The following is a 57,671-nucleotide window of genomic DNA, read 5'->3' as shown; positions in this document are numbered from 1 at the left end:
TCAGTCTGATGCGTTCCGCCAAAGCGGCTGCGGCATCGCTGGAAATCTCCCGCAATAACATGATGAATTCTTCACCGCCGTAACGGGCCAGAAAGTCCTCTTGGCGCATTTCCGCATTCAGAATTTTCGCCAATTCCTTAAGGACTTGATCGCCGGCGAGGTGGCCGAAGTTGTCGTTGGTTCGCTTGAAATGATCGGCGTCGCACATCATCACGGTCAAGCGGGTTTCGTTGCGTTTACAAAAAGACAACTCCTGTTGCGCACGCAACATGAAGGCGTTGCGGTTAAGAATGTTGGTCATCGAATCCAGATTCGCCGCCGCGTAAAGTGCCTGTTCGGATTTGGCTTCGTTGAAGCGTTTGTAATCGATTTTTAGGTAGGTGTCGCCCAGCCGGATTCTGTCGAGCAGTTCGAGTTTATGTTTTGCGACGCGCTTGCCGTTGACGTAAGTGCCGTTGGTGGAATTTAAGTCTTCGAGCAGGATATGCTGGCTGTTCACCGATAGCATGCTGTGGCGCCGGGAGACTTTCGGATCGGGAATCAGAATATCCACGGCCGGTTCGCGGCCCAGCACATGTTGGTGATTATGTAATTTAAATTGCTTGCCTTGTTCGCTACCGGATAAAACCACTAAATAAGGCTCCAGCTCCGAAAGGTCGCGACCGTTTTCGGATAATTTGCCGACTAAGGTGTTGGACAAGATTAACTGGGTTTTGTCAGGAGGCGTGGTCATCGGTTGATTCCTAATCATCTCCTGGCGAGGGTGTTGAAATAAGCTTTTGGGATTGTTCGGCCAGCCGCAAGATTATGTCGTCGAGCGGGTAAGCGCTGTAGGTGCAACCTTACGATTTGTAGTGTCTCAGATAGTCCGACAGCTATCAAGGTCAGTGATGTCGAGCTTAAGGTAGTGAAGCGGTTTGAGAGTGCTGTGCGGCGTGAAATACTGCTCGGCGGCAGCCGAAGCGCGGATCCGCTTCGGCTCGTTTCCGGTTTAAGCGAAGGCTTTTTTGAAAAACTCCGGCATGGCTAGGCTGGCTTTGTGGATGTCGCTGTTGTAGTAGACAGTATCAAAGCCCTTGTTGGCAGCATCCTGCTCGCGGAATGTTGACAAGTCGGCTTTACTGGCCATCGTCGCGCTCCACCAGCCGGACGGGTAAATACATTGCGGGAAGAATACGGTTTGGAAGTTTGCAAATCCGCCTGCTTTCATTTCCTCGCGCATTTCCTTCAGGATTTTCATATGCAGCAAGGCAGATTCGCTTTGTTGCACCACGATACCGTTCTCGCTTAAGGCTTTGTAGCAATCTTTATAAAAATCGGCACAGAACAAGCCTTCCGCAGGGCCGACCGGGTCGGTGCTGTCGACGATGATGATGTCCACGCTGTTCGGCGCAGCGTCTTTAACCCATTTTATGCCGTCGATGAATTTCAGATCGGCGCGTGGATCGTTATTGGACTCGCACAGTTCCGGAAAATAGATTTCCGCCAAGCGGGTGACGCGCTCGTCGATGTCGATTTGCACCGCTGATTCAACGCCGGGATGTTTCAATACTTCGCGCAGGGTGCCGCAGTCACCGCCGCCGATAATCAATACGTTTTTTGGATTGGGATGGGTGAACAATACCGGATGGCTGATCATCTCGTGATAAAAGAAATTATCGCGGGTGGAGACCATGGTGCAGCCATCGATCACCATCAGATTACCGAACTGTTCGGTTTCGTAGATTTCCAGAAACTGAAATTCGGATTGCTCCTCGTGGAGTTTACGGGTGATTTTTAGTGAGAAAGCAGTGCCGGTAGCGGTTTGCGCTTCGCTGAACCATTGGTCGTCGAGCATGATGAAGTCCTGTAAAAAGTCATATAACGTTCATCATTATACTTTAGAATTTCTACCTCTTTATGACAGTCCGAGTAGAACGCGTGCGAACACAACCCTGGTCGATTGAACAGTCCAAGCAGCTTTACGCTATCCAGCAATGGGGTAACGGTTATTTTTCGATTAATGACCAAGGCCATGTCTGCGTGAAACCGCAAGCGGATTGCGTCACCGAAATCGATTTATTCGACATCGCCCAGGCCTTGCGGGACAAGGGTTTGAACTTTCCGGTATTGTTGCGTTTTACCGATATTCTGCGCGACCGCATCCGCCAGCTACAGCAGGCATTCGATCAGGCCAGAGCTACTAATCATTACAGCGGCCATTACACGCCGGTCTATCCGATCAAGGTCAATCAGCAAGGCAATGTGGTAGAAAGCATCGTCTCCGCCGAGCATATCGGCCTGGAAGCCGGCAGCAAACCGGAATTGCTGGCAATTTTGGGTTTGGCAAAACGCGGCGGTACCATTGTCTGCAACGGCTACAAAGACCGGTTTTACATCCGTATGGCCTTGATGGGCCAGTTGATGGGCTTGTCGGTGTTCATCGTCATCGAAAAGCCTTCTGAACTAGAGATGATCATCGAAGAAGCCGCCAAGCTGCAAGTTACGCCTTTGATCGGTTTGCGGGTGCGCTTATCGACCATCAGCGCCGGCAAATGGCAAAACAGCGGCGGCGAAAAATCCAAGTTTGGCTTGCATGCCAGCGAAGTATTGCAGCTGATCGCCCGCTTGCGGCAATTGAATATGCTGAATTGTTTGCAGCTGATGCACTTTCATATGGGCTCGCAGATTGCCAATATCCACGACATCAAGCTGGCTTTGAAAGAAGCTGGTCAGTTTTATCTGCAATTGCATAAACTCGGCGCCAACATTACGACTGTGGATGCCGGCGGTGGCTTGGGTGTGGATTACGATGGCAGCGGCTCACGGCGCGAATGTTCGATCAATTACAGCGTGAACGAGTATGCGGAAAACATCGTCCGCGCCTTCGCGGAGGTTAGTCAACAACACGGTTTGCAGCAGCCTAATATCATCACCGAATCCGGCCGGGCTATTACGGCGCATCATGCGGTGTTGATTACCAATGTCACCGAAGTGGAAAGCCTGCAAGGTGCTGCCATGCCGGTGGAAATAGCCGGGCAAAATATCGCCGAGGCTTATCACAATGCCCAATTTAACATGGCCGAAGCCCGCGCCAAGTTCGTGCAGGGCGATTTGTCGTTGACCGAATTGGCCGAAGCGGAAAAGCACTATGTGAGTTTATGCCAGCAGATTCAGCGCGAGTTGAACCTGGACAATCACCATCACCGGGAAATTTTGCAGGAACTGGACGAAAAGCTGGCGGACAAGGTGTTCTGTAATTTTTCCTTGTTTCAATCGATGCCGGACATTTGGGGCATAGACCAGATTTTTCCGATCATGCCCATTCATCAGCTGGGACAGCAACCCACCCGGCGCGCGGTTTTACAGGATTTAACCTGCGACTCCGACGGCCGTATCGACCAATACGTCGATCATCAGAACATCGCCAATACCATGCCGCTGCATACTATCGCGGAAGATCAGGATTATCTGATCGGCTTTTTCATGGTCGGCGCTTATCAAGAAATTTTGGGAGATATGCACAATCTGTTCGGCGATACTCATTCGATTAATATCGAACTGGACGAGCAGGGCTATCGCTTCGGCGATTTCATGGAAGGCGAGGATGTCAGCGAGTTGCTGGACTACGTGCATATCAATACCGAAGCCTTAAAAACAGCCTATCGGCAAAAGCTCGATGGCAGCGGATTGTCGGCCGAACAAAAGCAGACTTTCGAGCAGGAACTGCTGGCCGGATTGAACGCTTATACCTACCTGGAAAAATAAGGAAGACTCCAGGGCTCCGGACGTCCGGGATCGATAACGGTAAGGTGCCCAAGCGTTTAAGGAGTCGAGGGCGAACATGAAAATATTCCTGATTGCCGTGGCATTGCTCTGCGGCTGCATGGCCTGCAATAGATCGGCGCCAACCATGAGCAAGCTGCCCGATAACGCTGTGATTCTGGCGTTCGGCGATAGCCTGACCTATGGCACCGGCGCGTCGGCACAGCATGATTACCCCAGCGTCCTGGCGCAGATGAGCGGTCGCGAGGTGATTAACGAAGGCGTTCCTGGGGAACTTAGCGCGCAGGGCCGGCAGCGTTTACCGGCATTGCTGGATGAATATCGGCCCGATTTATTGATTTTAATCCACGGCGGCAACGATATTTTGCAACAAATCGCGGCGGAGCAAACCCGCGATAATCTCAAAGCCATGATTGCCGAAGCCAGACAGCGCAACATTCCGATCGTTATATTGGGTGTCCCGGCGTTTGGGGTTGTGTTTTTACGCAGCGCGAAAATTTATGAGGAGATTGCCGCGTCCGAAGGTGTGCCGAGCGATCTGGATACTGTGCCCAACATTCTGGCAAATAACGCGCTTAAGTCGGACGCGGTTCATCCCAACGACTCCGGATACCGGCACCTAGCGGAAAATATTGCCGCGTTGTTGCAAAAGCATGGCGCCCTGTAATCCGCGGCACGGTCTGTCGATGCCGGACTAAGGCGCTATAATGGTCCGAACAACATTACGGGGGGATATGACATGCGGGTAGGCTTGATCGGATTGGGGGCCATGGGCCTGGGCATGGCGCGCAATCTTGCCAAGGCCGGATACTTGACCGCCGTTTACAATCGTACCTTTAGTAAAGCCGAGGCGTTAGCGGCGGAATTGCAAATCCAGGCTTGCGAGACTATCGAACAACTGGCCGGTCAAGTCGACGTGGTATTGATCTGTGTGTCGGCGGATAAAGACGTATTGATGGTGGTGGATGCTATTGCCAAAACCATCCAACCCGGCAGCGTGGCGGTGGATATGTCCACGGTCAGCAGTGAAACGGCGACTGTCGCGGCGCAAAAACTCGCGGAAAAAAATACCGCTTTTCTGGATGCGCCGGTGTCCGGCGGTGTGGAAGGCGCTAACAAAGGCACGTTGGCAATGATGGTCGGTGGCGACGCACAAATTTTGGCGCGGGTTCGTCCGGTGTTGGCGGCCATGACCGCACGTATCGAACACATAGGTGGCGTTGGCGCCGGGCAAGCTTGCAAGGCAGTGAACCAAATCATGTGTGCCGGTATTAACCAGGCAGTAACCGAAGCCTTGGCCTTTGCCGAGGCTCAAGGTTTGCCGGTGGAGAAAGTCATCGAGGTGGTCAGCGGCGGCGCGGCCGGCAACTGGTTCTTGGATCACCGCGGTAAGACCATGATCCAAAACCAATTTCCCCCCGGTTTTAAATTGGCGCTTCATCATAAAGACTTAAAAATAGCTCAGCATATGGCTCAGCATGCCGGCGTAGGTTGCCCGCTAACCATTGCGACGCTTGCTGACTATGCCAAACTGATGGCCAAAGGTTATGGCGACGAGGATATTTCCGCGTTGTATCGTTTAAAACAGAAACGATCTTCCAATTAGTTTACAAGGTGTAACGATGAAAATTACGGTGTTTGGCAGTGGATATGTAGGTTTGGTGACGGGTGCCTGTCTGGCAGAAGTGGGTAATCAAGTGCTGTGCATGGATGTCGATCAACGCAAAATCGACCAACTCAAGCAAGGCGTCATTCCAATCTACGAGCCGGGTTTGGACGAGATGGTTAAGGACAACGTCGCCGCCGGTCGCTTGAGCTTTACTACCGACGTGAAAGAAGCCGTGGACTTCGGTTTGTTTCAATTTATCGCGGTGGGTACGCCGCCGGACGAAGACGGTTCGGCCGATTTGAAATATGTGTTGGCGGTGGCGAAAAGCATCGCCGAACACATGAGCGATTACAAAATCGTCGTCGATAAATCCACCGTGCCGGTCGGCACCGCCGATAAAGTCAAACAGGCCATCAAAGATGTATTGGCCGAGCGCAGTCAGGAATTGGAGTTTGACGTCGTCTCCAATCCGGAGTTTTTGAAGGAAGGTTCGGCGCTTGACGATTTTATGAAACCGGACCGGATCATCATCGGAACCGATAACCCCAGAACCGCCGAATTGTTGAAAGCGCTTTACGCGCCGTTCAACCGTAGTCGGGAACGGGTGATCACGATGGACATTCGTTCCGCCGAGCTAACCAAATACGCCGCCAACGCCATGCTGGCTACCAAAATCAGCTTCATGAACGAGTTGGCCAACCTAGCGGAACGATTGGGTGCAGATATTGAAAACGTCCGCCACGGCATCGGTTCCGACAGCCGCATCGGCTACAGCTTTATCTATCCCGGCTGCGGCTACGGTGGCTCCTGTTTTCCAAAAGACGTCAAAGCCCTGGAACGCACCGCCCGCGACTACGGCTATCAAGCTGAATTACTCAGTGCGGTGGAAAACGTCAACGATCGGCAAAAACACCGCTTGTTCGAAAAAGTCTCCACGCATTACCCAAGCGGCGTGAAAGGCAAAACCTTTGCGTTGTGGGGCCTGGCCTTCAAGCCCAATACCGACGACATGCGCGAAGCTCCCAGCCGGGTATTGTTGGAAGCCTTGATCGATGCCGGCGCGACAGTACGAGCCTACGACCCGGAAGCGATGGAAGAAGCGCACCGTATCTACGGCGATAAAGCCGGATTGGTGTATTGCGCGAAACAGGCGGATACCTTAAGCGATGTGGATGCGTTGATCATCGTCACCGAATGGAAACAGTTCCGCAGCCCGGATTTCGATGACTTGGGTCGTTTGTTGAAAGACAAGGTGATATTCGATGGGCGGAATATGTATGAGCCTAGGTTGGTGAAACAGTTTGGGTTGCAGTATTACGCGATCGGAAGGTAATACTTTCCCTCTCTTGCTGGAGAGGGTTTGGGTGAGGAGAATCAAAACCTTGCCTCATTTTCTTTCTTGGAAGGTGTCGCTGGCGCGACGGCTGGTTTTAATGTCGGGTCTCGGCCCGACAGCCGAGGTACTTTCTTTTGCTCCGCCAAAAGAAAGTACCCAAAGAAAAGGCGGCCCGGATGCCGCTTTGATCCTGCGCGCCGAAGCTTTTATCGAGGGTCGGCAGAAGGGGCTTCCCAGCCCCTCCGCCGACGCACCGCATCCATGCGGCGCCCCTTCGGGCTGTTCTCGATAAAAGCTCCGGTGCTCGGCGCGGCATACGGGAGAAAACCATCCCGAAATTAGAAGTTGGTTGGCGTGTAAAAAGCGTAGTCTCGATGGAGTGTAACGAAATCGAATAATTGAAGGCTTCAATTATCCCGGATTCCGCTTATTGGCGACCTGAAAATTACATTTACGGCCTTGAACTTCGCATTGTTCCCTGTCTACGTTTCTGGTTATCCGTTGTAATTCTGGATAGTTAAGTGTTTTTCGGCGTAGTGGCTTAATAGGATTCGACGAGTTGTAAAAAAGCTTGGCCATTTTGTTCGAAACCAGTGTTCGGCAAGTTTAGGTAAGAAATTTACATCTTGACGTACGCGGGCTTTTTTTAATGCTAGGTTATATTGATTTAGTACAGCTAAGCGTTGTTGATTCAGACGATCACAATTAAGATTCAGATATTCAATGGTTTTTTCAATCAACTCTTCTATTGTGTCGTAATGGTTGTGTTCAATGTGGAGTTGTTCGTAATCCTTTTTTGCTTTTAACTCCCCCGTACGTTTATCCAGATCAAATAAGCAGGGAACTGTAGGTATATACAGAGGATTTAATAGATGACCCTCACATGATGTCGGTAATATTCCTTTATTTATTAAACGGTCCTTGTGCGCATCGCAGCTTAGATTTTCTGGTAAAGGGTGTGCGCTTAGGCTAATATCCGACCCGCCAAGACACACTCCTATTACATTATTCCAGTCCAAATTCCAGTTATGGTTTTGACTGGTATTGTCCGATTTTGGATGAAAATGTTCGATCCTTTGTTTATAAGCTTCTTTTGGTTTCTCCTCACAAAAAGCACATAAACCACCTTGGTCGCTAAAAATTAAAGCCTTAATAGTTTTGTAATCTTCGCTGAGATTTATATTACGGAACTCCTCCCAATTTGAATGTGGTTGTTGTATCGCAAATTCAGTTAAATTGTTTGGAGGAAATGATTTATTGACTTTCTTCAATCTCTTGCTCCCATTGGCGATTTTCAATGTAAAGATCAGCTTTTGTGAGCTCAGGCTCATTGCCCTGATAAATAGCATCAAGTTTAGTACGCATTGTGATAGCCTCTTCATCTTTCCATTTGTCGGCATACACTAAATCTAAATATTCGGTTAATAACTTTGTATTTGGATCGTTTTTCGGGCGTGGGTCGACTCCAAAAATACGTTTGAGAATACGTGATGCCTCGGCTCCCTGAGTACCTGCTTCTGCAGAATAAACATTATTACCGTCCAATATACGAATTTGATGGCTAGGTACTGTCGAAATAACTTGAGGGCTATGCGTTGTAACAATAAACTGAATTTTCGGAAAAGCCATAGTTAAACTGCCCAAAATAGTTTGTTGCCATGCTGGATGCAAATGCATATCCACTTCATCGATCATCACAATACCATAGGTTTCTTTTATAGCGTGTAAGCCTAAGTGAGGATTAAGCTTGATGCAGCGATAAGCAATATCTCCGACCATTGCCAATACGCCACGGATACCATCACTGAGTAACTCAACTTTTAAAATGCCATGTTGCTCATGATTCAAAACTAATGATTTTTCGTGGCTAATGCTATATTCCAACTTATACCAACCTGTATCTAATAAAACACTGTCGATGGCTTGTTGGATTACCTGTATTGTGTTCTTCCATAAGGAGTCGGCTTCAGGCGAAAATCCCTTTTCAGCTAGCATAATCTGATCTTCCCGATAGCTTTCAAAAATCCAGGCAAACCATTCGGCAAAATGTTTATATGAAGAAGAGGGATCGAGACAATCACGATAGGCGAATAGACGCATATAAGAATCCGCGTTTTGTTTGTTCTTTTTTGCGGATTTAGCTTCTGTTAAACGTTTTTGACTCCAAAGCCGTCCAGTTCCGTAATAGCCTAAAATTGGCAAATCAGTATCTGGGCTTTCTGGGTTTCTAACTTGAGCTTGCGCAATTGATGCCAAAATTTTGATTAGTTTAGAAGCAAGTTTATCTTTAGTTTTTGTGCCTTTTGCCTCACTCTCCCTTATACGCGCCCATTCCCATGTTTTAGAGAATCTTTCAAAGCCGACTAAATTAATATTCCAGTCTCCTTTTAAAGCGATGGAACAAGGGAGTTGACGCGCGAGTTGTCTATCACGCATTTTTAGTATTCGTACATCATCAACACTTATATTGTTTCCCGTATCACTCGCTGGATTTCGGGCTAAATCGAATCCCCTGACAAAAGGCCACAGACCTATTCGGATTGCATCGAGAACCGATGATTTACCTTGCCCGTTCTTTGCCACAAGTACGGTTAACTGTTTATCCAGATCAATGGATAAAGATGCGAAGCAACGAAAATTAGTAATTTGCAGGTTTTTTAATTTCATATGGCGGTTAGTATTCAGCAGGATTACTTATAAGTGCTACGATGCGGGCACAGTACAAAGCCAAGCGATACCTGTCAATGGACAGCGTTACCCCGTTCAAAAGCGAGGAACGCAGGGAATGAGCGGCGTCCGGGTGGTCTTTTCTTTGGATACTTTCTTTTGGCCACGCACAAATTCGCCGGGAGCGAATTTGAACATCCGATAGGCTGGCTCCAGGGCGAAAACCTGGGATGGTTTTCGTAGCGAAAGTATCTCGGCTGTCGGGCCGAGGCCCGACATTAAAACCAGCCGTCGCACCAGCGACACATTTGTTTGGAGATTTAAGCCCGCCATCCATGGCCCTGGTACCCGTATCCCGGCGAGCATGACGCCATTCAAACATCAAGAAGACCGCAGCTGACTATGCTTCACCCCATACCCAAAATAAATCAAAAACCCAAGCAACAACCAAACAAATAACCTAATCCAGGTATCAATCGGCAAACCCGCCATTAAACTCAAACACACCAAAATCCCGCCAATCGGCACGTACGGTACGGCCGGGCATTTGAAATGGCGTTCCATTTCCGGGTGGCTGTTGCGCAGAATCCAGACGCCGCCGCACACCAACACAAACGCAAACAAGGTACCGATACTGACCAATTCGCCGAGCTTTTCGATGGGCATGAAGCCGGCTAGTAGAGACACGGCTACGCCGACCAGGATGGTGGATAAATGCGGGGTTTGATATTTGGGGTGGACTTGCGCGAATAATGGCGGGAGGAGCTGATCTTTCGCCATTGAGAAGAAAATCCGGCTTTGGCCCATCAGCAATACCAGCATTACCGAGGTTAGACCAGCGATGGCGGCGATTTTAATGATGGGCGAGAGCCAACTCATGCCGACGTGATCGACCGCCAGGGCAATCGGCGCAGGGACGTTCAATTCGGTGTAAGGGATGATGCCGGTCAACACGCCGGCCACCAGAATGTAGAGCAGGGTGCAGACGGCCAGCGAGGCGATGATGCCGATGGGTACGTCGCGTTGCGGGTTGATGGCTTCCTGGGCGGCAGTGGATACCGCATCGAAACCGATATAGGCAAAGAAAATTACCCCGGCGCCGGTCAATACGCCGCCGAAACCAAAGGGGGTGAAGTCAGCCCAGTTTTCGGTTTGGATGTGTCCGGAGCTGGCGACGATGAACACCACGATTACCGACAGTTTGATCAAGACCATGACGAAATTGAAGATCGCCGACTGGCGGATGCCGATTACGAGTAGGCTGGTCAGTAACAAAATGATGGTCACGGCGGGTAAATTAATGAAGCCGGCTGCCGGATTAGCCAAGTAAGTCGTGGTGAGATAGGTGGGTAAATGTATCCCCAGATTTTCCAGAAAGCTGGTCAGATAACCGGCCCAGCCTATCGCCACCGTGCTGCTGGCCAGGGCGTATTCCAATATCAAATCCCAACCGATAATCCAGGCCATCAATTCGCCCATCGTCGCATAGGCATAGCTGTAAGCGCTGCCGGATACCGGGATCATCGCGGCCAGTTCGCTGTAACACATCGCCGCCAGGCCGCAGGCGATGCCCGCCAAGATAAACGACACCACAATGGCTGGACCGGCGTATTTTGCGGCGGCGATCCCGGTTAGGACGAAGATGCCGGCGCCGATCACCGCGCCTATGCCCAGGATGGTCAAGTCCTTGGCGGTGAGAGTTTGTTTTAAGCCGTGTTGAACATCGGTCAAGGCTTCGACGGATTTACGTTGCAGTAATTGCTTGGGGATTTGCATGAATTGGTCTCGATTATTTGGAAGGGGCCGGCTTTACTGAATCGGGCAGGTTTTGGGCGCCGTCAAAGCGGGTGCCGGTAGTCACTGCTTCGGTGAAAATTGCATCGTGCAATTTGGCTTGCGAGAAATTGGCATTGGTCAGATTGGCGCCGGTAAGGTTAGCGCCATCCATTTCAGCGGAATAAAGATCGGCGTTTTGCAGATTGGCATTATTCAGTTTGGCGTGTTTCAGCATCGCCCGGCCCAGTTGGGCGTTGCTGAGGTTGGCGCCGGTCAAATTGGCGCCTTTCAAGCTGGCGCGCATCAAACCCATTGACTGGTTTTTCATGTCGGCCGCCCACTGTACGTTGCTGAGATTGGCATGGCTTAGATTGGCACCGTCCATGATCGCTACCACCCGGCTGCCGCTCATGTCGGCATTGCTGAGGTCAGCGTGCATCAGGCTGACGCCGAAGATGCTGGTGTTGGATAGATTAGCGGCGCTGAGCTTGATATTGGTCATCACCGTTAAATCCAGTGTCAGGCCTTGCAGATTGCTTTTATTCAGATTGGAGCGCCTTAAATCGGCACCCCACAAATCGGCGTTGCGAAAATCCAGATTGGACAGGTCCAGGTCGGTCAGATCCTTGCGGCGCAGGTCGGTGGGATGCTGCTTGTCCGCTTTGGTCAGCATTTGCTCGACTTGGGCGCGCGTGAGATCGGCGGCATAGGCTATGCTTTGACTCGCCAGAAATAGCGCTATAAATGTTTTGATCGATAAGTTTGTCATTAAAACCTCCACAATATTGTCATTGTTGATTCGGATAATCCGCTGGCCAGGACTGTATTTTCGTTGATAGTAACAGGCTCTCAGACAGACTCAACGAGAAAAATACGGCAGGGATTTGTACTTGGATTTTTCTGGGGATTAAGTGGGACGTGGTCGAAGGATGGTTGTGTGTTACCGCGCGGACCCAGTTAAACGTAGCTTGCGCAATTGCTGTTACATTACAATGTGTTTGATAGCCCAGGTATTTTCGACTTTTCAGCGTTGCATTAATTGCCTTATAGAAAAATAACATGACAGAAACTTCGCTAACCGCGCTTGTCGTTGACTTGGATGGCACGCTGACACCCACCGATACCCTGGTCGAATCGGTATTACAGGTCTGCAAACGTCAGCCGCTGGTGGTATTTAAATTGCCGATTTGGTTGTTGAAGGGGCGGGCGGTTTTTAAAGATCGCGTGGCACAAGCATCGTCCCTAGATGTTGAGAGTTTGCCTTATCGAACCGATTTGCTTGAGTATCTGCGCGCGGAAAAACGCCGGGGCAGACAGTTGGTGCTGGCTACTGCGGCGCATACCGATATTGCCGATGCGGTTGCTAAGCATCTGGATTTGTTCGATAAGGTGCTGGGCAGCGATGAAAACCATAACCTAAAAGGCGTCAACAAGCTGGATGCCATCCGCCAGGCCGTGGGGCCTAACTTTGCCTACGTCGGCGACAGCAAAGCCGATTTGCCGATTTGGCAGGCCGCGCAGGCGGCGATACTGGTCAACACCTCAAAGTCCGTCGCTAAAACAGTGCGGGCCAATACCCCGATAGAACATGAGTTTACTGCCGGCGTTAATCAATTTCGCTTGTGGTTGCGCGCGTTGCGGGTTCATCAATGGATGAAGAATCTGTTGATATTCGTACCGCTGTTAACAGCCTTTTCGTTTGACGATTTGGATAAGCTGGGGACGGTTGTGCTGGGCTTTTTCGGGTTTTCCTTGGCCGCTTCCGCCACGTATATGGGTAACGATTTGTGGGATCTGGACAGCGACCGCAATCATCCACGCAAGAAATTCAGGCCGTTTGCCAGCGCCGAATTACCCATTTTGAAAGGCTTGGCAGGCGCTTGCGCACTGTTACTGGCCGGCCTGGTTTTAGCGCTGAACGTATCGCAGACCTTTTTGGGCATGTTGCTGCTGTATCTATTCGTCACTACCACTTATACATGGCTGTTGAAGTCCTATGTCTTGATCGACGTGATGGTGCTGTCGCTGTTGTATACGCTGAGGATTATTGCCGGCTCCGTGGCGGCGGCGGTAGCGACCAGTTCCTGGTTGTTGGCGTTTTCGGTGTTTATCTTTTTCAGTCTGGCTTTAGTCAAACGTTGTTCCGAATTGGTCGCTCTGCAACAAAAAGGCCGGGAAACCACGCATGGCCGCGATTACCGGGCAGTGGATCTGGTAGTGCTGTGGCCTTTAGGCGTCAGTTCCGCGTTGTGCGCCGTGGTGGTGTTTGGTTTGTTTATCACCTCGGCAGACACGCAGGCGCGGTACTTAAATCCGCAACTATTGTGGTTGGTGGCGATAGGCCTGATTTACTGGTTGGCGCGCCTGTGGATAAAAACCGCTCGCGGGGAAATGCACGATGACCCGCTGGTGTTTGCGGTTCGCGACTTCGGTAGCCGAATGACAGTTCTGTTGATGTTATTTGCCACGCTTGCCGCTCATTTTTTACCTTGGGAATAACTCATGCAAATTCTACTGATCGCCATTTTTAGCATCGTACTGTCTGTCGCCGCGCAATTCATGTTGAAACTCGGTATGTCCAGTTTGGATGTCAAACAGGCCATGGCTGGGCCGCTGACACCCCGTCTGCCCTGGATAGTGTTTACCAACAAATTTGTGTTTGCCGGTTTTACCTTTTACGGTGTGGGCGCCATAGTTTGGCTGAAGGTTTTGGCATCATGGGATGTCAGTAAAGCCTATCCACTGGTGGGCTTGGGCTTTGCTTTAACCGTGCTGATCGGCATGCTGCTTGGCGAGACAGTCACCGCTTTCCGCGTCTTGGGCATTTTGTTGATTTGCGAGGGCGTTTGGCTGGTGGCCAATTCCTGATCCTCTACCCAGATAGCAAACAACTATGACTTGGCAACTTAGAGCACTGTTACATCAACTATTAATTTTATCGGCGATATCGCTACTGGTGATGGTGCATTTGCACTACAGATCGCCAAGTTTTCCGTTTTCGCCGGATAGTGCCAGTTATATTGAACAAGCCAGAAATTTTCTCGAATCCGGCAGTTTGCTGATTACCCCGTATGGCTTGGCGCCGGGCGATCAGGATCAGGTCGAGAACCGCTTGTTTCCCATCGGCTTTGCCGTGGTGCTGGCGGCCGTTTCCAGTTTTGGTATCGATGTGAAAGACGCGGCGATAGGTTTGGCGCATTTTTCCGCGATCACATTGCCGTGGTTATTGTTTTTTAGTTTTCGTCATAGCATCGGCCCCATCCTCGCCTTGTTATTAGCCGGACTGGCTGCGTTATCCCCCGGTGTGCTAAAGCACTCGCTGATGGGGCTTACCGATGTATTCGGTTTATGGTTAGCGGTGGCTGTAATTGGCTTGACGCTTAATTCGCGGTCTATATCCGGCTTTATCTTCGCCGGTTTGCTCGCGGGTGTGGCTTATGCGATCAGAAATGCCCATTTAGCGCTGTTGGTCGCCATTGTTTTATATTTTTGTTATTGCTGGTTAAGCAGCGCTGCGGGGGAACGGCGTGCGGTTTTGCTACAGGCTGTTGCGGCGATGTTCGGTATGGCTGTGGTTGTAGCGCCGCTGTTACTGAGAAATATACTGATGTTTGGGGCGCCGAATCCTTATTTGATGGGGCCAAGCACGATAGGTTTTGTCGAGAATTTGCGCACTTATATCGAGGCTTTGCTGAAGGATGGAACGGCTTGCAGCGACTGTGCCCGCTATGTGGCTTGGTCGCTGCCCGGTTTACTTGGCTTCGGGGTTTTGCTGATCGCCGCTGCCTACGCGATTTATAAATACCGCTGGTCCAATGTGTCGACTGTCGGCAAAAAGGCCTTCGCTATTTCAACGATTTATCTGGCTATGGGATCTTGTGTGGTCGTTGCTGCCCGCACGCGCTATCAATGGGGGGAACTGATTAACCTGCGTCATACCCTGCAATATTCACCCTTTTTATTGGCCGGATTGTTTGTGCTGATGGCGAATCATGGCCGCGCTCGTGTTCGCAGTGGCTGGATGATTGCCAAATTGCTGATTTCTGTCTGTTTAGTCCTTTTTCATGTCAACTATGCCGTGTTTTCGGAGAGTTTCCGCAACAGCGATAACGACTTCTCGACGCTGGAGCAGGCGTTTGCAACCGGAAAAACCTACTTGTGTGACAAGCAGGCCGACGCTTATCTGGTATCGAACTGGGCGCATGTGTTTCGTATAGAGTGCGGCGGGCGGGTCCGGCAGACCGAAGCGATTACGGGCGCGGCAGCAGGTAGTGAGATGCGAGCGTTCATGTCCGCCAGCGACGGTTATGTTTCTTTAGTGGATGCGATAAACGATATACAACAACAAGCCGCAAGCAGATCTATACGTGTCGGTTTCTTTCCGGGCCGATTCGGTGTCGAGCCTGAAAACCTGCCTTTGTCAGCCATGGATGAGCAGCACATAGTGGACAAAGGCTGGCATGTGCTTAGAAACGATCAGCAGGGCCTGATTCTGGAATATCCAAAAATCGGCGGTCAACAAATGGGTTTGCAATGACTCGTTATCGCAAAAATGCGTTTAAGACTGCACTGGATTTTGACAATAAGCAGTTGAACCTGTGTTTGGCGCAGATTACCGCGCAACAAGCTCTACTTGCCATTGTTAGAGCCGCATTGCCTTCTGATATTGCCCCGCATGCATTACATTGCGTGGCGTCCGGTTCGCAGCTGCTTTTGTACTGCGATTCGGCCAGCTGGGCATCGCAAATCCGTTTTTTCAATCGGGCGATTGTAGACAAATTGCATGGCGCAGGGCATCCCTATATCGTCCGATTGCAGGTGCGCATCGTGCCGCCGATAGCAGAGCCGGTCAGGCCAAAACGCACACCGCGTTTGCCGTCAGCGGACAATGTCGGTTTGATTGCACAGCAGTTTAAGTCGGCAGACGAACAGGATGTTTTGGCTGCGGCGATGACGCGTTTGGGCGCCACCTTGGCGAAACGCTTGCGGGAAGATTAGGGAGGGTTGGCCGCGAATTTGGCCGATCGAGTTGATCGGCCACGGAACAGCTTAAAAGGTATGCGTGTTGGGGTTCAGCCCGTCGCGCGTGCCGATGTTTGTGCTGAATGCATGAAGGATATCGGTGCTTCTTCGGCATTTTCGAAAGTCACCATTTCCCAGGCGTCTTTGTCATTCATCAGGCTTAGCAGCAACTTGTTGTTCAGCGCATGGCCGGATTTGAAGCCCTGATATTCGCCGATCAGGCTGTAGCCCAGCAAATACAGGTCGCCGATCGCGTCGAGAATTTTGTGTTTCACGAATTCGTCCGCATAACGCAGGCCGTCTTCGTTCAGCACTTTATCGTCGTCCACCACAATGGCGTTATCCAAACTGCCGCCCAGCGCCAGATTATTCTCGCGTAAAAATTCAATGTCTTTCATAAAGCCGAAGGTGCGGGCTCGGCTGACTTCCTTCACAAACGTAGTCGAAGAGAAATCCATCACCGCCGTTTTCAAGTGCTCGGAAAACGCCGGATGTTCGAAATCGATGGTAAAGGTGACTTTAAAGCCGTCGAACGGTTCGAATGCGGCCCATTTGTCGCCGTCTTCCACGCGGATTGCGCGTTTGATGCGGATGTATTGTTTGGGTACGTCCTGCTCGACCACGCCAGCCGATTGCAACAGAAACACAAACGGTCCGGCACTGCCGTCCATAATGGGCACTTCGGCGGCGCTGACGTCAACAATGGCGTTGTCTATGCCCAAGCCGGCCAAAGCCGACAGCAAATGTTCGACGGTGGACACCTTGACGCCGTCGCGGACCAAAGTCGTGGACAACTTGGTTTCGCCGACATTTTCAGGGCGCGCGGCTATCATCACCGGAGTTTCCAAATCCACGCGGCGAAAACGGATGCCGGTATCGGGTTCGGAAGGGTGCAGGGTCAGATAGACCTTATCGCCGGTATGCAAACCGACGCCGGTGGCTCTGATGGTGTTTTTTAAAGTACGCTGTTTAATCATGAAATGCCGACAAATAGGTAAAACAAAGCTGGGGAGTCTATCACAGATTATGCGATAGCTCCCCCCGAACTTGGCTCAGCTGCCTCATAGACGTGCCGCAAGCGGCCCTTAGTCTGCTTGGCGTCTCAGGAAAGCTGGTACATCCAGGTAATCCAGATCCACATCGTTTCTTGGTTGCGCGCCGAAGCGAGATTCCCGAGTCGATTCCTGTTTTTGCTGGCGCACGATGGTGGGTTTGTCCAATTGATCGTAATTGATCTCGCCGGCCGCAACTTTTTTCACCAGGCTGATTGGCGAAGCGGCTTGTTTGGCTTTTTCACCCATACCGGTGGCGACGACGGTGACTTTAATTTCCTGGCCCATCGCTGGATTAACTGCCATACCGATTTTCATGTCGGCGTCTTCCGAAGCGAACGCATGCATGATGCTGCCGATTTCGTCGAACTCGTTCAAGCCCAGGTCGCCGTTGGAAGTGACGTTAACCAGAATGCCGCGCGCACCTTGCAGATTGTTGTCATCCAACAAAGGGCAGGCTATGGCTTTTTCCGCCGCCAAACGCGCGCGGTTTTCGCCGCTGGCTACGCCGGTACCCATGATCGCGCTGCCCATATTGGACATCACGGTTTTCACGTCGGCAAAGTCGACGTTCATCAGGCCTGGGTGAGTGATTAGTTCGGTAATACCTTGCACAGCGTCGCGCAACACGTCATTAGCCGCGCGGAACGCTTCCACCAGCGATTTATTGTTGCCCAGAGTCGGCAGCAATTTTTGGTTTGGAATGATGATCAATGAATCGACCAGTTTTTCCAGTTCGCGCAAACCGGCATCGGCTACGCCTTTTTTCTTGGAGCCTTCAAAATCAAAAGGTTTGGATACGACGGCTACGGTCAGTACGCCCAGTTCTTTGGCGACTTCGGCGAACACAGCGATAGCGCCGGTACCGGTACCGCCGCCCATGCCGGCGGTCAGGAACACCATGTCGGCGCCGGCGATCACTTCGCGGATGCGGTCGCGATTTTCTTCCGCTGCGGCTCTGCCGACTTCAGGACGAGTGCCTGCTCCCAAGCCTTTGGTTAGTTCTACACCCAATTGCACGATGGACTCTACGCTCATTTCCCGCAGGGCTTGGGCATCGGTGTTGGCGCAAATAAATTGCACGCCGTCGATACCGTCTTCCACCATGTGATTAACCGCATTGCCGCCACCGCCACCTACGCCGATGACCTTGATAACCGCGGTGCCGCTACTATCCAATAATTCATATTTCATTTTCACACCCTCCAGACAAAAAATTAAAAATTTCCTTGAAACCAGCTTTTGATTTTTGATAACAGATCCGCGCCATCATCGTTCATGCCTAACGCCCGGCCGTGATGGTCCTTGCCGTACAGCAACAAACCCACCGCGGTCGAATAAATCGGGTTTTCCGCTACATCGGTCAATCCGGATACATGTAGCGGCACCCCCATGCGAACCGGCATATGGAATATTTCCTCCGCCAACTCGACCAATCCTCTTACTTGCGAACTGCCGCCGGTAATTACCATGCCGGCCGCAATTAAATCTTCATACCCACTTCTTCTTAACTCTGCTTGTACCAACAACATCAATTCTTCGTAACGCGGTTCGACGATTTCCGCCAGATTTTGCGCGGAGATTTTGCGGGGTTCGCGGTCGCCGATGCTGGGCACGGCGATGGTTTGCTGCGGATCGGCCAATTGCGTCAACGCGCAAGCGTATTGGCGTTTGATTTCCTCCGCGTTTTTGGTCGGCGTCCGCAGCGCCACGGCGATGTCGTTGGTGACTTGATCGCCGGCGATGGGAATCACCGCCGTGTGCTTGATCGCGCCTTCCGAGAAAATCGCAATATCGGTGGTGCCTCCGCCGATGTCGATCAGGCACACGCCCAGGTCCTTCTCGTCGTCGGTCAAGACCGCCGCGCACGAAGCCAGTTGTTCCAAGACGATGTCGTCCACATCAAGCCCGCATTTGCGTATGCATTTGACGATGTTTTGTTCGGCGCTGACGCTGCTGGTAACCATGTGCACCTTGGCTTCCAGGCGGATGCCGGACATGCCGATCGGCTCCTTGATGCCTTCCTGCTGGTCGATCACAAACTCCTGCGGCAAGATGTGCAGGATTTTCTGATCGGCCGGAATAGCCACCGCCCGCGCCGAATCGATCACCCGGTCGATGTCGTGCTGGGTGACTTCTTTTTCCTTGATCGCGACGATGCCGTGCGAATTCAGGCTTTTGATATGGCTACCGGCAATCCCGGCAAACACCGATTTGATCTGGCACCCCGCCATCAATTCGGCTTCTTCTATCGCGCGTTGGATGGAATGCACGGTCGATTCCAGATTGACCACGATGCCTTTTTTCAGGCCCTTGGACGGTGCGGTGCCGATGCCGATCACTTCGATTTCGTCGCCACCCCGGTATTCACCGACGATGGCAGCGACTTTCGACGTGCCTATATCCAGCCCCACTAATAAATTTCGATCTGTCTTTTTGGCCATTGTTTATGCTCGGTAAACGTTTAAATCAGGTTTTTGTTTTTTTCCACGATTGCTTTCCAATCGATGTTGGTGACTTCCGGTTTCCAGGTCACTGCAAAGCCGTTCGGGTAACGGGTATCCACGCTCGCTATCATGGCTAGCTGTTCCTCACCCAATAAATCCATGGTTCTTAAAAAGCGCTGCATATTTTCCAGCGGCGCCTTTCTGCCCAACTGCATCTCCATGCCGCTGGCTAATTTGATCCGCCACGCCCGCCGTTCGTTGACGTGAAACTCGGCGAGCTGCATCGATTTATCCTTCAACACGATGTACACGCCTTTCATAATCTCCAACAGCTTCTTTTCCTGGCCGTCCGGGCCGGTAATCAGTGGTAAATTTTTAAATTCGTCGATGTTGTCCGGCACCAACAAATCGCCTTGTTTGTTCAGCAGCGCCGATTTCCCCCAGCGCACCACTGGCTTTTGCTCGGTAATTTTTATATGTACCGCATCCGGCCACACCCGCTTAACATCGACCTTGTCCACCAAGGGCAGCGCTTTAATCGCCTGATGAATCGCATCCATGTCGGCCTGGTAATAGCCTTGTTTCATTTGCGGCGCCAATACTTCTTTCAGCCTGTCCTTGCTGGTGTATTGGAATGCGCCTTCAATCTTTACGTAGCGGATCGGTTTGCTGCTCAGCGCGCTTGCGCCGAATTGCTGCCATGTCCACCAGCCGCCGCCGATCAACAGCGCGGATATCAGGATGAATCTAAACCGGCTCACCTGGACCCGCCATGCTGGTTTCCAAAATGCGCCAGACCAATTCCTCGAAACTAATCCCCACCGCTTTGGCTGCCATCGGCACCAAACTATGGTCTGTCATACCCGGTACGGTATTCACTTCGATCAATTGCGATTGGCCGTTAGCGTCGATAAATACATCCACGCGCGCCCAGCCTTTCACATCCAAGCCTTGGCAGGCTTGTACCGCCAAGGCTTGCAATTGTTGTTCGCGCTCTGTGCTCAAGCCGCAGGGGCAATGGTATTTCGTGGTATTCGCTCGATATTTGGCGTCGAAATCGTAAAAAGTATTCGGCGTTTCCAGTCTGATAGCCGGCAACGCCTCGCCGTCCAACACGCCGACGGTGAATTCCTGGCCTTGCACCCATTGTTCAGCGTAAACGTCGCATAGATATTGCTTGGCCAATTGCAGCGCGGCGACCAGTTCGTCGCGGTTAGTGGCTTTGCTCATGCCAATGCTGGAGCCTTCCTGCGCCGGTTTAACAATCACCGGAAAACCCAGTTTGGCGATACACGAGTCAATGTCAGCGGCGCTTTTCAGGACGAACCAGAGCGGCGTGCGTAAGCCCAAACCCTGCCAGCACAGCTTGGTGCGCAATTTATCCATGCTCAATGCCGAGGCCATCACGCCGGAACCGGTATACGGCAAACCCATTACTTGCAATACCGCTTGTAACACGCCGTCTTCACCGCCGCGGCCGTGGATTACGTTGAATACTCTATCAACTTTTACATCGGCTAAAGCCTCAATCGGGCTGCCGGTCACGTCTATCGCCACCGCATCGACGCCCTGCGCTTTCAAGGCTTGATACACCGCGTTGCCGCTGTTCAAGGATATTTCGCGCTCGGCAGCGGAGCCGCCCAGCAGGACGGCGACTTTGCCGAAATCGGAGGCATTTTTGATGCGTAATGGCTTCATGCTTTTTCACCTACCCGGCAGACCTCAGTGTGCAGACTGATGCCGAATTGCGTTTGTACTTGAGTTTGAATATGTTCGATCAAGGCTTCTATATCTTCCGAGCTGGCATTGCCGCGATTCTCGATAAAATTGGCGTGTTTTTCCGATACCACTGCGCCGCCTATCGCAAAGCCCTTTAGGCCGCAGGCTTCGATCAAGCGTGCCGCGTAATCGCCGGGCGGATTCTTGAATACCGAACCGCAAGTCGGCTTATTGGTCGGTTGCGAGGCGTTACGTTTTTCCAGCAAGGCTTTGATATGTTGCTGGCTGGCTTCACTGTTGCCTTTGCTTAATTTCAGTTGAGCCGACAAGAACCATTCATCGGCCAAACCTTTGACCGAACGGTAGGCCACTTCGAATTCGTGATGATCGCGCTGAATCACTTCACCGCGCGGGTTGATCATTTCCACTTTCTCGACGATGCTCCAGGTCTCGCCGCCAAAGGCGCCGGCATTCATTTTCAACGCACCGCCCATCGTGCCGGGGATGCCGGCTAAAAACTCGGCACCGGTTAGGCCTAAATCGGCACAAAAACGGGCAACATGGGCGCAAGGTACGCCGGCTTCCACATAAACCCGCTCGGAATCGGCGAGATACATTTCTTTCAGGCGGCCGCGGGTGTTAATCACCGTGCCGCGAATGCCGCCGTCGCGCACCAGCAAATTGCTGCCCAAGCCCATCCAGTACAGCGGTTCGCCCGCCGGCAGGCTGGCGATAAATTCGATCAGGTCGGCCTTGTTTTCCGGAATATACAAATGCTGGGCTGGACCGCCCACGCGCCAACTGGTGTATTTCGCCAGCGGCTCGTTGTTTAATAAAGTGCCTCTCGCCACCATCACTTTAAGGCCTCGGCCAATTGTTGCGGCAATTCGGCGGCGATCTGGCCAACGTTGCCGGCGCCCATGGTCAATACCACGTCGTCTTTTTCGACGATACCCGCCAGGATGGTTGCCAAATCTTCACGGTTTTGCACGAATACCGGATCAACCTGGCCGCGCACTCTAATCGAGCGGCTCAAGGCTTTGCCGTCCGCACCGGTAATCGGCGCTTCGCCGGCCGAATAGACATCCAGCAAAATCAGCACATCGACGCTGGATAGCACTTCGACAAAATCTTCGAACAGGTCGCGGGTGCGGGTATAACGATGCGGTTGAAACACTACGACTTTACGGCGGCTCGGCCAGGCTTGACGCAAGGCTTCCAGGGTGGCGGCCAGTTCGCGCGGGTGGTGGCCGTAATCGTCGACCAGCGTCAGCTTGCCGCCGTTGAAATCCACGTCGCCATTGATTTGAAAACGTCTGCCCACGCCTTTGAATTCGGCCAGACTTTTGACTATGGCGGCATCGTCCACGCCCAGCGCGGTGGCAATGGTGGTGGCGGCCAACGCGTTGAGCATGTTGTGCCAGCCAGGCAGATTAAGCGTGACTTTTAGCGGCGGTTGTCCGCCCCAACGCAACACGGAGAAATGGGTGCGCAAGCCGTCTTGTTTAATGTCTATGGCCCGTACGTCGGCTTCTTCATTGACGCCGTAGGTTTTCACCGGCTTGGAAATGTTCGGCAGAATCTCGCAGACGCCGGGGTCGTCACTGCACAATACCGCCAATCCGTAGAAAGGCAGTTGGTGCAAAAATTTGATGAAAGTATCCTTCAAGCGGTTGTAACTGCCGCCGTAGGTTTCCATGTGGTCTTGGTCGATGTTGGTGACGATCGCCATCATCGGTTGCAGGTACAAGAAAGACGCATCGCTTTCGTCCGCTTCGGCGACCAGGTATTTTCCTAAACCTAATTTGGCGTTAGCGCCGGCGCTGTTCAAACGACCGCCGATCACGAAAGTCGGATCCAGGCCGCCTTCGGCCAGCATCATCGTGGTTAGGCTGGTGGTAGTGGTCTTACCGTGCGTGCCGGCGACGGCGATGCCGAATCTAAAGCGCATCAGTTCGGCCAGCATTTCCGCGCGCGGAATTACAGGGATGCGATTTTCGTAGGCGGTGACGATTTCCGGGTTGGTTCTATCAACAGCTGTGGAGGTAACGACCACATCGACATCGGCGACATTGTCCGCATGATGGCCGAAATAGACTTTGACGCCCATGGCTTGTAAACGGTCGGTAACCGCCGAGCCTCTAATATCCGAGCCGGAGACGGTATAGCCCAAGTTTGACAACACCTCGGCGATACCGCTCATGCCGGTGCCTCCGACACCGACGAAGTGGATTTTGTCGATGTCGCCCAGCGCCTGGTTTTCGATGTTGGGGCGGTTCATACGGCGGCCTCCGCAACGCAAATATCGGCCACGGTCTGAGTGGCGGCGAGTCTGGCCTTGGCTTTGGCGGCCCGGCTCATGGATGTTAATGATGTCATGGCTTGTTCTATGGTTTTACGCAGATTTTCCGCGTTTAATTCAGGTTGCGGCAGCAAGATTGCCGCGCCAGCTTCGCTTAAATATTTGGCGTTTGCGGATTGGTGATCGTCGATGGCGTGCAGCAAGGGCACGAAAATCGCCGGCAAACCGCAGGCCGCCACTTCGCTGACGGTCATCGCGCCGGCCCGGCAGACAATCAAGTCGGCCCATTGGTAGGCGCTGGCCATATCCTCGATAAAGGCCAAGGCTTCGGCGTTCAGACCCAGATTACGGTAGCGCTCGGCTACTTCATCTTGCATGGCACTGCCGGTCTGGTGTTTTACGTCCAGATTACTCAATCCGGCCAAGGCCTCAGGCACAGTGTCGTTTAAGACTTTGGCGCCCTGGCTGCCGCCCAGGATCAAAATCTTTAAATTGCGGCCGGCTTGCGGATGCCATTCCGATTTTTCCGGCAGACCGATAAACGCATCTCTTAACGGGTTGCCGGTACAAATTGCGTTTACCGACTTGGCGAAGCTGTCCGGAAACGCTTCCAGCACTTTGCGGGTGGCCAGTTTCACCAACAACCGGTTCGTGGTGCCCGGTACTCGGTTTTGTTCGTGTATCACCAGCGGGATGCCCAACCATTTGGCCATCAGGCCGCCCGGTCCTGCCACAAAGCCGCCCATGCCCAATACCACATTGGGTTGACGCTGCTTCAATATCCGTCGTGCTTGCAGGCAGGCTTGAATCAATTTAAAACCGGCACCGAGTTTGGAGAACAGGCCTTTGCCGCGCATACCAGCCACCGCCAGCCAGTCGATATCGATATTATTGGCAGGCACCACCCGGCTTTCCAGGCCTTTCTCGGTACCCAGCCAGCTGACTTGCCAGCCACGTTCGCGCATTTCTTGCGCAACCGCCAGCGCTGGAAATACATGTCCGCCGGTGCCGCCCGCCATGATCACGATGCGGCCGCTCATCCGTGTTTCCCCTTCACATTGCTTTTATTGTGTTCGGTCACTTCGTAGTGAATCCTGAACAATACCGCCATTGCGCCGCACATCACGATCATACTGCCGCCGCCGTAACTCATCAGTGGCAGGGTCAAACCTTTGGTGGGCAGCATGCCCATGTTCACGCCCATGTTGACGAAGGATTGGAAGCCAAACCAGATACCCAGACCGTAAGCCGCCAGCGCGGAAAATTTCAGGCCGGCTTGCTCGGCTTGTTCACCAATCGCAAAGGCACGGACTACCAGGGCAGCGAACAGCGCAATGATCAGCAATACGCCGAGCAGGCCGAGTTCTTCTCCCAGTACGGAGAACAAAAAGTCGGTATGCGCTTCCGGTAGATAAAACAGCTTTTGCAGGCCGTTGCCCAGGCCAACCCCAAAAAACTCGCCGCGACCGAATGAAATCAAGGCCTGGGTTAACTGAAAACCGGTATCCCTGGCGTCGGCCCATGGGTCCATGAAGCTGGTCACCCGCGCCAATCGATATGGCGACTCGATGACCAATATCACCGCCAAGCCGGCAACCAGTCCCAATAAAATAATGAACTGGGAAATTCTGGCACCGCCCAAAAACATCATGCCCATCGCGATGATCAGAATCACCACTGCGGAGCCGAAGTCAGGTTCCAGCAATAGCAGTACGCAAGCCACTGAAAATAGCATTAACGGTTTGACCAAACCGAACGCGGATCGACGCACATGGTCTGAATGGCGGGTGACGTAACCGGCCATGTAAATCACCGAGATGAATTTCACCACTTCCGATACCTGGATCCGTAGTCCCAGAATCGACAGCCAGCGGATGCTGCCGTTGACTTTGATGCCGACGCCCGGAATTAACACCACCAGCAGCAAGGCCAGGCCGGCGATAAACAGGGTTTGTCCCATTCTTTCCCAGCTTTGCATCGGTATGTTCAAAATGATCGCGGAAAAGCCTAAGCCGAACGCAATATGTATCAACTGCTTGAACGGGTAGTGCGAAATGTCGTCGGCCATTTTTACGCCCAAATGCAAAGAGGACGAGGTGACCAGCATGAAACCGATGCCCAGCAGGCTGAAGCACGCCAACATCAACACCGGGTCGATGTGCAAGCGGTTTTGCGTGCGTGGCTTGGCTGTTGGCTTCAACATAAGGGCAGACTCATCACGGCTTCGGCGAATTTATTGCCGCGATCAACATAGCTGCGATATTGATCCAGACTGGCGCAGGCCGGCGACAGCAGCACGCTGTCGCCTTCGCTGGCCAAGCTGGCTGCTATGGTGACCGCTTCTTTCATATTGCCTGCGAAATGGACAGGCACACAGTTATTCAAAGCCTGTGCGATCAATGGCGCGTCTTTGCCTATCAGCACCACGGCCTTGGTTTTTTCGGTGACGGCCGGCACCAGTTCGCTCATATCCGCGCCTTTGGCCTCGCCGCCGGCAATCAAAATCACTTTATGCTCGTAGCCGTTTAGCGCGGCGATACAGGCACCGATGTTGGTAGCTTTGGAATCGTTAACCCAATTAATGCCGCCTTTGTCCGCGACTTTTTGCATACGGTGCGGCAGGCCTTTGAATTTTCTGAGCGCATCGCACATTTTGGTGATGCTCAGGCCCGCGGCGGTGCCCAGGGCCAGGGCGGCCAGTGCATTGGCGATATTGTGGGTACCTTCCAGGCGCAGTTTGCCGGCTGCCATCAGGGCTTGTTCGCCTTGCATCAAGGTATCGGTTTCGCCGCGACGCAGATAAAAGTCGGCTGGAGTTTGGGTGGAGAAAGTCAATGTTTGTCGGGTGGGATCGCGCATGGCCATAACCATCGCGTCATCGGCGTTCAGAATCATTACGCCGTCGCCCCGGAACACGCGCTGTTTTTCCGCCGCATAGCCAGCCATGCCGTCGTGGCGATCCAGATGGTCCGGGCTGACGTTTAATACCGTGGCAACACTGGCGTTCAACGCCGTGGTGCGTTCCAATTGGAAGCTGGACAGTTCCAGAACGTAGAGTTCGGCGTCCTGTTGCAGCAAATCCAGCGCGGGTGTGCCTAGATTGCCGCCGATAGCGGTTTTTACGCCGGCGGCGTTAGCCATTTCGCCCAGCATGGTGGTGACGGTGCTTTTACCATTGGAGCCGGTGATGGCGATAATCGGTTTGTCGGTGGCACAAGCGAATAGATCGATATCGCTCAGCACAATGACGCCTGCTTGCACGGCTTTTTGGATGGCGGCTTCGTGTAAGGAAACGCCAGGGCTGACCAGTAAATGCGTGGCGACATCCAGCGCGGATTGGTCGAAGCCGCCGGAAAACACCGCCACGTCCGGCATTTGTTCACGTAAATTATCAATCAGCGGCGGGTTTTTCCGGCTGTCGATCACCGCGAATTTAATCGGCGTCTTTTGCAAAAATTGCGCAGCCGAATAGCCGGTAGCGCCCAATCCTACGATCAATAGGCGAGCGCTATCCGGATTTAGGTTGAAATGGGTTTGCAGATTGCTGAGTAGGGCGGTGGTGTTCATGCTTATCTCAGTTTCAAGGTGGCCAAGCCGATTAACACTAGGATGACCGAGATAATCCAGAACCGGACGATGATGCGCGGCTCCGGCCAGCCTTTTAATTCGTAATGATGGTGGATCGGCGCCATCAGAAACACGCGCTTTTTGCGGGTTTTGAACGAGGCGACCTGGATAATCACCGAAATGGTTTCCATCACAAAGATGCCGCCCATGATCACCAAGACGATTTCCTGTCTAACCAGCACCGCGACGATGCCCAGCGCGGCGCCCAAGGCCAGCGCGCCGACGTCGCCCATGAACACCATGGCCGGATAGGTGTTAAACCACAAAAAGCCTAGCCCGGAACCCACCAGGGCAGCGCAAAACACCACGAGTTCGCCGGCTTTAGGTATATGCGGGATAGCCAGATATTGCGAGAAATTAACGTGGCCGGATAAATACGCAAAAATCGCTAAGGCAGCGGCGATCATCACGGTCGGCATGATGGCCAAGCCATCCAGACCGTCGGTCAGGTTGACCGCATTGCTGGAGCCGACGATGACGAAATAGGTCAGCACCACGTAGCCCCAGCCTATGTCTAGTGTCACGTTCTTGAAAAACGGCACGATGAACTGAGTTTCCGCGGCAACCTGAGCCGTGTTATACAAGTACAAGGCAGCACCCAGCGCCACTACCGATTGCCAGAAATATTTGGCGCGGGCGGACAGGCCGTCGCTGTTGCCTAGCAGGACTTTTTTATAATCGTCGATAAAGCCAATCACGCCATGGGCTAGCGTTACCAGCAAGACCACCCAGATATAACGATTGCTCAAATCGGCGCAAAGCAGGGTGCTGATCGCCACTGCGAACAGAATCATCGCGCCACCCATAGTGGGGGTACCGGATTTTGAGAAATGGCTTTGCGGACCGTCGTCGCGCACGCTTTGACCGATTTTTTTGCGGGTCAATTTTTCGATCATGGCCGGACCGGCCATCAAGGAAATACTGAGTGCGGTTAATACGCCCAAAATGGCGCGAAAGGTCAGGTAATGCAGCACCCGGAAGCCGCTGTCGATATTGCTTAAAAAATCCGCGAGTAAAAGTAACATTAGGCTGCTCTGAAATTGTTGACCATCGCCGCCACCACGTTTTCCATTTTCTGGGCGCGCGAGCCTTTAACCAATACGGTTTCCTTACCTGTGACGGCTTGTGTCAAGGTGTCTATCAATTGTTCCTGACTGTCGAAAAACTGACCGCCGTCGCCAAAGGCTTCAACGGCATGTTTTGCCAGGGCACCGGTCGCGAATAAGCGTTTTACCGATTTTGCCTTGATTAATTCGCCCATTTCCCGGTGTATCGCCGGGCTATCCGGGCCTAGCTCGCCGAAAGCGCCCAAGGCCAGCCAGGCTTCGTTACCACAGTCGGTCAGCACGTCCAGTGCGGCTTTCAGCGAGCTGGGGTTGGCGTTATAGGTGTCGTCGATGATGATAGTGCCCTTGCGGCCCAATAGGGGTTGCATGCGACCGGTGACGGGCTTGAGCTGTTCCAGGCCTTGTTTAATGTCTTGAAGACTTATGCCGAATTGCATGGCCACCGTTGCCGCAGCCAAGGCGTTTTTCACGTTATGGGCGCCGGCCAGATGCAGTCGGATCGGTAAAACATCAGTCGCCGTTTTTAGTTCGAAACGGGTGGCAAAGCCCTGCGAATCCAGGGCTGTGTCGATATTTAGCGCAGTGACGTCGGCTAAGGGATTCAATCCGAACGTTACATTACGGCGGCTGCCGGCCAGCTTTAGCAAGAAATCGTAAAAAGCGTCGTCGCGATTTAATACCGCCACGCCGTTTTCACCGAGGCTTTCGATGATTTCGCCCTTGGTTTTGGCGACGCCTTCAATGCTACCGAAGCCTTCGATGTGAGCGGCGCCGATATTGGTGATGACGCTGACATCAGCTTGTGCGTAGCGGCTGGTGTAGCCAATCTCACCAGGGTGGTTGGCGCCCATTTCAATCACCGCGTAGCGATGGCTGTCGTCCAGTTTCAATAGTGTCAGTGGCACACCGATGTCGTTGTTCAGATTGCCTTGAGTCGATAGGGTAGGGCCTTGGGTGGCGAAAATCGCCGCAATCATCTCCTTGACGGTGGTTTTGCCGTTGCTGCCGGTGACGCCGGCTACTTTGACAGCTAATTGTCTACGCCAGTATCCGCCCAATTCCGCCAATGCCAAACGCGTATCGGCGACAATGATTTGCGGTAAAGCCGATGGTGCGGCGTGTTCCAGCAGTAGCGCTACGGCACCGGCTTGCTCGGCTTTGTCGATAAAGCTGTGGCCGTCGAAATTCTTGCCGTTTATCGCGATGTATAGCGCGCCGGGTTGTAAGGTGCGGGTGTCGATACCTGTGGCGCGGATTTCTTTGTCGTCGCCGATCAGCTTGCCATTGACGGCTTGGGCGATCTCGCTAAGTTGCAGTTTCATGGCTTGCTCCACGCCGCCAGTGCTTGCTTGACGACAGCGCTATCGCTGAACGGCTGCTTCACGCCGCCGATTTCTTGGTAGTCCTCGTGGCCCTTGCCGGCTATCACTACGCAATCGTCTGGGTCTGCTTGTCGTATCACTGTGTTTATGGCCGTGGTTCTATCGTTAATTACCATTATTTTTTGGCTTTGGCAGTCGCTCAATATGTCTTTAATAATCGCTAATGGCGCTTCGCTGCGCGGATTGTCGTCCGTGACGATGACTTGATCAGCCCAGGTTTCGGCAATCCGACCCATCAGCGGACGCTTGCCCTTATCGCGGTCGCCGCCGCAACCGAATACCACTTTTAGCCGGTTCGCGCCTTTGACAGCTTTCAGCACTTTTTCCAGCGCGTCCGGGCTGTGCGCATAATCCACAAATATCGTGGGTTTGCCGTTGCCGCCGAATTTTTCCATGCGGCCGGCAATCGCGTTTAATTTGGCCAGTTGCGCGACGGCAGCATCGAATTCGCTGCCGGTCGCCAACAGCACACAAAGCACGGCCAGCACGTTGTCCAGGTTAAAACCACCAACCAGCGATGTCTTTGCCCGACGTCTTTGCTCGCCCCAGACTACGTCGAATTCGATGCCGGCGGCGCTATGTTTTACTTGCTCGGCGCTTACGGCTTCCTTAGCCGTGCCGCGTTGGCCGGTCGCGCTGTATGTCCAGCTTTGCACCGCGTCCGGCAGGCTTTGCAATACCTCGGCGCTGCTCGCATCGTCCAGATTGACCACCGCAAATTGCAGGCCCGGCGTTTTAAACAAGGTCAGTTTGGCTTGCAGGTATTCCGCCATGCTGCCGTGATAGTCCAAATGGTCGCGGCTCAAATTGGTGAATACCGCGCCTTTGAAGTTAACCCCGTTAACTCGGCCCTGGTGTAAGCCGTGCGAGGACACTTCCATGGCCGCGTTGCGCTTATCCTGCTTTACAAATTCATTCAGCATCTGCTGCACGGCTAACGCATCCGGCGTTGTATTGGCCGTCGGTTGCAAGTTGCCGACATCGCCCCAACCCAGAGTGCCGATCACGCCGCAAGCCGGCAAAGCCTGCGCGATTAATTGGCTACAGGTGGTCTTGCCGTTGGTGCCGGTCACACCGATCACATTCAATATTTGCGATGGATTGCCGTAAAATCTTGCGGCGATATCGCCCAGCTTTTGGGACAAGTCGGTTATCGCCAAACTTGGTACTTTCAACTTATCAACATTGGCGCCGATTGGGTCGTAAAGCACCACTGTCGCCCCGTTGGTAATAGCCTGTTCCGCATGAGCAATGCCATGCTGGACTGCACCGTTCAACGCAATAAAGGCATCGCCAGCCCGGATTTTTCGGCTATCCAAACACATGCCGCTAATATCCAAATCCGGCGGATTTACCAGCAGCCCGTTTAGAAACTCCGCCAACTTCATTGCTTACTCAACAATAAATGCATGTTGTCCATGCCGTCCGGTTCGACGCCGTAAACTCTTAATGCACCAGCCATCACTTTCGAGAATGCCGGTGCCGCCACTAGGCCGCCGTAATATTGGCCGGTGGTGGGTTCGTCCACCACAATCGCGATAATGAAACGCGGATTGCTGGCCGGCGCCATGCCCACAAACACCGATAAATACTTGTCTTCGCTGTAACCGCCGGCCCCGGCTTTTTTCACGGTACCGGTTTTACCCGCTACCCGGTAACCCTCGACTCTGGCCTGGTATGCCGTGCCTTCCTTGCTGATAACGTGTTCCAACATTTCCCGGACTTTTCTAGCTGTCTCGGGTTTGAAAATGCGTTGGGCGTCCGGGTCTTCATCGCGCTTTAGTAAGGCTACGGAATGAATGATGCCGTCGTCGGCCAAAGCGGTATAAGCTCTGGCCAATTGTAAAATCGAGGTGGAAACCCCGTAACCGAACGATAAAATCGCCTGGTCGAATTCGTGCCAGCCTTGATAATCCAGCAAGGAGCCGCTGGCTTCTCCCGGAAAACCGACGCCGGCGGAGGTGCCGAACCCCAGCCTGCTGTATACGCCCCAAAAATACTCGGGTGGCATGGTCATCGCGATTTGCGTGACCGCGATATTGCTGGATTTTTGCAGCACATGGGTTAAATCCATCGTGCCATAGTTATGTACGTCCTTAACCACGTTGCGGCCCAGATGGTAGACGCCATGGGTTTCTATCATCACGTTGGGCTTGATGTAGCCGCCATCCAATGCCGCCGCCACCACGAAGGGTTTGACCGTCGAGCCAGGCTCAAAACTGTCCACCATGGCCCGGTTGCGATATCGGTTGCTGCTCAATTCCTTGCGATTATTGGGATTGAAAGCCGGTTGGCTGACAGTCGCTAATACATCGCCGTTTTTGGCATCCAGCACCACCAGGGATGCCGAATGCGCTTTGTTCTGGATCATCGCATTCTGCAATTCCCGGTAAGCCAGGTATTGCAGGCGTTCATCGATAGTCAACACTAGGTCGCGACCCGGGATGGCTTCTTCAATATTTTCCACATCCTTGATGATCTGGCCCTTACCGTCCTTGATCACGCGCTTTTTGCCGGGCTGGCCGCGTAGAATGTGCTCGTAGCCATGCTCTATGCCTTCTTGGCCGATGTCGTCGATATTGGTAAAGCCCAATAAATGTCCTGATACCGCGCCGGCTGGGTAGTAACGCTTAAACTCCCGTTCGAAGTACACGCCGGTTATTTCCAGGGCTTTGACCTTTTCGGCTATATCCGGGTTGATCTGTCTGCGTAAATAGACGAAACGTTTGTTGGCGTCTTTTTCCTTTTTCAACAGCGAACGCAGTTCTTTTTCCGGAAAACCGAGGATTTTCGCCATCGGCGTTAATTTGTCCTGTTCCGCATCTCGCAGTTGGCGCGGATTGACCCAAATGGATTGCACCGGGGTGCTGATTGCCAGTGGTTCGCCGTTCCTATCCTTAATCTGCCCGCGATAAGCCGATACCGACACCACGCCGACGTGTTGCATATCGCCTTTGTCTTGTAGAAACTCCTTATCGAGAATTTGCAGGTAAACCGCGCGTCCAACCAAGGCCAACATGGCCAGCAACATTACCGATAGCAGCAATCTGCGTCGGATTACAAAATCTGTGTTGTGGTGCGGCAGCGTTCCCGCGCCGGTGGCAATTCGCATTTACGGCTTTATATAAATAATTTTGTCTTGGGCCGGCAAAGTCAGCATCAGCCGTGTTCTTGCTTCGATTTCAACCCGGTTTTCTTCGGTCAGCGTGGTCAGTTCCAGTTGCAGTCGACCCCATTCCACTTCGTAATCGTCGAGCTCTTTTTCTTTTTTCTGAATGTCGATAAACAGCAGGCGCGATTGGTATTTGCTGTAAATCACGGCAATTCCGGAGATCATCAGCATTGCAACCAGTAATGTCAGCAGTATATTTCTTGCAATCGCCATTAACGTTTCTCCCCAACTCGCATTACCGCGCTCCGTGCGCGTGGGTTCTGTTGCAATTCCTGTTGTTGCGCCCTTATCGACTTGCCTATTTTGCGTAACTGGCCTTGTTCGATGTCCTGCTCTTTAATCGGTAACTTGCCTGGATTGGTTTTCGGGCCGGCTTGGTCGCGAATGAAGCGTTTGACGATGCGGTCTTCCAATGAATGGAAGGCGATCACGACTAAACGTCCGCCCGGTGCCAATACGTCCAAGGCTTGTTTCAATCCTGTTTTAATCTGTTCGAGTTCTTGATTAATCTCTATCCTGATCGCCTGGAAGCTGCGAGTTGCAGGGTGTTTGTGCTTGTCGCGAAACGGCACGCTGTTTTCGATCAGTTTTGCCAGCTGTAATGTCGTTTGCAGCGGCTGCTGTTGGCGTTGGGTCAAAACGGCGTTGGCAATTCTTCTGGCGAAGCGTTCTTCGCCATATTCAAACAGCACGCGGACCAATTCTTTTTCCTCGACTCGCGCTAAATATTCTGCAGCCGAAAGGCCGTGATTGCTATCCATGCGCATGTCCAAAGGCCCGTCGCGCAAGAAACTGAAGCCGCGTTCCGCATTGTCTAGCTGCGGGGACGATACGCCCAAATCCATTAGAACGCCGTCGACTTTGCCCTCATAGCCTTGTTCTTCGATGACGGTGCTCAGTTCTACAAAACTGGCGTGATGCAAACTAAAACGACTGTCTTCTAATAAGCGTTTGGCTTCGGCGCTTGCGATGGCCTCCATGTCTCTGTCAAGCGCCAGCAATCTGCCGGAGCTACTCAGTAACTTCAAAATGCCGCTACTGTGTCCGCCACGCCCGAAGGTGCAGTCCAGATAAATGCCGTCCGGTTTTATGTTGAGCTGCTGTAAGGCCTCTTCGTACAAAACCGTTTGGTGGGCGGACATCTCCGTCAAAACGACAGCGAGCCAAGTTCTTCAAGGCCCTCTGTATCGTTACCGTCCATCCATTCCTGTTCTTTGGCCTTCCAGGCTGCTTCGTTCCATATTTCAAACTTGTTGAGCTGACCAACCAGCATGATGTGTTTTTCCATGCCGGCAAACTCTCTGAGAGTTTCCGGCAGCAGCAGGCGACCTTGGCTGTCCATTTCGCATTCCGAGGCGTTGCCGATCACGAAGCGCCGCAGTTTGCCGGCCATTTTGTTTAACGTCGGCAACTTACTGATGGTTTGTTCGAGCTTTTCCCATTCCGGTAATGGGTATAACCATAGGCAGCCCGGCTCGCCGACACATTTGTCGTCAACCGCAACAGTCACAACCATTTGGCGGTCGCAGGATTCCTGTAACTCCTCCCGATAGCGGGTAGGAATTGCAATGCGCCCTTTCGCATCCAAACTGATTGAACTTATGCCTCGAAACAAGATGAACCTCAAAAATTCCAAAAAAATCCATTTCTAACCACTTTACATCACTTTTGCACCACTATAGTTTTCAAAAGGTGCTTAGTCAAGGGGGATTTAGATTAAATTCTTTCTTTTTCTACAAGGACTTACGCAGGATTGAGGCGTCTTAGGCGGTAGGTGAGAGGGTTTTGAGTAAAAATGATTTGTATCAAAAAGTTAATGATGGTTTTTGATGTGGATTGCAATTATTAAGTGCTAATTCTCACTTTTTGAAGGCGGTTTGCTGTAATGAGTTGCTTGGATGACTTGCTGTAAAGCTGGTTTTGCTTGGCAAAAGATTGGTGATCAGCGGGTTATGGATAGTAGTTATAGAGCTACTTGGATTAATATCTTTGAATATTAAGGCAAGGCTTACAGGCTTTCAGGTTTTTGATCGCGCGTCAGCAGGTTTTGGACGGCTTGTTTGGGTGGGAGGTGTTCGAACAGGACCTTGTAGACTTGTTCGGTAATTGGCATTTCGACGCCGTATTTTTGCGATAGGCGGTGTGCTTCTCGAGCGGCCGAAACGCCTTCGACTTCCTGATTGATTTCGCTTAAAGCGTATTTTTGGTCCTTGCCTTGGCCTAATGCCAAGCCAAAGCGGCGGTTTCTGGATTGATTGTCGGTACAGGTCAAAATCAGGTCGCCGAGTCCGGCTAACCCCATGAATGTGTCGGCTTGGCCGCCAAGTTTAATGCCGAGTCGCATGATTTCGGTTAGGCCGCGAGTGATCAGTGCAGCCCGGGTATTGGCGCCAAAGCCAAGGCCGTCGGCTATGCCGGCTGCGATTGCCAAAACATTTTTGCAGGCTCCGCCTACCTGAACGCCAATAATATCGTTGCTGGTGTAGATCCTGAATCGTTGGTTGTGCAATCTTTCGCTGAGTTGGGCAGCGAAGCTTTCCGAGGTAGAGGCGATGGTGAGTGCGGTCGGTAGGTCGGCGGCTACTTCTTGGGCAAACGTAGGGCCGGAGAGTGCTGCGCTTTCGATATGCGCGCCCAATACTTGTGCCGCTACTTCGCTTAACAAGGCGCCGTCATGGCAATCGAAACCCTTAGTGGCCCAGGCAATTCGCGAGTCTGCTCTGAGCATTGGTTTGATTTGCGCCAATGAGTCTCTAAAGGCATGGCTGGGGACTGAAATAAGCAATACCGAACTGAAAGCCACGGCTTCCGTAAGATTGTCGGTGAATTGCAGATTTTCTGGAAAATGGATTCCCGGTAAATAGCGTTTATTTTCGCCGGTTTGCTTTAGTGCGGCTATATGTGTGGGATTATGGCCCCACAAAAGGGTATCGCAGCCATTTCTGGCTGCCTGCACCGCTAAAGCTGTTCCCCATGAGCCGGCGCCAAGAATACTGATTGATGGTGGCATCCAGCTTAATTTAGCGTTTTTGCTTCAGGTTCCTGTTCAGCTTGTGCTTGTTGCAGGTGCTGCATGTACAAGGCGTCGAAATTGACCGGGGCCAAGATTAACTGTGGAAAGCCGCCTTTATTGACAAGGTCGGAAATCACTTCTCTTGCATAGGGGAACAAGACATTGGGGCAAAAACTGCCTAACATTGGCCCCATTTCTTGTTCGCTGAAACCGGCTATCGAAAAAATCCCGGATTGATTTACTTCAACTAAATAAGCTGTGCTGTCGGCTATTTTTACAGTGACAGTTAATGTCAGGGAGACTTCGTACATCGAGTTTTCGATGGGTTGAACGTGTGTGCCGAGATTAAGATCCAGCGCGGGCTCCCATTTTTGGGTGAATATCTTTGGAGCGTTGGGGGTTTCAAAAGAGATGTCTTTGGTATAGATCTTTTGAATCGCGAATTGCTTTTCGCTGGATGCGTTGATTTCGGCCATGATGATTATTTGTTGGTGTTGGTTGATTAATCTTTAGTTTTTACTGCTGACTTTGATGGGGAGTTTGTTGTCTTCCCAGGATTGCATGCCGCCAGTCATATTAAAAACATTCTCAAATCCGGCCTTGGTCAGCGTTTTGCAAGCGGCTACCGAGCGAGCTCCGGTCTGGCAGGTAACGATCATAGGATGATTTTTATGCTTTTCCAAAGAGCCAATTTGTTCTTCTACTTTGCTTAATGGAATATTGATCGCATTTTCAATGTGGCTTTTGACGAATTCGTTGGTTTCGCGGACGTCAAGCACAACGACATCGTCGCTGTTCATTTTGGTTACGGCTATCAATGGAGAAATGCTTTCGTACTTATTGAATGAGTTCGCGAGCAAGTCCTGGATTAACAAGAAAATAACGCATACCAGCGAGAATGCTAGCAAATAGTGATTGGTGGCAAATTCTATATATTGGTCCATCGCGTTGGTTTATTTTAGTGGTTATGGAATGCTGTTTACGTGCCGCAAAAAACGCTGCGCATCATTTGAATCAGGTGTATTACACGCTCATCGTCGATAAAGTAGTAAACCCGATTGGCTTCTTTTTTGTAATCGAGAATGCCTTTGTCTCGCAGTATTGCCAGATGCTGGGAAATATTGCTTTGGCTCGTACCTACTTGCTCAACGATGTCTTGTACGCTGATCGAGTTATTACCGAGCACGCACAGGATTTTTAGGCGCAACGGATGAGACATCGCTTTCAAACAGCGCGCCGCCCGATTGATATCGTTATCGTCGTAGAGGATGGTATCGTTTTTGTCTTCCATTTAATAACGATGATCGTGGCAAAAGTTAAGAACAGTGAGCGAACAATGGCACTTTTCGAACAATGACGACATCCTTGTGCTGGTATAATGTCGCTATGGTGTAAGTGGGTTTAATTGCTTGCGCTAACGCAATAAAAGGTGAGCAAATCTAACAGAGTGGGCTTTATTGTTCAATACCCTCGGCTAGAGGCTTATGAAAAATAGCTCGGGGTTGCGCGGGTGGACTCGCTTTTTGATGAGGCCAAATTTTATCTTCCTTAACGCCTACAAATTTAATGTTTGGAGTCTGTAACAAATGGCCCGCCTATCAAAACCGTTACTGTTGCTACCCGTGGAAATGACTGGACGGTCATTGTTGGTTGCCTAGTCGATGCGTGTCGACAGCTATTTTTTGCTCACTTGGATTGCAATTGTCTGGGCTTTGCCCGCTAAGGGCGATGCCGTAAAAGCCCGCAGTTTGGTAGAGGTGCAATCGCAAATTCAGCAAGTTGGCGATGATGTGAAAAGTCTGGGCGCTGAAAAGTCTCGATTGTTAGAGCAGTTGCAAAAACTGGAGCGGCAATATGGGGAGCTTGCGAATAGTCTGCGAGCCATCAAGGCTGAAATCAGGCAGCAAGAACAGGCATTGCAGGAAGTTCGTAATAAAAGCGTTGCCACCCAAAAAGACATGCGTAGTCAGGAGAAGGAGCTTGAGGGGCTGATCAAGTCGGTTTATGCGATGGGCGGCGATAAGGAAGGTTTGAAGGTTATTCTCAACCAACACAATCCGGCAGTATCAAGCCGAATGTTGGTTTACTACGATTACATCAGTAAGGCCCGATTACAAAAGCTTCAGGCCATGGCCGAGGATTTCAAGGTTTTGCGGCAGTTGGAAGCGCAAAAGGACACGGAAACTCAGCTGTTGCAAGTGTCTCTCGAGAAGAAACAACAAGAAACCGAGGCGATGCAGGCGCTGAAAAAACAGCGAGAAACATTGCTTGCCAACATTCAGCAAGACTATGCATCGAAAAGTGTTCAGCTGGCTGGGTTGATGCATGACGAGAAAAAATTGCAGGCCTTGGTAGCATCATTACAGAAAACTGATGATAATGAAGCTCATGAGTCTGCGGTTGAGCCGGAGCGCGTTCTTGAGAAGCGCGAAAAGTCTACCGAACAACCCGAACCGCCTAAAAAATCCGAAGCCAACCCGGTTCGCGAACCGGTGGGCCTATCTTTTGCCGAGTTGCAAGGAAAGCTGCCTTGGCCGGTGCAAGGTGCGATAACTGATCGTTTCGGCAGTCGCCGCTACGAGACGACCTGGGACGGTGTGGTGATTAGCGCACGCGAAGGTGCCGATATTCATGCGGTTAACGCCGGTAGAGTCGTTTACGCCGATTGGTTGCGGGGTTATGGTTTGATGATCATTGTCGATCATGGTAAAGGTTATATGAGTTTGTATGCATTCAATCAAAGTTTGCATAAAAGCGTGGGAGAGCATGTTAGAACCGGCGAGACACTGGCTTCGGTTGGACGTAGCGGTGGGCGTGCGGATGCGGCGTTGTACTTCGGCATCAGGAAAAAAGGTCGGCCCATTGATCCCGAGCAATGGTGCCGTAAGCCGGCCAAGGGTTAATCATTTACAGGAACAGGTTGTTGGAGTTTTAAAACACATGCTAAAAAACAGAAATATTTTGATTTTATTGGTCGGTTTTATTTTGGGTGCGACGCTGAGTTTGTGTAGCAGCGTCCTGGCGGAAAAGGAAACGCCTGTTTCGACAAAGGTGGATGATTTACAGGCCTTGCCTTTCGATGAGTTGCGGACGTTTACCGAGATATTCGGGCGCATCAAACAGGATTATGTCGAGCCCGTATCCGACAAAAAGCTGTTGGAAGATGCGATTCGCGGCATGTTGTCCGGCCTGGATCCGCACTCGGCTTATCTGGCCAGCGAGGAATATAAAGAATTGCAAGAAGGCACGACCGGCCAGTTCGGTGGCTTGGGAATTGAAGTGGGCATGGAAAACGGCTTTGTAAAAGTCGTGTCGCCGATTGACGATACGCCCGCACAACGCGCCGGTATCAAGGCGGGCGATTTGATCGTGCGTCTCGATGACAAGCCGGTCAAGGGTATGACGTTGGCCGACGCGGTGAAAATCATGCGCGGCGAACCGGGTAGTGACATCGTGTTGACCGTCGTTCGCGAAGGCGAAGAGGCACCGCTGAAATTTACGTTGACTCGTGACATCATCAAAGTCAAAAGCGTTAAAAACAAACTGCTGGAAAAAAATTACGGTTACCTGAGAATCAGTAGCTTCCAATCCGGTACCGGTCAAGGCTTGCTGGATGCGGTTGACGAACTGAAAAAAGAAAACGAAGGTCCGTTGAAAGGCATTGTGTTGGATTTGCGTAATAACCCCGGTGGTGTACTGAATGCTGCTGTCGATGTGAGTGATGCGTTCATTGAATCCGGCTTGATCGTGTACACCGAAGGCAGAATCAAAAACTCAGAAATGCGTTTTAGTGCAACGCCAGACGATATTATTAACGGTGCGCCGATTGTGGTGTTGATTAATGGCGGTTCGGCCTCGGCATCGGAAATTGTTGCCGGTGCGTTGCAGGATCACAAACGAGCCATCATCATGGGTGAGAAGTCTTTCGGTAAGGGCTCGGTGCAAACCATTCTGCCAACCAGTAACGGTGCGGCGGTCAAGCTGACTACGGCCCGCTACTTTACCCCTTCCGGTCGCTCCATTCAGGCCCAGGGTATCGAACCCGATGTGACTTTAGCGAGAGTGAAACTGGAGTCATTAGACAAAGCCAAGATCGAGTCGATTAAAGAAGCTGATCTGACTCATCACTTGACTAACGGTAACGCCAAGCCAGAGAAAAAATCCGAAGAAGAGGATAAGGACGATGCGAAAGATCAGTCTGAAAAGGACGGCGATACCAATGAATCTTCAGAGGCGGAAATTCGCGATTATCCTTTGCATGAAGCGTTGAATCTGCTGAAAGGTATCAGCATCATGAGAAAGTAACCTAAAAGTATTAGGCAAAGAAAAACCCGCTTGATGATATCCGTCAAGCGGGTTTTTTATTGTTTGGCGTTTGAAATTTTCGGGTGTTTCGCTATGTTTTGTCTTAGTTTGTAGATGCCTGATAGCGTACCGAGAAATTGTTCATGGCTGCGAGAGCTTCTTGGATATGGTTTGGGTCGGAAAACTCAAATGCATTCACGCCTACTCGCGCTAAATAAAATACTTGGTCCGGCAGGTAATCGCCAACAGCTCTAATTTCCCCTTGATAAGCGTCGCGGCTTCGTAACAAGCGGGCTTGCGAAAAAAGCCTGCCGTCGCCGAATATCGGAAAATTAAGCTCGATTACGGCAATTTTGCTCAGATCGTCAGCAAGCTGTTCAGTTTGGTCGCTGGGGTTGAGGCGCACACCAGCTTGGCCGGAACGTTTGAGCAATTGTTCTTTATCGGCCAGCCAGCGGACTAATGTTACGGTGATGTCGCCGATTTCCGGCAGCGGGCTGTCGTCGGTAATAAAAGTCCAGGTATTTTCTACCAACTGTCGATCTTTAATGATTTGCATAAACTCTTTCTTTAAATGGTTCCAGGCCAACGCGTTTGACGGTTTCTAAGAAGGTTTCGTCTTCAAGTCGTTGTTTGATATAGACGTCTAAAATAGTAGTGATGGTGGCGGTAATTTGGTCCTTGGGAACCGACGGGCCTAAGCGTTCGCCTATTGCTGCTTCGTTTTCCGATGAGCCCCCCAAGGTGATTTGATACCATTCCTCGCCATGCTTATCGACGCCGAGAATGCCGATATGGCCGACACTTTGATGGGCGCAGCCGTTCATGCAGCCGGACATATTGATTTTAATGTCGCCGATGTCGTGGATGTAATCCAGGTCATCCAGTGCTTCGTTTATTTCTTTCGCTACGCCGATCGATCCAGCATTGGCGAGCGAGCAAAAATCCAGGCCGGGGCAGCAGATCATGTCGGTGACGGTGCCAATATTGGGGGTAGCCAATTTGATTGAGTCTAGCTGTTGCCATACTGTAAACAGATCCGCTTGTTTCACATCTGCCAACACCAAATTTTGCCGATGTGTGCTTCTGATTTCGCCAAAGCTGTATTGGTCAGCCAGATCGGCCACCGCTTCTAATTGCTTATCGGTCATGTCACCGGGTGGCGAGTCGGGCGCCTTTAATGACAAGTAAACGCCGCGATAGCCGGCGATTTTATGCTCGACGGTATTGTATTTGACCCATTTTGCAAAAGAGGCGTCAGCGGATAAATGCGCCTCGAAGGAGCTGTCATTGCTTGCCGACGAATCGTAAGTCGGGGGTGCAAACTGCGCTTTCATCTCTTCTATGCGCTCATTGCTCAGCAGCATTTCATCCTTAATGCGGAGCCATTCCTTTTCGACCATGGCGGTAAATTTCTCCAGGCCGGTTTCCTTCACCAAGATTTTGATGCGCGCTTTATATTTATTGTCGCGTCTGCCGAACAGGTTGTAGACCCTTAAAATCGCTTCCAAATACGACAGCAGATGTTGTTTTTCCAGGAAGGGTCTAACAGTTTGACCAATGATGGGCGTTCTGCCTAGGCCGCCGCCGGCCAGGATTCTAAAACCGATTTCGCCCGCTTCGTTTTTTACCAGATACACACCAATGTCGTGGAACTGCACGGCTGCGCGGTCATGCGTGGCGCCGCTAACGGCGATCTTGAATTTGCGCGGTAAAAAGGCAAATTCCGGATGCAGTGTCGTCCATTGGCGAATAATCTCGCAATAGGGGCGCGGATCTTCGATTTCGTCTTTGCAAATGCCGGCCAAGTGGTCGGACGAGGTGTTCCTCAGGCAGTTGCCGCTGGTTTGTATCGCATGCATTTGCACCGTTGCCAGTTCGGCAAGCAAGTCGGGTACCCGGTTAAGCTCCGGCCAGTTGTATTGCACGTTTTGCCGAGTTGTGAAGTGGCAATAGCCATGATCGTAGTCACGGGCTACCGATGCCAGCTTACGTAATTGCTTGGAGGAGAGTAGCCCGTAAGGCACTGCGACACGGAGCATGGGTGCATGGGTTTGCACATACAAGCCGTTCATCAGGCGTAAGGCTCTGAATTGGTCCGGGCCGAGTTCGCCGCTTAAAAAGCGTTGGGTTTGACCGCGGAACTCATTAACGCGCTCTTCGATAAGTGTTTGATCTTGCTTGTTATATTGATACATTTAAAGGCGATGCTTGGTTTACATACTATTTTCCTAGGTATCTGAATAATATACTGGCCGGGATTAAATGACAAAGAATATTGTATGGTGATAACATGCCCGGTTAGTTTTTTCCGCTTTCAATAATGACTAAAACATAGAGGATAAAGGGGGCTATCTTGTTGCGCTTACTGTTAATTTTGGCCGGCTTGCTGTTTTTGCCGGAAATCGCCATGGCTGAAGAGTTTCACAATCTTGGCTTAACCGGAACCGAGCGGGGGATATACACCGTTCTGATTTTCCTGGTGGCTTATGGGTTTGTGATGGCCGAAGAATTTACGCATTTGCGTAAATCCAAACCGGTTATTTTTGCTGCGGCCGTTATCTGGGGGCATGTGGCGATATTGGCTCAGGAAGCTGGTGTCTCCGGTGAAGAGCTGCATAAGGCTTTTGAGCATGACTTAAAAGAATATGCTGAATTGATGTTGTTTTTGCTGGTGGCAATGACCTATATCAATACCATGGCCGAGCGAAACGTTTTCGAAGCCTTGCGTTCTTGGTTGATTAGAAAACAGTTTGGCTACAAACAGCTATTTTGGATCACAGGTATCATTACATTTTTTCTGTCGGCGGTTGCTGATAACCTGACTTCCGCATTGTTGGTCGGTGCTGTGGTGATGGCAGTTGGCGCGGACAATGAAAAATTTGTGTCGGTCGGCTTTGTTAACTTGGTGATCGCGGCCAATGCGGGTGGCGCATTTTGCCCGTTCGGAGATATTACCACTCTGATGGTTTGGCAAGCTGGTTATGCTGAATTCTTCGATTTCTTCAAGCTGTTTATACCTTCAGTTGTGAACTTCGTGGTGCCGGCGTTCTTCATGGCGCAAGCAGTTCCAAATGGTCAGCCTCTGGCAACGAATGAGGCAGTCGTGGAATTGAAGCCCGGCGGCTGGGTGGTTTGCGGTCTGTTCGGTGTTACCATCGGCTTGGCCGTCAGCTTTAAACAATTTCTGCATTTGCCGCCGTTCATGGGCATGATGGCAGGGTTGTCTATTTTGATGTTGTTCATTTATTACATAAAGGTTCGCTTCCCTTCAGCCGATGCTGTGCATCTTGATGTATTTGACCGCGTGAAAGAAGCCGAGTGGGATACCTTGTTGTTCTTCTTTGGTGTGGTCTTCGCGGTAGGCGGTTTGGGTTATATCGGTTATCTGGAGTTGTTGTCCGGTGCAATGTATGACGGCTTGGGTCAAACCACCGCCAACATCCTGGTGGGTATCATTTCTGCGGTGGTGGATAACATTCCGGTGATGTTCGCGGTACTGAACATGAATCTGGATATGGATTTGTATCAATGGTTGCTGGTTACCTTGACTGCCGGTGTGGGTGGTTCATTGTTCTCTGTAGGTTCTGCCGCTGGTGTGGCTTTAATGGGGCAATCCAATCACAAATACACTTTCTTCAGTCACTTGAAATGGACGCCGGTTATCGCTGCTGGTTATGCAGCGAGTATCGTTACCCATTATTTAATCAACGGTTAATTCGTCGATTTTGATAAAACTGCAATAAAATCAGGGAAAGCGCGTGACAAAGACTGTCAAAGTTGGCGTAGCGCTTTCTTTATTCACACTCAGCGCATTGCGCTGAGTGTGTTTTTCTCACCTTTCCCGCCGGTATTTCTCTCTCTCTTGTGTAAACGACCTTGTCGGTCTGGCTGATGAGAAGGTTTCTCTATCCGTCGTCGGCTATTTCAGTTTGGTGGGCGTAGCTTACTCGTTTGAAGTATTATTGCTGCATGACCACACCAACGCATGGCAACTCTTCTGTGGCTGACAAGCCGTCGCTGGAAACCCAGTCTGTAACCGCGACCAACCCCGCCGCTCGCCGCAAACGTTCCGCGCTGGAGGTGATGCGTGAGCTTAAGCAGCCCAAGGTCGCTGTTATGCTGGCGCTGGGCTTTGCCTCGGGCCTGCCCTTCCTGCTGACAGCCAACACTTTTGGTTACTGGCTGCGGGACGATGGCACTAGCCTGGTCGCCATTGGGTTCATCTCCTGGGTTGGCTTCGCCTACGCTTTCAAAGTCTACTGGTCGCCGCTGGTGGACCATATCGATGTGCCGCTGTTGGGTCGTTTGGGGCGGCGTCGTGGTTGGATGCTACTGTGCCAGATTCTGGTCACTAGTGGGTTGCTGGGCATGGCTACTGTCGGGACGGCGGGCGGGCTGGCGGCCATTGGTGCTTTCGCCTTGTTGACGGCCTTCGCATCAGCCACTCAGGACATCGCCATCGACGCTTGGCGCATCGAATCGGCTTCCGACACCGACGAAGTAGGTTTGCTGACTTCGGCGGCGCAGGTCGGATACCGTGTCGCCCTGATCATTACCGACGCCTTGATCATCGCGGCCGCGGCCCGTATCGGGTGGAGCATGTCCTACACTGCCATGGCGGTGTTGATGGCGCTTTGCATCATAGCAACCTTGTTCGCCTCTGAGCCGGCCCGCGCCGAGGTGGTGCGGCACCAGAAGTCTCCGCTATGGACCTTGCGCGGCCTCGCTGACGCGATCATCGGTCCGTTCATCGACTTCTTCGCCAACCACAAGTTGACCGGACTACTTATGCTGCTGATGGTGGCGCTCTATCGCCTTCCCGACTTTGTGATGGGGCCAATGTATAACCCGTACTATCACGACCTGGGGCTCTCCAAGGATACGGTGGCCTGGGTGCGCGGCTCATTCGGGCTGGTTGCCACTTTTTTCGGTATTGCCGCTGCTGGTCTCAGTGCGGTTCGACTCGGTCTGTTGCCGACACTGATCGCGGGGCTTGTGTTCGAGGGGTGTGGCACGGCGGCATTCGCCTTGCTTAGCGTCAACGCTGACACGGCAATTTTCGCCGCAGTCATGACGCTCGATGCTTTTGCTCAGTCCTTCGCTGGCGTCGCTCTGGTAATCTATATGTCGAGCCTGACCAGTCTGGGCTATACCGCTACTCAATACGCCATGCTGTCGTCAACCTACGCCTTGCTTGGCAAATTTCTGAAAGGATTCTCCGGGATTGCCGTTGAAACGCTCACGCCGATCTACGGGCTGCTCGGGGCCTATGCCACCGCGTTTGTGGCCACTGGCCTGACTGCGGTTCCGCCCCTGCTGTTATTGCTGCTGCTTTGGCGTGTGCAGAATATTAAGCGATAGCTCTGATCTTTACCTATTCTGAGCTCATTGGTCTAGCGGCAGTGATTTTATTGGTGTTGTTGATGAGGATGACCGATCATAGTGATACTGTCGAATGCTAAGTGAATAGCCAAAGTTGTTGCAGATCGCCTTGCGAGATCGTATCATAAGCAGTTCTCTATCAAGTATGTAGCCCGGAACGGGTATGTGAGCGCTATGAAACCAGAAATACATCCAGAATATAAACAAATTACCGTAACTTGCGGGTGCGGCAATACTTTTCAAACCGGTTCTGTGCTGGCTTCTGATTTACACATTGAGGTGTGTTCTTCTTGCCATCCGTTTTATACCGGTAAACAACGCGTCGTTGATACGTCGGGTCGTGTTGATAAATTCCGTAAAAAATTCGGGAAATAAAGGTTTTTCGAGAAGTTTTGTTCGGCCGTCGATCAATTGGCGGCCAGATTCTTCCTAGTTATACAAAGCCCTTCAAAATAACGCTTCTTCCGCAAAAATTTCATCCTCTGCGGGTTCTTCAGATTTTGGTGTCGATTTTGCCGTCGGTACCGTTTCTTCGCTGAAATATTCCCAAATACCTCCTCTCACTTCCTGATCCAACTGCAGCCCGTCCGCCGGATTGATGTAGGCTTGGATTATCCCGCTTGGCTGCGTTAATGGCTTTTCCGGGAAGTTTTGCTGTACGGCCTTCATGAATTTAATCCACATCGGTAAGGCCGCTTTGCCGCCAGTCTCGCCGTGACCAAGCGGTAACGAATTATCGAAGCCTATCCATGCAGAGGCCACTATATCCGTAGCAAAACCGTTAAACCAAGCGTCTCTTTGTTCATTCGTGGTGCCTGTTTTGCCGGCCAAATCGTTACGGCCCAATTGTTTGGCCTGGGTTGCCGTCCCGCGTTGTACAACATCTCGCAGCAAGCTGTTTGCCAGGAAATTGATTTTTGCTGAAATAGCGCGCGGCGCGCGGTTCGGTGGAGGCGGATCTTGGTCGGGGCAATCGGCGCATGCCAGTGGTGGGTTTGCCTGAAACAACAAGTTGCCTTTGTGATCTTCAATGCGTTCGATGAGATAGGGTTTTACCAAAAATCCGCCGTTGGCAAATACCGCATAGGCGGATGCCATGCGCAAGGGAGAGGCGTAGCCGCTACCCAAGGCCAGGGACAGCGTGCCGGGTAATTGTTCTTTATCGAAACCAAAGCGCATGGCCGTGTCTATTGCCTGCGGTACACCGATTTCCTGCAGCAAGCGCACTGAGACCAGATTGATCGATTCGCGTAATGCAACTCTTAACGACGTCGGGCCCAGAAAACGGCGGCTATAGTTTTCCGGGCGCCAATCGTTTTCTTGCGAGGGATCCTCGATCACGATGGGTGCGTCATTAATGATGCTGGCTGCGGTGAAGCCCTTTTCCAATGCGGCGGTATAAATAACTGGTTTGAATCCCGAGCCAGGTTGACGTTTGGACTGCGTAGCCCTGTTATATTTGCTGTGATAAAAATCAAAGCCGCCGCATAACGCCAAAATCGCGCCATTGTTGGGATTAAGCGCTACAAAAGCAGCTTCCGCATTCGGAATTTGCGTGAGTGCCCATTCATCTTTTGCTAGTTGTCTAACCCAGATGATGTCGTTCGGTTTAAGAAAAGCCTTGCCGGTGCCGATATTTTTTTCAGGGTAAGGTTTTGCCCATTCAATATTTTTCCAGGTGATGTTGATCTGCGTGTTGTCATGCAGTTTTGCGGTCACACCGGAATCGGCTACTGCTGTTATTAGGGCTTGCCGGGTATCTCCAACAACACTGTCGGTAAGTTGAATGCCATTTTTTTGCACATTCTTGTGGGGAAAGCCGCGATAGCCGTGGCGCTCGTCATATTCGTGCAGTGTTTTTTGCAAAGCGTCTTCTGCTGCTAACTGAAATTGGCTAGGGACGGTGGTGAAAATTTTCAAACCCAAGGTATAGGCTGTCTCGCCATATATGGACATGACTTCTTGCCTAACCATTTCCGCAATGTATGGCGCCTGTAGCTCGACATTTATCGGCTGAATCTCCGCGTTATCGACTGCTTGCACGGCAATTTCGTAGTCGTGTTGGCTTATGTAGTTTAGATCCAGCATTCGGCGCAATACGTAATTCCGCCGCTCTATGGCGCGCTGAGGATTGGCTATCGGATTGTAAATGGATGGCGCTTTCGGTAGGCCGGCAATCATCGCTTGCTGCTGAAGGGTGAGCTCGGAAATATCTTTACCGTAATAGGTTTGCGCGGCTGCTGCTACGCCATAGGCACGTTGGCCCATGTAAATTTTGTTTAAATAAAGATCCATAATCTGATCTTTGGAATATTGTCGCTCAATTTTCAGAGCAAGAATGATTTCCTTGAGCTTGCGCAAGTAGGTTCTTTCGTTGCTAAGCAGGAAATTACGGGCGACTTGCATCGTGATGGTACTGCCGCCTTGCCGCTTCTTGCCGGTAAGCGCTAATTGGCTCACCGCACGCAACAGGCCTTTGAAATCGACGCCGTTATGTTTATAAAAACGATCATCTTCCGCCGCGATGAAAGCCTTGATCAATTGCGGTGGCACTTGCGCGATGTCGGTCGGGATTCTGCGCTTCTCGCCAAACTGAGCTATCAGCAGCTTATCTTGGCTGTAGATATTCAATGGCATTTGATATTGAACGTGTTGTAACTGGTCTATATCCGGCAGTTCTTTGTCGAGTTCGAGCAGGAAAAAATAAACAGCAATCAGAAATGTGCCGATAAAAGCCAACGAGCAGAAGGTCAGCCACTTAAAAAGTGTCTTGATCAGAGATTTGGGTTTGGGGGCTTTCTTAATGGGCACTGAAATTCAAACGCACTGCTAAAATACAAATTGCCGGTCAAAATAAACCCTTTTGATATTGGGAACAACCTAAAGTTACTTGTAAAGTGGTTTATCTAAGAGGATGAAAATAAAAAAATCTACTATACTTCAGGCCCATGTGGGTTCTGCAAGCCTCGTCTGAGCATGCTTGAGCCAAATTCAATCATATTCGATCTAAAAAGGGTTCATTCATGAGCTGGTTGAGCAGGAATCCGTCGGCTGTGCTGGGTGTGGATATTAGTACAGCTGCGGTTAAATTGTTGGAATTGAGCCGGGTCGGTGCTCGTTACCGGGTAGAAAGTTACTCGGTGGCCCCCTTACCTCAGGATGCGATAGTCGATAAGAACATCACCAATATAGAGCAAATCGGCGCGGTAATAAAAGCGGCGGTAAAGCAATCCGGTACTCGGGCAAAACAGGCGAGCGTTGCGGTTGCGGGTTCATCGGTGATGACCAAGATTATTTCGATGCCTGCCTCATTGTCCGATAGGGACATGGAAGAGCAAATCATGGTGGAGGCCGATCAGTACATTCCTTATTCGCTGGACGAAGTCAATCTCGACTTCGAAGTTCAGGGTATCACCAAAAATAATCCGGATATGGTCGATGTGTTGCTGGCGGCTTCTCGGCGGGAAAACATTGAGGACAGGGTGGCCGCGCTGGCCTATGCCGGCCTGAAGGCGGTTGTCGTCGATGTGGAAGCTTTTGCGATGGAAAATGCGTTTTCCTTGTTGGCTGATCAGTTGCCGGAAGGCGCCGGCAATATGACTGTCGCAATTGCCGACATCGGTGCAACCATGACATCTCTGAACATTCTGCATGAAGGTAAAACAGTTTATACCCGGGAGCAGGGTTTTGGCGGAAAACAGCTAACCGAAGAGATTCAGCGCCGCTACGGCCTGTCTTATGAAGAAGCTGGTTTAGCTAAAAAACACGGCGGCTTACCGGACAATTACGTAACCGATGTGCTGGAACCCTTCAAAAAAGCCATGTTGCAGCAAATCGCCAGATCGTTGCAATTCTTCGTTTCCTCCAGCGCCAATCGCGGCGTCGATGCGTTGGTACTGGCCGGTGGTTGCGCATCAATCGCGGGTTTGGACAAATTGGTGGAACGCGATCTGGGCATCCCGTCTTACATTGCCAATCCGTTCATCAACATGGCGCTTTCTAATCGGGTCAAACCGCAAAGTCTGAGTAACGATACGCCAGCGATGATGATAGCGTGCGGTTTAGCGTTAAGGAGTTTTGATTAATGGCAAGAATTAATTTACTCCCTTGGCGAGAAGAGCTGCGTAAAAAAAAGCAGCAGGATTTTGTGGCGGGTATCGGTGCCGGTATTTTGGTGACAGCACTGATTTTGGTCGTAGTGTTTATGTATATCGAAGGAATTAAAGAATATCAGACCCGCAGAAACACGCTTTTGCAAAACGAAATAGCCATCTTGGATAAGCGAATTCAAGAAATCAAGGAAATTGAAGACAAGAAAAATAGGTTATTGACCAAAATTGAAGTAATCCAAAAGTTGCAGGAAAGCCGGCCGGAGGTAGTGCATTTATTCGATGAATTGGCCAAAACCACGCCGGATGGTATTTACCTGACGAAATTTGCCCAAGCCGGGTCGGTTTTGACTTTGGATGGGAAGGCGGAATCGAATGCGCGAGTGTCTGCATACATGCGGGCTATCGATAACTCGCCTTGGATGAATACCTCCGTACTGACTGTAATCAAAGGTGAAGGCAAAAAAGACGGCCAGATGAACGACTTCACGATGACTGCCAAGCAAGGTAAGAAGACCGATAAGCCTCAACCAGGAGCCGTCAAATGAATTTGTCTGAAATAAATTGGGACATCAATTCGGCGGGTAGCTGGCCGACCCCGCTAAAAATCATCGTCATACTTGTTTTTTCGGTATTAACAGCGGCGGCTGGAGTGTACTTTATTACGGTGCCGCAGCTGGATGAATTGGATGTGCTTGAAAAACAAGAGGAGAGTTTGAAAAGTGCGTTTGAAGTTAAGCAGAAAAAGGCTGTCAACCTCCAGGATTACCGCGACCAGCTGGATCAAATCGAAGCGTCGCTAGGCGAGATGCTGAAGCAAATGCCCACCAAAGCTGAAGTGGCCAGCTTGTTGGTTGATATTTCCCAAACCGGTTTGGCAAGTGGTCTGGAGTTTAAATTGTTTCAACCCAGCACCGAAATTAACAGAGAGTTTTATTCTGAATTGCCAATTGGCATCCATGTTGTCGGGAAGTATGAAGAATTGGGATTGTTTGTCAGTGGTTTGGCTTCGCTACCCAGGATTGTGACGGTGCACGATGTGGTGATGACGCCGATGGGTAAAGAAGGCAAAGATGGTATGAGCATGACTGCAACCATAAAAACCTATAACGAGGGTGAATCAGCGCAAGCCGCTGGCGGACCGGCGGCCAAGAAAAGGAGAGGGCAATGAGGTGCGCTGGTGTGAAAGTGTTTTCGATCCTGCCTGCATTGACTGTGCTTTTGGTCGGTATGACGGGTTGCGGCAGCGACGATGTCAGCGATCTGACCAAGTACATTCAAGACGTAAAAGCACGTCCCAAGGCAGCTATCGAACCCTTGCCTGAAATTAAAGTGGTTGAGTCGTTTATATTCAAACCCGATGGTTTACGGGACCCGTTTAGGTCGATTGAAAGAAAGGATGACGACAGCAATATCGATGTCTCCGGTATAAACGGTATCAAGCCTGATATAGAACGCCGGAAGGAAGAGCTGGAAGCGTATCCGCTGGACAGTCTGCGCATGGTTGGAACTTTGCGCAATGACAAAGGCTATTGGGGTTTGGTAAGAGCTAGGGATGGCACTATCCACCGAGTCCAGGTTGGGCACCATATGGGGCAAAATTACGGCAAGATACTGCGTATTCTTGACGACAAAATAGAGCTAATGGAAATCGTACCTGATAAGCCGGGCACTTGGCGCGAACAACAGTCTTCACTAGCATTGGCCGATGAAAAAGGGTTATAGAAATGAGTACTAAACAAAATAAAAACGGATGGAAAGCGGCCGGCTTCGGTTTCTGGTGTTCAGTGTTGCTGGGTTGTTTTATGCACGTTGCGGTGGTGCGCGCCGATGACGGAGCAATAAACAACTTAGAGTTTTCCACCTTGGCCGGAAACCAAGTGCAGGTGCAATTGGAAATGGATGGGCCAATAGTGACGCCAAAAATTTTTCAGACCGATAACCCTTCCAGAATTGCGTTGGACTTTGCCGGCGTAAAAAGTAATTTGGCAAAAAAGAGCTTTCCTATCAATCAAGGTGCCGCTGGTACTGTGTATGTGGTGGAGGCGTCGGGGCGTACGCGGGTTATTATTAACTTGATAGAAAAAGTACCTTACGAAACCAAAATCGAGGGTAATAAGTTTTATGTGGTTTTGAAGTCTAGTGGGACCGTTGCGGCGGTAAACCGAGCAGTACAGCAAACGCCCGCCGCCAAGGACTCGGTGATTAGTAAGTTTTTACCGGAACAAAACATAAAAAGTATTGATTTTCGTCGCGGCCCCAACGGTGAGGGACGCTTGTTGCTGGGTTTATCAGCGGCGAATACGGTCGTGGATGCTAAGCAAAATGCCGGTAAAGTGGTATTAAGCTTTCTAAATACCAGGTTGCCCGATTCTTTAGTCAAGAGTTTCGATGTGTCGGACTTTGCGACACCAGTGCAAAAAATTGAAGCCTCTCCAAGAGGTGATAGCGTCAACATTGTCATAACACCTAACAACGGTAATTACGATTACTCGTCCTATCAGTCCGATAACTTGCTGACTGTTGAGTTTCGGCCTCTGACACCGGCGGAAAAGGAAGCGCAGCAAAAAGAAAAATTCCCGTATATAGGCAACAAATTGTCATTGAATTTTCAAGACATTGAAGTGCGCTCTGTCCTGCAAATTCTAGCCGACTTTACCGAGCTCAATATCATTGCCGCCGATTCGGTGGCGGGCAACGTTACGCTCAGATTGAACGATGTACCTTGGGACCAGGCTTTGGAATTGATTTTAAAATCCAAAGGTTTGGCAAAAAGACAGAACGGCAATGTAGTGATGGTGGCTCCGGTTGCCGAGATCATGAAAATAGAGCAGGAAGAACTGGATTCGAAAAAAATATTCGAAGAGTTGGAGCCGTTAAAAACCGAAAATATTCAGATCAATTACGCTAAAGCAGGGGAAATTTGCGGTGTATTGATGGGGGTGGGTAATAACTCGCAAGGCGGCCAATCAGGAGCGGGGGCGAGCAGTGGCGGCGGTGGTTGCGGAGGTGGCGGTGGCTCCGTTGCATCGCAACAGGCCGGAGCTGGGCAGAATAGTCAAGGTGGCGGGTCAGCAAGTATGCGGTTGCTATCGCCACGCGGTACGGCGATTGTCGATGCCAGGACTAATACCCTGATTGTCAAGGATACGGCAAAGGCTATGGAAGATGTACGCAGAATGATCAAGCTATTGGACGTGCCTGTACGCCAAGTATTGATCGAATCGCGGATCGTAATAGCGGATACCTCGTTTGCGCAGAATTTAGGTACCAAGTTTGGTGTGGCGCATAAAACCGACATAAATAGCGGAACGCAATACGGAATGACGGCCAGTGGCGCCGAAACCAGCGAAAATTCGCAAATTCTGTCGGATTTGGGATCCGCATTGGCGGCCTCCAGTGGCGGAGCCTTGGCCTTAACTCTGGCGCGCGGCGCGGATTATCTTTTGAATCTTGAGATCAGTGCGCTGCAGGATGATGGTAAAGGCGAGTTGGTATCCAATCCGCGGGTAATGACCAGCGACATGGTGCAAGCCTCTATCAAACAAGGTGTGCAGATTCCTTATCAAACTCAAAGTCAGTCGACTGGCCCGGTAACGGAATTGGTCGATGCGGTGCTGGAGTTGAATGTTACGCCGCAGATTACCCCGAGCGGTAGCGTAATCATGTTGCTCGACATTAAAAAAGATTCGCCGGGAACACCGTTGGCAACAGGTGGTAATGCCACGGTACCAATCGATACTCGGCAGTTGAAAACCAAAGTTCAAGTTGAAGATGGCGAAACGGTGGTGTTGGGTGGTATTTACGAGTCAACCGTTCAGGAATCGTTTAATACCGTGCCCTGGGTGTCGGATTTGCCGGTGATAGGCTGGATGTTCAAGAAAAGTGTAAAAAACGATACCAAAAAAGAGTTATTGGTGTTTATCACGCCTAAAGTGGTGAAAGAGTCTATGACGGCAAAGTAAGTCGTCGTTTCACCAATTGGCAAAAAGGGGCTTCATGCCCCTTTTTTTGTGGCTTATCGCGATGGGGCGGCTACCTTGCGTTCGTTCTTTTAAGGCGTCGGCTATGCTATATTCCCTGTTCACCAGACAATCGTTACAAATATGACGACAAACAATATTTTAACTCTAGTTCTTTGGGCTCTGTTGTTGCAGGCCTGCGGCCAAACCGGCCCGTTATATATGCCGGATAGCCCGCCGCCAATTTACGTACCCAAACAAGATAAATAAGCCATGGATTTTTTTAATTATCGGCAACACGAGCTGTTTGCCGAAAGCATTCCTGTTGACGAAATTGCCGAAAACTACGGCACCCCGTGCTATGTCTACTCGCGAAATACCTTGGAAAGACACTGGCAAGCCTTCGATCAAGGCTTTGCCGGTCACCCTCATCTCATTTGTTATGCCGTAAAAGCAAATTCAAATATCGCTATTCTCAATCTATTAGCTCGGCTGGGATCTGGGTTCGACATCGTGTCGCTTGGTGAAATGCAACGCGTGTTAACCGCGGGCGGGAGTCCGGACAAAATTGTGTTTTCCGGGGTCGGTAAACGCGAAGATGAAATCCTGGCGGCGCTGAAAATAGGTATACGCTGTTTTAACGTGGAAGTCAGCGGCGAACTTGATCGAATCAACCGATTGGCCGGTGAGTTGGGCGTTGTCGCTCCCGTGTCCTTTCGGGTCAATCCGGATGTTGATGCCAAGACGCATCCTTATATTTCCACCGGTTTGAAAGAGAATAAATTCGGGATCGATATCAAGCAAGCCATTCATGAATACCGGCGTGCTGCACAGATGCCTAATATCGAAATCGTCGGTATCGATTGTCATATTGGCTCCCAATTGACGGAAACGGTACCGTTTCTGGATGCGTTGGATAGGGTGTTGGCATTGGTCGATGAACTGCAAGAGGAAGGTATTGAATTGCACCACCTCGATTTAGGTGGTGGCCTGGGTATTTGTTATCGCGATGAGCATCCCCCGCAACCTTCTGAGTATATTTCAGCTTTGCTGCAACGTTTGGCGGGGCGGAGTTTTGAAATTCTATTGGAGCCGGGGCGTGCAATCGTTGGTAATGCCGGAATATTGCTAACCAGAGTGGAATACCTTAAGCCAACAGACAATAAAAACTTTGCCATTGTTGACGCGGCAATGAATGATCTAGTCAGGCCGGCTTTATACGGGGCGTGGCAGGAAATTATTCCAGCTAATGGGGATAGTGATCAGGCCGAGTTGGATTGGGATATTGTCGGTCCAGTTTGCGAGACGGGTGACTTTCTAGGGAAAGCTCGGTCATTAAAGCTGAAACAAGGCGATTTGTTGGCGGTTCGCTCAGCGGGCGCCTACGGATTTACGATGAGTTCAAACTATAACTCGAGGCCGCGCGCGGCGGAAGTAATGGTCGATGGCGATAAAGCGTATCTTATTCGAGCCCGAGAAACGCTGGAGCAGTTGTGGGTTGGCGAGCAGCTTTTACCTGAGTAGTTATGATGATCAATTTCACCAAAATGCAGGGGCTGGGCAATGATTTTGTCGTGATCGACGCTATAAATCAGCAAATACAATTGACTGCCGAACAGATTCGATTTTTGGCGAACCGCCATTTTGGCGTGGGCTGCGATCAATTGTTATTGGTGGAAAAGCCGATCAGCGCCAATGCGGAATTTAAATACCGAATCTTTAATGCTGACGGTAGCGAGGTTGCGCAGTGTGGGAACGGTGCGCGTTGCTTTGCGCGCTTTGTGCGCGACAAAGGCTTAAGCAATAAAGACGAAATTACTGTTGATACTGACGCGAGACAACTGACGCTTCGATTCGATGAGGGAGGTTTGATCACCGTTGAAATGGGCGTCCCCGCACTTGAGCCAAAGCAAATACCGCTGAAGGTTTCCGAGCGGTCCAAGTTATATACAGTGAAGTTGGCGGAAATTGAAATCGAATTCGCAGCGGTATCTATGGGCAATCCTCATGCGGTTATCCGGGTCGATGATGTGGCAAATGCACCTGTTTCATCTGTCGGGGCACAACTAGAGCGTCATGAGCTGTTTCCAGAACGAGCTAATATTGGTTTTATGCAAATTGTTAATCGCCGGCAAATCAAATTGCGAGTTTACGAGCGCGGTGCGGCCGAAACTCTGGCTTGTGGTAGCGGGGCGTGCGCTGCTGTTGTCGCGGGTATCGAGCAAGGTTTGTTGGATCAGAATGTTCAGGTTCAATTGCCTGGCGGCGAATTAATTATTAGTTGGACTGGTAGCGGTCATCCTGTGTTAATGACGGGAGCGGCTGCCACGGTATTCGAGGGACAAATAAAGTTATGAGCAGTGAACCAAAAGACTTATTGACCGAAGCCCATGTCACGGCTTATTTGCAAGACCATCCTGAGTTTTTCCAGAATCACCTGGATTTGCTGGAGAAGATGCATATACCTCACCCCAGCGGAAATGCGATATCGCTAATCTCCAAACAACTGGAAATTTTTCGGGCGAAGCACCAGGAGCAAGAAAATCAACTAACCGCATTGATTGATATTGCTCGGGAAAATGACGCATCCTTCAATCGCATGCATGAGTTGACGCTAGCTATGCTGGAAGCAAATTCTTTGGAGGATGCTGTCGCTAATTTAAGTGAGGTGTTAGCTGAATGTTTTTTCACTGATTTCGTGTCCATTAAAATCATTAGAGAGCAACCGCTATCGCCGATCAGTAATCTATTTGTCGGGGCGGATGATGCTAATTTGAAGCATTTTTCCAATGAATTAGCGACAAACCAGCCGAAATGCGGTCGGCCTACCTTGGCGCAAGCTAGGTTTTTGTTCGGGGATGTGGCTGCGGAAGTCCGTTCGGCCGCAATCATACCCATGGTGTTTACGCAGCTTGATGGGTTGTTGGCAATCGGCAGCCGCGATGAATCGCGATTTCACTATAGTATGGGCAGTATATTTCTTACCCAGATGAGCGAGATTATCGGGACGCGTTTTATTTCATTACTACAGCAAATGGATTGAATATCATGCATGCCGAAGCGGATGACTCCTTGCAGCTGTATTTTTGTTATCTAGTTTCGGAAAAGCGTGTTGCCGACCATACGTCGACGAATTACCAGCGGGATTTAAAGCGTTTTCAAAGTTTTTGCAATGTGCAAGAGCTTGGGCTTTGGCAGCAAGTTCAAGATCGCGATGTGCGGAACTATATTGCCGGGCGCCATAAAAACGGGATAGGAAGCAAGACGATTCAGCGCGAACTTGCGGCGCTACGCAGTTTTTATCGATTTTTGCTCAAAACTAACCAAGTGGCGCATAACCCTGCTCAGCATGTGCAGGCACCTAAAGTATCAAAAAGGCTTCCTCATGTGTTGGATGTCGATCAGATGATGGGGATGTTAAATGCGATGCCAGATTCGGTTTTGGAAATCCGCGACTTGGCGATGTTTGAATTGTTTTATTCCTCAGGTTTGCGACTTAGCGAGTTGGTAATGCTTGATTTGTCGGACATCGATTTTAGCGAAGGCTTTTTGAGAGTGCGCTTTGGTAAAGGCGGCAAGCAAAGACAATTGCCTATCGGTAAGAAGGCTCTTGAGGCGCTTAAGGTTTGGTTGGCAAATAGGCCTGGTTCAGGGCAAGCAGTGTTCGTTTCTCTACAGGGCTGTCGCTTGTCACAAAGAAGTGTGCAACTTAGATTGGATCGTTGGGGTAAAAAAAACGGGATAGCCGAACACCTTCACCCGCATATGCTAAGACATTCGTTCGCAAGCCACTTGCTGGAAGCCAGTAAGGATATTAGGGCAGTGCAAGAGTTATTAGGGCATAGCAATATTTCGACGACGCAGATATACACGCATTTGGATTTTCAGCACTTAGCGGCTGTATATGATCAAGCACATCCACGCTCGCGGAAAGTTTGAAAGAAATATGCCCGG

General features: G+C 51.0%; 53 protein-coding genes (1 of these 53 running past the window's edge). 23 read left to right on the top strand and 30 right to left on the bottom strand.

Features of this window, described 5'->3' with window-relative positions:
* Together NP589_RS02305 and speE are read right to left on the bottom strand one after the other, a co-directional pair.
* On the bottom strand, positions 1-733 hold the 5' portion of the coding sequence (locus NP589_RS02305; protein WP_256605498.1) for a GGDEF domain-containing protein. The gene continues 182 nt to the left of window position 1, outside the view; the window shows 733 of its 915 coding nt (coding positions 1-733); the start codon lies at positions 731-733; the stop codon falls past the left edge of the window.
* 258 nt (positions 734-991) lie between these two features.
* The gene (gene speE, locus NP589_RS02300; RefSeq protein WP_256605497.1) at positions 992-1,837 is read right to left on the bottom strand and encodes a polyamine aminopropyltransferase; all 846 of its coding nucleotides are present in this window, start codon (positions 1,835-1,837) and stop codon (positions 992-994) included.
* An 83-nt stretch (positions 1,838-1,920) separates the two neighbouring features.
* Here speE and speA point away from each other — a divergent pair, with 83 nt between their 5' ends.
* From speA to NP589_RS02280, 4 genes are all read left to right on the top strand, one after another.
* Positions 1,921-3,747, top strand: coding sequence for a biosynthetic arginine decarboxylase (gene speA, locus NP589_RS02295; RefSeq protein ID WP_371929638.1), 1,827 nt, complete (start codon positions 1,921-1,923; stop codon positions 3,745-3,747).
* 76 nt (positions 3,748-3,823) lie between these two features.
* A complete protein-coding gene (locus NP589_RS02290) occupies positions 3,824-4,432 on the top strand; it encodes a GDSL-type esterase/lipase family protein (RefSeq protein WP_256605495.1) in 609 nt (202 codons plus the stop codon).
* Positions 4,433-4,504: 72 nt separating this feature from the next.
* Complete coding sequence (locus NP589_RS02285; protein WP_256605494.1) at positions 4,505-5,371, top strand: NAD(P)-dependent oxidoreductase; 867 nt, start codon at positions 4,505-4,507, stop codon at positions 5,369-5,371.
* A 16-nt stretch (positions 5,372-5,387) separates the two neighbouring features.
* A complete protein-coding gene (locus tag NP589_RS02280) occupies positions 5,388-6,707 on the top strand; it encodes a UDP-glucose dehydrogenase family protein (protein ID WP_256605493.1) in 1,320 nt (439 codons plus the stop codon).
* Between the two features lie 497 nt (positions 6,708-7,204).
* Here NP589_RS02280 and NP589_RS02275 read toward each other — a convergent pair whose 3' ends face one another.
* From NP589_RS02275 to NP589_RS02260, 4 genes are all read right to left on the bottom strand, one after another.
* Positions 7,205-7,981, bottom strand: a complete 777-nt coding sequence (locus NP589_RS02275) for a retron system putative HNH endonuclease (RefSeq protein ID WP_256605492.1) — start codon at positions 7,979-7,981, stop codon at positions 7,205-7,207.
* Entirely contained in the window at positions 7,965-9,377 is a 1,413-nt protein-coding gene (locus NP589_RS02270; protein ID WP_256605491.1) for an AAA family ATPase, read from the bottom strand. Before NP589_RS02270 ends, NP589_RS02275 begins: the two co-directional genes overlap by 17 nt.
* Positions 9,378-9,758: 381 nt before the next feature.
* Positions 9,759-11,153, bottom strand: a complete 1,395-nt coding sequence (locus NP589_RS02265) for an amino acid permease (protein WP_256605490.1) — start codon at positions 11,151-11,153, stop codon at positions 9,759-9,761.
* A 13-nt stretch (positions 11,154-11,166) separates the two neighbouring features.
* Entirely contained in the window at positions 11,167-11,922 is a 756-nt protein-coding gene (locus NP589_RS02260; RefSeq protein WP_256605489.1) for a pentapeptide repeat-containing protein, read from the bottom strand.
* A 290-nt stretch (positions 11,923-12,212) separates the two neighbouring features.
* Between NP589_RS02260 and NP589_RS02255 the strand changes: the two genes are divergently transcribed.
* From NP589_RS02255 to NP589_RS02240, 4 genes are read left to right on the top strand one after another with little or no spacing between them, the layout of a single operon-like run.
* A complete protein-coding gene (locus NP589_RS02255) occupies positions 12,213-13,652 on the top strand; it encodes a UbiA family prenyltransferase (protein WP_256605488.1) in 1,440 nt (479 codons plus the stop codon).
* Between the two features lie 3 nt (positions 13,653-13,655).
* Positions 13,656-14,021: a DMT family transporter gene (locus tag NP589_RS02250; RefSeq protein ID WP_256605487.1), complete on the top strand. Its 366-nt coding sequence runs from the start codon at positions 13,656-13,658 to the stop codon at positions 14,019-14,021.
* A 25-nt stretch (positions 14,022-14,046) separates the two neighbouring features.
* Positions 14,047-15,690 (top strand): hypothetical protein, encoded by a 1,644-nt coding sequence (locus NP589_RS02245; protein WP_256605486.1) that lies wholly within the window; start codon positions 14,047-14,049, stop codon positions 15,688-15,690.
* The gene (locus NP589_RS02240; protein ID WP_256605485.1) at positions 15,687-16,151 is read left to right on the top strand and encodes a DciA family protein; all 465 of its coding nucleotides are present in this window, start codon (positions 15,687-15,689) and stop codon (positions 16,149-16,151) included. Before NP589_RS02245 ends, NP589_RS02240 begins: the two co-directional genes overlap by 4 nt.
* 74 nt (positions 16,152-16,225) lie before the next feature.
* Here NP589_RS02240 and lpxC read toward each other — a convergent pair whose 3' ends face one another.
* The 21 genes from lpxC to NP589_RS02135 form a co-directional block, all read right to left on the bottom strand.
* Positions 16,226-17,152: a UDP-3-O-acyl-N-acetylglucosamine deacetylase gene (gene lpxC, locus NP589_RS02235; RefSeq protein ID WP_026602972.1), complete on the bottom strand. Its 927-nt coding sequence runs from the start codon at positions 17,150-17,152 to the stop codon at positions 16,226-16,228.
* A gap of 108 nt (positions 17,153-17,260) precedes the next feature.
* The gene (gene ftsZ, locus NP589_RS02230; protein ID WP_036278068.1) at positions 17,261-18,421 is read right to left on the bottom strand and encodes a cell division protein FtsZ; all 1,161 of its coding nucleotides are present in this window, start codon (positions 18,419-18,421) and stop codon (positions 17,261-17,263) included.
* A gap of 23 nt (positions 18,422-18,444) precedes the next feature.
* Positions 18,445-19,671: a cell division protein FtsA gene (gene ftsA, locus NP589_RS02225; protein ID WP_020483769.1), complete on the bottom strand. Its 1,227-nt coding sequence runs from the start codon at positions 19,669-19,671 to the stop codon at positions 18,445-18,447.
* Positions 19,672-19,691: 20 nt separating this feature from the next.
* The gene (locus tag NP589_RS02220; RefSeq protein ID WP_256605484.1) at positions 19,692-20,435 is read right to left on the bottom strand and encodes a cell division protein FtsQ/DivIB; all 744 of its coding nucleotides are present in this window, start codon (positions 20,433-20,435) and stop codon (positions 19,692-19,694) included.
* Positions 20,422-21,372, bottom strand: coding sequence for a D-alanine--D-alanine ligase (locus NP589_RS02215; protein WP_256605483.1), 951 nt, complete (start codon positions 21,370-21,372; stop codon positions 20,422-20,424). The genes NP589_RS02220 and NP589_RS02215 overlap by 14 nt, the downstream gene beginning before the upstream one ends.
* On the bottom strand, positions 21,369-22,247 hold the full coding sequence (gene murB / locus NP589_RS02210; RefSeq protein WP_256605544.1) for a UDP-N-acetylmuramate dehydrogenase: 879 nt from the start codon (positions 22,245-22,247) through the stop codon (positions 21,369-21,371). Before murB ends, NP589_RS02215 begins: the two co-directional genes overlap by 4 nt.
* Positions 22,247-23,674, bottom strand: coding sequence for a UDP-N-acetylmuramate--L-alanine ligase (gene murC, locus NP589_RS02205; RefSeq protein WP_256605482.1), 1,428 nt, complete (start codon positions 23,672-23,674; stop codon positions 22,247-22,249). The genes murB and murC overlap by 1 nt, the downstream gene beginning before the upstream one ends.
* Positions 23,671-24,735, bottom strand: a complete 1,065-nt coding sequence (gene murG, locus NP589_RS02200) for an undecaprenyldiphospho-muramoylpentapeptide beta-N-acetylglucosaminyltransferase (protein WP_256605481.1) — start codon at positions 24,733-24,735, stop codon at positions 23,671-23,673. The genes murC and murG overlap by 4 nt, the downstream gene beginning before the upstream one ends.
* Positions 24,732-25,898: a putative lipid II flippase FtsW gene (gene ftsW, locus NP589_RS02195; RefSeq protein ID WP_256605480.1), complete on the bottom strand. Its 1,167-nt coding sequence runs from the start codon at positions 25,896-25,898 to the stop codon at positions 24,732-24,734. The genes murG and ftsW overlap by 4 nt, the downstream gene beginning before the upstream one ends.
* Entirely contained in the window at positions 25,892-27,262 is a 1,371-nt protein-coding gene (gene murD / locus NP589_RS02190; protein WP_256605479.1) for a UDP-N-acetylmuramoyl-L-alanine--D-glutamate ligase, read from the bottom strand. The genes ftsW and murD overlap by 7 nt, the downstream gene beginning before the upstream one ends.
* 2 nt (positions 27,263-27,264) lie before the next feature.
* Positions 27,265-28,347: a phospho-N-acetylmuramoyl-pentapeptide-transferase gene (gene mraY, locus NP589_RS02185; RefSeq protein WP_256605478.1), complete on the bottom strand. Its 1,083-nt coding sequence runs from the start codon at positions 28,345-28,347 to the stop codon at positions 27,265-27,267.
* Complete coding sequence (locus tag NP589_RS02180) at positions 28,347-29,711, bottom strand: UDP-N-acetylmuramoyl-tripeptide--D-alanyl-D-alanine ligase (protein ID WP_256605477.1); 1,365 nt, start codon at positions 29,709-29,711, stop codon at positions 28,347-28,349. The genes mraY and NP589_RS02180 overlap by 1 nt, the downstream gene beginning before the upstream one ends.
* On the bottom strand, positions 29,708-31,159 hold the full coding sequence (locus NP589_RS02175) for a UDP-N-acetylmuramoyl-L-alanyl-D-glutamate--2,6-diaminopimelate ligase (RefSeq protein WP_256605476.1): 1,452 nt from the start codon (positions 31,157-31,159) through the stop codon (positions 29,708-29,710). Before NP589_RS02175 ends, NP589_RS02180 begins: the two co-directional genes overlap by 4 nt.
* Positions 31,156-32,883: a peptidoglycan D,D-transpeptidase FtsI family protein gene (locus NP589_RS02170; protein WP_256605475.1), complete on the bottom strand. Its 1,728-nt coding sequence runs from the start codon at positions 32,881-32,883 to the stop codon at positions 31,156-31,158. Before NP589_RS02170 ends, NP589_RS02175 begins: the two co-directional genes overlap by 4 nt.
* Positions 32,884-33,156 carry a cell division protein FtsL gene (ftsL, locus tag NP589_RS02165; RefSeq protein ID WP_020483757.1) on the bottom strand — a complete coding sequence of 91 codons (273 nt, stop codon included), beginning with the start codon at positions 33,154-33,156 and terminating at the stop codon, positions 32,884-32,886. It lies immediately after the preceding gene.
* Positions 33,156-34,085, bottom strand: coding sequence for a 16S rRNA (cytosine(1402)-N(4))-methyltransferase RsmH (rsmH, locus tag NP589_RS02160; RefSeq protein ID WP_256605474.1), 930 nt, complete (start codon positions 34,083-34,085; stop codon positions 33,156-33,158). The genes ftsL and rsmH overlap by 1 nt, the downstream gene beginning before the upstream one ends.
* Before the next feature lie 5 nt (positions 34,086-34,090).
* Positions 34,091-34,558: a division/cell wall cluster transcriptional repressor MraZ gene (mraZ, locus tag NP589_RS02155; protein WP_026147052.1), complete on the bottom strand. Its 468-nt coding sequence runs from the start codon at positions 34,556-34,558 to the stop codon at positions 34,091-34,093.
* Between the two features lie 393 nt (positions 34,559-34,951).
* Positions 34,952-35,953, bottom strand: a complete 1,002-nt coding sequence (gpsA, locus tag NP589_RS02150; protein WP_256605473.1) for an NAD(P)H-dependent glycerol-3-phosphate dehydrogenase — start codon at positions 35,951-35,953, stop codon at positions 34,952-34,954.
* A 5-nt stretch (positions 35,954-35,958) separates the two neighbouring features.
* On the bottom strand, positions 35,959-36,432 hold the full coding sequence (secB, locus tag NP589_RS02145; protein WP_064009108.1) for a protein-export chaperone SecB: 474 nt from the start codon (positions 36,430-36,432) through the stop codon (positions 35,959-35,961).
* A gap of 33 nt (positions 36,433-36,465) precedes the next feature.
* The gene (locus NP589_RS02140) at positions 36,466-36,900 is read right to left on the bottom strand and encodes a rhodanese-like domain-containing protein (protein WP_064009109.1); all 435 of its coding nucleotides are present in this window, start codon (positions 36,898-36,900) and stop codon (positions 36,466-36,468) included.
* Between the two features lie 35 nt (positions 36,901-36,935).
* Positions 36,936-37,247, bottom strand: a complete 312-nt coding sequence (locus tag NP589_RS02135) for an ArsR/SmtB family transcription factor (RefSeq protein ID WP_064036555.1) — start codon at positions 37,245-37,247, stop codon at positions 36,936-36,938.
* A gap of 370 nt (positions 37,248-37,617) precedes the next feature.
* On the opposite strand from NP589_RS02135, the gene NP589_RS02130 reads away from it, so the two are divergent.
* Both NP589_RS02130 and NP589_RS02125 read left to right on the top strand, forming a co-directional pair.
* Positions 37,618-38,859, top strand: coding sequence for a murein hydrolase activator EnvC family protein (locus NP589_RS02130; protein WP_256605472.1), 1,242 nt, complete (start codon positions 37,618-37,620; stop codon positions 38,857-38,859).
* A gap of 37 nt (positions 38,860-38,896) precedes the next feature.
* A complete protein-coding gene (locus NP589_RS02125) occupies positions 38,897-40,261 on the top strand; it encodes a S41 family peptidase (protein WP_064009111.1) in 1,365 nt (454 codons plus the stop codon).
* 103 nt (positions 40,262-40,364) lie between these two features.
* Here the strand turns inward: NP589_RS02125 and NP589_RS02120 are convergent, their stop codons facing one another.
* Both NP589_RS02120 and NP589_RS02115 read right to left on the bottom strand, forming a co-directional pair.
* Entirely contained in the window at positions 40,365-40,820 is a 456-nt protein-coding gene (locus tag NP589_RS02120; protein WP_256605471.1) for a DUF934 domain-containing protein, read from the bottom strand.
* The gene (locus NP589_RS02115; RefSeq protein WP_256605470.1) at positions 40,807-42,459 is read right to left on the bottom strand and encodes a nitrite/sulfite reductase; all 1,653 of its coding nucleotides are present in this window, start codon (positions 42,457-42,459) and stop codon (positions 40,807-40,809) included. Before NP589_RS02115 ends, NP589_RS02120 begins: the two co-directional genes overlap by 14 nt.
* Positions 42,460-42,671: 212 nt before the next feature.
* Here NP589_RS02115 and nhaD point away from each other — a divergent pair, with 212 nt between their 5' ends.
* The 3 genes from nhaD (at position 42,672) to rpmE (ending at position 46,021) form a co-directional block, all read left to right on the top strand.
* Positions 42,672-43,979 (top strand): sodium:proton antiporter NhaD, encoded by a 1,308-nt coding sequence (nhaD, locus tag NP589_RS02110; RefSeq protein WP_256605543.1) that lies wholly within the window; start codon positions 42,672-42,674, stop codon positions 43,977-43,979.
* Between the two features lie 254 nt (positions 43,980-44,233).
* Positions 44,234-45,625: an AmpG family muropeptide MFS transporter gene (locus NP589_RS02105; RefSeq protein WP_256605469.1), complete on the top strand. Its 1,392-nt coding sequence runs from the start codon at positions 44,234-44,236 to the stop codon at positions 45,623-45,625.
* 195 nt (positions 45,626-45,820) lie between these two features.
* On the top strand, positions 45,821-46,021 hold the full coding sequence (gene rpmE, locus NP589_RS02100; protein WP_081607938.1) for a 50S ribosomal protein L31: 201 nt from the start codon (positions 45,821-45,823) through the stop codon (positions 46,019-46,021).
* A 72-nt stretch (positions 46,022-46,093) separates the two neighbouring features.
* Here the strand turns inward: rpmE and NP589_RS02095 are convergent, their stop codons facing one another.
* Entirely contained in the window at positions 46,094-48,457 is a 2,364-nt protein-coding gene (locus NP589_RS02095; RefSeq protein ID WP_256605468.1) for a penicillin-binding protein 1A, read from the bottom strand.
* A gap of 212 nt (positions 48,458-48,669) precedes the next feature.
* Between NP589_RS02095 and NP589_RS02090 the strand changes: the two genes are divergently transcribed.
* The 10 genes from NP589_RS02090 (at position 48,670) to xerC (ending at position 57,656) form a co-directional block, all read left to right on the top strand.
* A complete protein-coding gene (locus NP589_RS02090) occupies positions 48,670-49,731 on the top strand; it encodes a pilus assembly protein PilM (protein ID WP_020483743.1) in 1,062 nt (353 codons plus the stop codon).
* Positions 49,731-50,303, top strand: coding sequence for a PilN domain-containing protein (locus NP589_RS02085; protein ID WP_020483742.1), 573 nt, complete (start codon positions 49,731-49,733; stop codon positions 50,301-50,303). Before NP589_RS02090 ends, NP589_RS02085 begins: the two co-directional genes overlap by 1 nt.
* On the top strand, positions 50,300-50,926 hold the full coding sequence (locus tag NP589_RS02080; protein WP_256605467.1) for a type IV pilus inner membrane component PilO: 627 nt from the start codon (positions 50,300-50,302) through the stop codon (positions 50,924-50,926). Before NP589_RS02085 ends, NP589_RS02080 begins: the two co-directional genes overlap by 4 nt.
* The gene (locus NP589_RS02075) at positions 50,923-51,480 is read left to right on the top strand and encodes a pilus assembly protein PilP (RefSeq protein WP_256605466.1); all 558 of its coding nucleotides are present in this window, start codon (positions 50,923-50,925) and stop codon (positions 51,478-51,480) included. Before NP589_RS02080 ends, NP589_RS02075 begins: the two co-directional genes overlap by 4 nt.
* A gap of 2 nt (positions 51,481-51,482) precedes the next feature.
* Positions 51,483-53,720: a type IV pilus secretin PilQ gene (locus NP589_RS02070; protein ID WP_256605465.1), complete on the top strand. Its 2,238-nt coding sequence runs from the start codon at positions 51,483-51,485 to the stop codon at positions 53,718-53,720.
* 141 nt (positions 53,721-53,861) lie between these two features.
* Positions 53,862-53,987 (top strand): LPS translocon maturation chaperone LptM, encoded by a 126-nt coding sequence (gene lptM, locus NP589_RS02065; protein ID WP_081607937.1) that lies wholly within the window; start codon positions 53,862-53,864, stop codon positions 53,985-53,987.
* 3 nt (positions 53,988-53,990) lie between these two features.
* A complete protein-coding gene (gene lysA / locus NP589_RS02060) occupies positions 53,991-55,241 on the top strand; it encodes a diaminopimelate decarboxylase (RefSeq protein ID WP_256605464.1) in 1,251 nt (416 codons plus the stop codon).
* Between the two features lie 5 nt (positions 55,242-55,246).
* On the top strand, positions 55,247-56,074 hold the full coding sequence (gene dapF / locus NP589_RS02055; RefSeq protein ID WP_305890908.1) for a diaminopimelate epimerase: 828 nt from the start codon (positions 55,247-55,249) through the stop codon (positions 56,072-56,074).
* Positions 56,071-56,760 carry a DUF484 family protein gene (locus tag NP589_RS02050; RefSeq protein ID WP_256605463.1) on the top strand — a complete coding sequence of 230 codons (690 nt, stop codon included), beginning with the start codon at positions 56,071-56,073 and terminating at the stop codon, positions 56,758-56,760. Before dapF ends, NP589_RS02050 begins: the two co-directional genes overlap by 4 nt.
* 5 nt (positions 56,761-56,765) lie before the next feature.
* The gene (gene xerC, locus NP589_RS02045; RefSeq protein ID WP_256605541.1) at positions 56,766-57,656 is read left to right on the top strand and encodes a tyrosine recombinase XerC; all 891 of its coding nucleotides are present in this window, start codon (positions 56,766-56,768) and stop codon (positions 57,654-57,656) included.
* Positions 57,657-57,671 lie beyond the last annotated feature (15 nt).

The organism is Methylomonas rosea, assembly GCF_024505055.1.
GTDB classification, from domain to species: domain Bacteria; phylum Pseudomonadota; class Gammaproteobacteria; order Methylococcales; family Methylomonadaceae; genus Methylomonas; species Methylomonas rosea.
Note: the sequence above shows the minus strand (reverse complement) of the source record. Positions and strands in the feature narration are given on the sequence as shown.

Bases quoted from the DNA above. Each gene is read 5' to 3' on its own strand.
- speE (WP_256605497.1), bottom strand. From the start codon at position 1,837: ATGCTCGACGACCAATGGTTCAGCGAAGCGCAAACCGCTACCGGCACT.
- NP589_RS02290 (WP_256605495.1), top strand. From the start codon at position 3,824: ATGAAAATATTCCTGATTGCCGTGGCATTGCTCTGCGGCTGCATGGCC.
- NP589_RS02285 (WP_256605494.1), top strand. From the start codon at position 4,505: ATGCGGGTAGGCTTGATCGGATTGGGGGCCATGGGCCTGGGCATGGCG.
- NP589_RS02280 (WP_256605493.1), top strand. From the start codon at position 5,388: ATGAAAATTACGGTGTTTGGCAGTGGATATGTAGGTTTGGTGACGGGT.
- NP589_RS02270 (WP_256605491.1), bottom strand. From the start codon at position 9,377: ATGAAATTAAAAAACCTGCAAATTACTAATTTTCGTTGCTTCGCATCT.
- NP589_RS02265 (WP_256605490.1), bottom strand. From the start codon at position 11,153: ATGCAAATCCCCAAGCAATTACTGCAACGTAAATCCGTCGAAGCCTTG.
- NP589_RS02260 (WP_256605489.1), bottom strand. From the start codon at position 11,922: ATGACAAACTTATCGATCAAAACATTTATAGCGCTATTTCTGGCGAGT.
- NP589_RS02255 (WP_256605488.1), top strand. From the start codon at position 12,213: ATGACAGAAACTTCGCTAACCGCGCTTGTCGTTGACTTGGATGGCACG.
- NP589_RS02250 (WP_256605487.1), top strand. From the start codon at position 13,656: ATGCAAATTCTACTGATCGCCATTTTTAGCATCGTACTGTCTGTCGCC.
- NP589_RS02245 (WP_256605486.1), top strand. From the start codon at position 14,047: ATGACTTGGCAACTTAGAGCACTGTTACATCAACTATTAATTTTATCG.
- NP589_RS02240 (WP_256605485.1), top strand. From the start codon at position 15,687: ATGACTCGTTATCGCAAAAATGCGTTTAAGACTGCACTGGATTTTGAC.
- lpxC (WP_026602972.1), bottom strand. From the start codon at position 17,152: ATGATTAAACAGCGTACTTTAAAAAACACCATCAGAGCCACCGGCGTC.
- ftsZ (WP_036278068.1), bottom strand. From the start codon at position 18,421: ATGAAATATGAATTATTGGATAGTAGCGGCACCGCGGTTATCAAGGTC.
- ftsA (WP_020483769.1), bottom strand. From the start codon at position 19,671: ATGGCCAAAAAGACAGATCGAAATTTATTAGTGGGGCTGGATATAGGC.
- NP589_RS02215 (WP_256605483.1), bottom strand. From the start codon at position 21,372: ATGAAGCCATTACGCATCAAAAATGCCTCCGATTTCGGCAAAGTCGCC.
- murB (WP_256605544.1), bottom strand. From the start codon at position 22,247: ATGGTGGCGAGAGGCACTTTATTAAACAACGAGCCGCTGGCGAAATAC.
- murC (WP_256605482.1), bottom strand. From the start codon at position 23,674: ATGAACCGCCCCAACATCGAAAACCAGGCGCTGGGCGACATCGACAAA.
- murG (WP_256605481.1), bottom strand. From the start codon at position 24,735: ATGAGCGGCCGCATCGTGATCATGGCGGGCGGCACCGGCGGACATGTA.
- ftsW (WP_256605480.1), bottom strand. From the start codon at position 25,898: ATGTTGAAGCCAACAGCCAAGCCACGCACGCAAAACCGCTTGCACATC.
- murD (WP_256605479.1), bottom strand. From the start codon at position 27,262: ATGAACACCACCGCCCTACTCAGCAATCTGCAAACCCATTTCAACCTA.
- mraY (WP_256605478.1), bottom strand. From the start codon at position 28,347: ATGTTACTTTTACTCGCGGATTTTTTAAGCAATATCGACAGCGGCTTC.
- NP589_RS02180 (WP_256605477.1), bottom strand. From the start codon at position 29,711: ATGAAACTGCAACTTAGCGAGATCGCCCAAGCCGTCAATGGCAAGCTG.
- NP589_RS02175 (WP_256605476.1), bottom strand. From the start codon at position 31,159: ATGAAGTTGGCGGAGTTTCTAAACGGGCTGCTGGTAAATCCGCCGGAT.
- NP589_RS02170 (WP_256605475.1), bottom strand. From the start codon at position 32,883: ATGCGAATTGCCACCGGCGCGGGAACGCTGCCGCACCACAACACAGAT.
- ftsL (WP_020483757.1), bottom strand. From the start codon at position 33,156: ATGGCGATTGCAAGAAATATACTGCTGACATTACTGGTTGCAATGCTG.
- rsmH (WP_256605474.1), bottom strand. From the start codon at position 34,085: ATGTCCGCCCACCAAACGGTTTTGTACGAAGAGGCCTTACAGCAGCTC.
- gpsA (WP_256605473.1), bottom strand. From the start codon at position 35,953: ATGCCACCATCAATCAGTATTCTTGGCGCCGGCTCATGGGGAACAGCT.
- secB (WP_064009108.1), bottom strand. From the start codon at position 36,432: ATGGCCGAAATCAACGCATCCAGCGAAAAGCAATTCGCGATTCAAAAG.
- NP589_RS02140 (WP_064009109.1), bottom strand. From the start codon at position 36,900: ATGGACCAATATATAGAATTTGCCACCAATCACTATTTGCTAGCATTC.
- NP589_RS02135 (WP_064036555.1), bottom strand. From the start codon at position 37,247: ATGGAAGACAAAAACGATACCATCCTCTACGACGATAACGATATCAAT.
- NP589_RS02130 (WP_256605472.1), top strand. From the start codon at position 37,618: ATGCGTGTCGACAGCTATTTTTTGCTCACTTGGATTGCAATTGTCTGG.
- NP589_RS02125 (WP_064009111.1), top strand. From the start codon at position 38,897: ATGCTAAAAAACAGAAATATTTTGATTTTATTGGTCGGTTTTATTTTG.
- NP589_RS02120 (WP_256605471.1), bottom strand. From the start codon at position 40,820: ATGCAAATCATTAAAGATCGACAGTTGGTAGAAAATACCTGGACTTTT.
- NP589_RS02115 (WP_256605470.1), bottom strand. From the start codon at position 42,459: ATGTATCAATATAACAAGCAAGATCAAACACTTATCGAAGAGCGCGTT.
- nhaD (WP_256605543.1), top strand. From the start codon at position 42,672: ATGGCTGAAGAGTTTCACAATCTTGGCTTAACCGGAACCGAGCGGGGG.
- NP589_RS02105 (WP_256605469.1), top strand. From the start codon at position 44,234: ATGACCACACCAACGCATGGCAACTCTTCTGTGGCTGACAAGCCGTCG.
- rpmE (WP_081607938.1), top strand. From the start codon at position 45,821: ATGAAACCAGAAATACATCCAGAATATAAACAAATTACCGTAACTTGC.
- NP589_RS02090 (WP_020483743.1), top strand. From the start codon at position 48,670: ATGAGCTGGTTGAGCAGGAATCCGTCGGCTGTGCTGGGTGTGGATATT.
- NP589_RS02085 (WP_020483742.1), top strand. From the start codon at position 49,731: ATGGCAAGAATTAATTTACTCCCTTGGCGAGAAGAGCTGCGTAAAAAA.
- NP589_RS02080 (WP_256605467.1), top strand. From the start codon at position 50,300: ATGAATTTGTCTGAAATAAATTGGGACATCAATTCGGCGGGTAGCTGG.
- NP589_RS02075 (WP_256605466.1), top strand. From the start codon at position 50,923: ATGAGGTGCGCTGGTGTGAAAGTGTTTTCGATCCTGCCTGCATTGACT.
- NP589_RS02070 (WP_256605465.1), top strand. From the start codon at position 51,483: ATGAGTACTAAACAAAATAAAAACGGATGGAAAGCGGCCGGCTTCGGT.
- lptM (WP_081607937.1), top strand. From the start codon at position 53,862: ATGACGACAAACAATATTTTAACTCTAGTTCTTTGGGCTCTGTTGTTG.
- lysA (WP_256605464.1), top strand. From the start codon at position 53,991: ATGGATTTTTTTAATTATCGGCAACACGAGCTGTTTGCCGAAAGCATT.
- dapF (WP_305890908.1), top strand. From the start codon at position 55,247: ATGATCAATTTCACCAAAATGCAGGGGCTGGGCAATGATTTTGTCGTG.
- NP589_RS02050 (WP_256605463.1), top strand. From the start codon at position 56,071: ATGAGCAGTGAACCAAAAGACTTATTGACCGAAGCCCATGTCACGGCT.
- xerC (WP_256605541.1), top strand. From the start codon at position 56,766: ATGCATGCCGAAGCGGATGACTCCTTGCAGCTGTATTTTTGTTATCTA.